Raw genomic sequence first — 55,316 nt, 5'->3', positions numbered from 1 at the left:
CACCACACCGGCCCNCACCCGATCTGACCGCACCCGATCTGACCGCACAGGGCCTGACGCCACAGGGCCTGCCCACACCGCGCCTGCCCGCGCGGAGGAGGAATTCTCCGATGCCTGACCACACGACCACAGCCGTCGACGGTCCGGGGCCGGCGCGGTCCGCCGGCGAGACGGCGGAGGAGGAACGGCTGCGGCGGTGGCGGCTGGTCCTGGGCGCCCCGGCGGCGCCCGCGTTCGACCCGGCGCGGACGCTGTCGACGCGGGACATGGACATCGACGCCGCCCTGGGCGCGCTCTACGACGCCGACGCCGACGCCGACGGCGACGGCGACGGCGGCAAGGCCGGTGGCGGTCGTGGGCGGCGGCGCTCGGCGGGGCTCGGCGGATCGGCGCCGACGGTGACCCGCTGGCTCGGCGACATCCGCGACTACTTCCCGTCGTCGGTGGTGCAGGTGCTCCAGCACGACGCCGTCCAACGGCTGGGGCTCGCTCGGCTGCTGATGGAGCCCGAGCTGCTGGCGGCGGCCGAACCGGATGTGCACCTGGTGGGCACGCTGCTGTCGTTGCGTTCGGCGCTGCCCGAGCGCACCCGGGAGACCGCGCGGATGGTGGTGCGCACGGTCGTCGAGGACATCGAGCGGCGGTTGGCGCAGTCGCTGCGCTCGGCGGTGTCCGGCGCGCTGAACCGCGGCGAACGCGCCCGCACCCCGCGGCTGCCCGACGTCGACTGGAACCGGACGATCCTCGCCAATCTGCGCAACTACCAGCCCGAGCAGCGCACCGTCATCGTCGACCGGTTGATCGGCTACCAGCGGGCCCGGCGCGTGGCGGCGCTGCGCGACGTCATCCTGCTCATCGACCAGAGCGGGTCGATGGCCTCGTCGGTCGTCTACGCCGGGGTGCTCGGCGCGTCGTTGGCCAGTATCAGGTCCCTGCGCACCCGGCTGGTCGTCTTCGACACGTCGGTGGTGGACCTGACCGACTCCCTCGACGACCCCGTCGACGTGCTCTTCGGGGTCCAGCTCGGCGGCGGCACCGACATCGACCGCGCGGTCGGCTACGGCGCGAGTCTCGTGCGCCGGCCCACCGACACCGTCCTCATCCTGATCAGCGATCTCATCGAGGGCGGCGACCAGTCGTCGTTGATCGCCCGGCTGCGTGGGCTCGTCGATTCCGGGGTGGCCGTCATCGTGCTGCTGGCGCTGTCCGACGACGGCGCCCCCGCCTACGACCACCAACTCGCGGCAACCTGCGCGCAGCTCGGCGCGCCGGCCTTCGCCTGCACCCCGGACAGATTCCCCGAGCTGCTGGCCACGGCGCTGCGCCGGGAGGAGGTCGGCCGGTGGGCGGCGCTGCACGGCCTCGTTCCGGCCTGACGGCGAGGACGCTGAGGGACTCGCGTCGGCTGCGGGGCGACATCTGCGGCCCGGAGCACCGGCGAGCCGTTGCGTCCCGGCGGGCGGGGCCGGAGGTCAGTGCGAACGGCTGGGTTCGAGGAAGGTCTGGGTGCCAAGGACGGCGAGCATCTCCAGGCGTTCACCCGCCCCCGAGCCGGGCTGCGGGCGGAACAGGACCAGCCGCTGGCCCGACGGCGGGCTGACCACCGCGTCGCACTCCAGCTCGAGCCGGCCGACCTCGGGATGGATCAGCACCTTACGGGTGGTCCGCCGCACCGCCACCTCCTGACGGGCCCACACCTCGCGGAACTCCGCGCTGGCCGCCGAGAGCTCGGCGACGAGGGAACGGACTGCTTCGTCCTCGTGCCGCCGGCCCAGCGTCACGCGCAGGTCGGCGACGTGCTCGCGGCCGAGGGTGTCGTGCTGGTCGGCCAGGTATCGTGCGCGCAGCTCACCGTCGGTGAACCAGCGCCACAGGAAGTTGCGTCCCCGGCCCGGCGCGCGGGCGATCGGGCCGAGCAGCGCGACGTTCAGCGGGTTCTGCGCCACGACGTTGGCGAGGTCATCCGAGATGAGCGCCGGCACGGTGGGCGCGAGTGCGTCCAGCACGCACATCAGGCCGGCGTCGGCGTAGCCGAGCGAGCAGTGCCGCGGCGGGGCTTCGTGGCCGGCCAGCAGGTAGATGTGGTCGCGCTCGTCCAGCGTGAGGCGCAGCGCCCGCGCGATCGCACCGAGCATCGACGGTGACGGCCGCGGCCCGCGGCCCTGCTCGATCCGCTCGTAGTAGTCCGTCGACATGTCTGCGAGCACGGCGACCTCGTCGCGGCGAAGCCCGGGCGCCCGTCGCCGACCGCCGGCGACCAGCCCGACATCCGACGGCCGCAGCAGCTCCCGCCGGTGACGAAGGAAGACACCCAGCTCCTGGCGCTGCACGGCGATCCCTCCGCGGTTCCATTCGACCGGCTTCCACGCGGCCGTGCGCCCACGGCCCATCAGACATCTCCATCANGACCGCGGGCGGCCGGACTATCCCCGGACTCGCGATCCGGGGATGACCGAGACGCCGCTGACAGCCGGCGGAGGTGTCAGGGTGAAATGCGAGCACCACTGGCGTGTCACGGGAGGAATCATGTCCGACAACAGAATCGCTCTGATCACCGGCGCGAGCCGCGGCCTCGGGCGCAGCATGGCCACGCACCTCGCCCGCGCCGGGGTAGGCGTCATCGGCACCTACAACAGCCGCAAGGACGAGGCCGATCGGCTCGTGGCGGAGCTCGAGGAGCAGGGGGTGCCCGCGGCGGCGCTGCAGCTCGACGTGGGCGACAGCGCCGGCTTCGCCCGGTTCGCGGCCGACGTCCGCACGACGCTCGCCGGCCTCGGCGCCGAGCGCATCGACTACCTCGTCAACAACGCCGGAATCGGCCTCTACGCGCCGTTCACGGAGACGACCGAGGAGCAGTTCGACGAGTTGTTCCGGATTCACGTGAAGGCGCCGTTCTTCCTGACGCAGACGCTGCTGCCGCTGCTGGCCGACGGCGGACGCATCCTCAACGTGTCCTCCGGCCTGGCCCGCTTCACCCATCCGGGCACCTCCGCCTACGCCGCCGCGAAGGGCGCGATCGAGGTCCTGACCAGGTACCAGGCCAAGGAGCTCGGCGAGCGGGGCATCCGAGTCAACGTGCTCGTGCCCGGGGCGATCGCCACCGACTTCGGCGGCGGCCGGCTCCGGGACAACGCCCGGCTCAACGAGGCGGTCGCGAGCGCCATTCCGCTGGGCCGCGTGGGCGAGGCCGAGGACATCGGCGCGGCCGTGCCACTGATCCTCGCCGACGGCTTCGGTTGGGCCAACGGCACCCGCATCGAACTGTCCGGCGGCCAGAACCTCTAGCGCACCGCTGGCCCACTGCCGGTCCGCCGCTGGATCAGGGGGCGAGGCTGTCCAGGGCGTCGGGGGTGACCGCGCCCGTGGCGGCCGAGCCGAGCAGGTCGGCGAGCTCCCGCCGGGGGGCCGCCTGCCCGGTCGGAGCGGCGCCGCGGATCCGGTCGAGCCGGAAACCGCGGGGGGCGCGCCGCAGGCGGCACCAGGCCACCAGGTACCAGCGGCCGCCGGCGGTGAGCAGGCCGGCCGGCTCCGCCTCCCGTTCCGATGTCCGCCCGCCGGCGTCCTGGTAGCCCAGCGGCAGCACCTCCCGCCTGGTCAGGGCACGCTCCACGTGACCAGTAGGTCAGGATCGGCTGATGGGACCGCAGTATCCGCCGATCGAGCCGTACGACGCCGGGATGCTCGACGTCGGCGACGGCAACCTCGTCTACTGGGAGGTCTGCGGCAACCCGGCCGGCAGGCCGGCGCTCGTCGTCCACGGCGGNCCGGGCTCGGGCTGCTCGCCGGGGGCGCGCCGCTGGTTCGACCCGGAGCGCTACCGGGTCGTCCTGTTCGATCAGCGCGGCTGCGGTCGCAGCACCCCGCATGCCGCCGACCATGACACCGACCTGCGGCACAACACCACCCACCATCTGCTGGCCGACATGGAGCTGCTCCGCGAGCACCTCGGGATCGACCGGTGGCTGCTGTACGGCGCCTCCTGGGGTTCGACGCTCGCCCTGGCCTACGCCGAGCGCCACCCGCACCGGGTGTCGGAGATCGTCCTCGCGGCCGTGACGATGACCCGCCGCCGCGACATCGACTGGCTCTACCGAGGCGTGGCCCGGTACTTCCCCGAGGAGTGGGAACGGTTCCGAAACGGGCTGCCGCCCGCCGACGGCGACGGCGACGGCGACGGCGACGGCATCGTCGCCGGCTACGCACGTCTGCTCGCGGACCCCGACCCGGCGGTGCGTCGGCGGGCCGCCGACGAGTGGTGCGCCTGGGAGGACGCGGTCATCTCACTGGAGTCGAACGGGCAGCCGGGCGCGTACGGCGGCCGCCCGCAGCGGGCGCGGCTCGCGCTGGCGCGGATCTGCTCGCACTACTTCGCGCACGGGGCCTGGCTGGACGAAGGCGTGCTGCTCCGCGACGCCGGTCGGCTCGCCGGCATCCCGGGTGTGCTGATCCACGGCCGCCACGACCTGGGCGGCCCGTTCCTCGTCGCCTGGGAGCTGGCCCGCGCCTGGCCGGACGCCGAACTCGTCCCGATCACCGACTCCGGCCACACCGGCAGCGACGCCCTGGGCCGCCGGCTGCGCAACGCACTCGACCGGTTCGCCCGAGGTCAGGAGGACAACTCGAGCGCGCCGGTGTAGGCGCCGTCGGCGTCGAGGACGGGAACGGCGGCGTCGGCGTCGAGGTCGGCCGCGCAGGCCACGTCGTCGTCCCAGCCCAACGCGAGCAGCTCCCGGCCGGACGCCGAGCAGCGCAGCTCGCCGGCCAGATCGGCCTCGGCGGCGCGGAACGCGGCGATGGCGGCGCGCGCCTCCGGGGCGACCGCCGCACGTTCCAGGGACCCCGCCTCGAGGATCCGGGCGAGGACCGCGCCGGCGCCGAGCAGATCCTCGACCGCCGGGCGGAGGGGGCCGGCGTGCGACGCCCCGGACGGATCGGGCCAGCGCTCGCCGGCCGCGATGACGGCCACGGTCCCGCCGTCGGCCAGCCGGTCGGCCGCCAGGCGGCCGACCGCGGCCGCGTTGCGCGGGCAGCCGGCGACAGGCGTCGCGGGACCGAGCGCGGCAGCCGCGGACAGGGCCGAGCCGTTGGGGGAGGGCAGGAGCAGCCGGGTGCCGGCGGGGATAGCCGCCAGGTCCGCCGGCGACAGCGACCAGTGGGCGGCGGGATCATCGCGGCCCGGCACGGCGAGAACCGCGCCCAGCTCGGCGGCCCGCCGCGCCGCGTCCTCATCGCGCCACCGGCACGGCCAGACCCGCGCGCCCCGACCGACCGCGACCGAGACCGCCGTCGAGAACCGCAGCACATCGACGATCACGACAATGCCGCCGGGGGCGGCGAGGACGTCGAGATCCTCCCGGCCCCAGCCGAAACGGAGCCGGAAGGGGTGCTGCGCCGCCGGGTTCACGCAGCGGCGTCGGGAACGGTGATCTCCGCGCGGTCGGCGTAGAAGGCGACCCGGCCGGCGATGTCGACGACGGCCGGGTAGGGGTTCTCGTAGGTCCAGATGACATCGCCGAGCGTCGTGCCGTCCGAGGTCTCGACGCTGTAGTAGCTCGCGTCGCCCTTGTACGGGCAGTAGCTGGTGGTCTCGCTGCGGCGCAGCACGCTCTGGTCGACGTCGGCGATCGGGATGTACTGCACCGGCGGGTAGCTGGCCTCGCGCAGGGTGCGGGAGTCGTGCGAGTCCGCGACCACCCGCCCGCCGATCCGGACGACCACCCGGCCGCGGGTCGGCTCGACGGTGATCGGATGGTCTGCGTTCGGCAGCAGGACCGTTCGCGACATCAGGCTTCCTCCAGACCAGCCGGGCCCGCAGGCGGACCCGCGGATGCGGACACCCCGGCGGCAAGCAGCCGACGAGGGCGGCCCGCCCGGCAAGGGCGAAACTCGGCGCAGACAAAGGCTCCGCCGCATCGCCGAAACCGTCAACCCTGCTTCGGCACAGCCATCACGATGCACAGCCGCCACGATGCGGCAACCCGCCTGACTGCCGCTGTCATCCCTTCTCCCGCCCATTTCCCGCGTCGGAGGGCGACGCCTAGGCGACAGTTGGTTGCGAATCCCTCACTGCCGGTAGATGCTGCGGCCACATCGTCGCACCTCACATCGCGGCAGCCATCAGACCTCGGGGGAACCTTCATGCAACCGGACATCGCCGACCCCACCCAACCGGCCTTCCTCGCGACCTACCTGGCCGGACTCCCGCAACCCGATCATGATCACGCCGGTCCGGCGCGCAGCGTGCGCGAGGACGACTTCGACGGCCATCACGTCGTCATCACGACCACCTACGAGATCACCGTCGACGGGCAGCCGTTGAATGTGCACATCGGGCTGTCGAACGACGGCTCGGCGCACTGCCACGGCCTGCCCGCCTACCAGCTCCCCTCGCTGGTGGACCTGGTGCGGGTGCTCATCCGCACCTTCCCCGACGAGTTCTCCCCGCACCCGACGCCCGGAGACGGCCACGACGGCGACGGCCACGACGGCCAGCACAGCCACGATCACGGCGACGGCGACGGCCGCATCCACGGCGACGAGACCTCGGGAGGGCGGTGAGATGGCCGCGGTCCGCCGGGACATCCTCCACGACGACAAGGCGCGAGCCGACTACATCCGCGGCGTCAAGCTGCTCAAGCACGAGCCCACGACGCTGACCACGGACCGGTTCGGCATCTCCGGGCGCGCCCGCCCCGTGTACACCTACGACCTGTTCGTCATCTGGCACGTCCTCGCGATGAACACCGCGGTGCCACCGGGCGGTGACGCCNGAACCCGCAACGCCGCGCACCGCGGGCCGGTCTTCCTGCCCTGGCACCNGGTGATGCTCCGATGGCTGGAGGCACACCTGCAACGGGTTCTCGGTGACCCGGACTTCGGCCTGCCCTACTGGGACTGGGCGCTCGACGGCACCCCGCCCGCGCCGGACGGGGTGGCGAACCCGGCCGCCTCGGCGCTGTGGCGGGACACCCCGGACGGGTTCGGCGGCCAGGGCAGCCCCGTGCGCGGCGGCGCGTTCGCCTTCGACCGTGNCGACCCGACGAGTTTCCGGGTGCGGATCGCGACCAACTCCAGCGGCGCGCTGCGCCAGGTCACCGAGCGCGGCCTCGCCCGCAGGTTCGGCCAGAACGCGCCGTTCGGCTCGCCGCGGCTGCCTCGCACCAGCGACGTCCGCGCGGCCTACAACACGCGTGCCGACCCGAGCCTCGCCGACTACGACCGGCCGCCCTTCGACGTCTCGTCTCGCGGCTTCCGTAACCGGCTGGAGGGCTTCACCGGCCCCGGCCTGCACAACCAGGTCCACCTGTGGGTCGGCGGGGACATGGCCCCGGCATCGTCCCCGAACGACCCGGTGTTCTTCGTCCACCACTGCAACGTCGACCGGCTCTGGGAGGGCTGGATGAGCCGCAACGGCCGCCAGTACCAGCCGGACATGACGGCCCCGCCGACCCTGCTCGGCCACCGGATCGACGACCCGCTCGTCTCCCCGTTCGCCCCGGCCAGCAAGCCGGACACCCCGGGCGGCGTCCTCGACATCTCGGCCTTCTACAGCTACGACACCCTGCCCTGACCTTCCTTTCCCCGCCGGACGTCCGGCGGGGAAAGGGGACGCCCGGCTTGGACGGTCAGGACGCGGCGGGGGCGCCGAGCTCGGCGCGGTCGACGAGGTCGACGAGGTCGGCGAACCCGCGGCGGTCGACGAGGTCGGTGAACAGGTCCACGACGTCGGCGGCGAGCGAACGCAGTTCGTCGGCCGTGACCGGGCGGCTGTTCTCGAACGCGAGCTCGACGGTCCGGGCGAGCAGGTCCGCCCGCCGTTCGAGGGTGGCGACCGCGGGCTGGGCGGCGGCCCGCGGCGACGCGCTCTCGCCACCGACCAGCTCGCCCTCGGCCCGCACGAAACCCTCGAACGTCGCCTGGAACGCATAGGCGACCTCGTCGGCCCCGAGTTCGGCACGGAGCACGCCGTACTCGGCGAGCAGCCGGAAGTACCGTTCGGACACCAGGTGGTGGCGTTCGTCCCAGGCGGGGTCGTGCTGGCGGGCCAGCCGGCCGAGCAGCTCCGGGTCGGCCAGCAGCAGCCCGCGCAGCAGCGGACGGTGCATGACGGCGAGGAAGTAGTCGTGGGCGAACTGGTGCGGCAGGCAGGTACTCGGCCGGGTGCGCATCGCGACGAGCAGCTCGGACATCGCTCGGGCCACCGCCCGGTCGAAGACGGCGGCGAACAGCTTCTCCCGCGTCTCCCAGTGCAGGTAGACCGTGCCCTTGCCGATGTTGGCGCCGACCGCGACGTCCTCGACGGTCACCCGCCGCGCTCCGTGACGCAGCAGCAGATCCTCGGCGGCGTCGAGGATGCGCGTGGCGCGCTCCCGCCCGCGCGACGGGTCCCGGGACCGGCCGGCTGTCGGGCTCACGCGACGACCGTATGACCGCTTTCGAGAGCTGGTCAACGTTCATCACACCGCGCATTCAACTTTTGACCAGATTTGAAATCTGGTCATACGCTGACGGTTCGATCGGCCTCGACCCCACCCGCGGAGGACGTATGGGCAACCGGANGGTGCTCGTCTCCGGCGCCGGCATCGCCGGTACGACGCTCGCGTACTGGCTGTCATGGCACGGCTTCCGGCCGACGGTAGTCGAGCGCGGGCTGTGGCAGCGGACCAGCGGCAGCCCGGTGGACGTGCGCGGCCCGGCCCTCCGGGTGGCAGAGCGGATGGGGGTGCTCGCCCGGCTGCGGGCCGCCGCCACCAACGTGACGGGGATGCGGTTCGTGGACGCGGCCGGCCGCAGCGTCGGCCGTGTCAACCTGCGCGCGCTCGCGCGCGCGACCGGCGGCGGCGACGTCGAGCTTCCTCGCGGCGCGCTCGCAACGATCCTGCAGGCGGCGAGTGCGGAGCACGCGGAGTTCGTGTTCGGCGACTCGATCGCCGGTCTGGCGCAGGACGAACACGGCGTCGACGTGACCTTCGACCACGGTCGCTCCCGCCGATTCGACCTGGTCATCGGCGCCGACGGCCTCCATTCGGCAGTGCGCCGGCTCGCCTTCGGGCCAGACGCGAACTTCGTCCGTCATTTGGGCCTCTACATCGCCACGGTGCCGTTCAACGGGCCGATCGAGCACCGGCGTGAGGTGGTCATGCACAACACCCCGGGCCGGGCCGTCGCCCTACACCCCTCGGCCTCCGGGCCGATCGCGTTTTTCGCCTTCCGCCGCCCGGATCTGGCGGACTTCAACCATCGTGACATCGACCAGCACCGCACCCTGCTTGCCGGCGCCTACGCAGCCGGATCATGGCGGACGGCGGAGTTGCTGGCGCGGGCGCAGGCCAGCGAGGACCTCTACTTCGACGCGGTGAGCCGGGTGGACGTACCCGCCTGGTCGACGGGTCGGATCACGCTCGTCGGCGACGCGGCCTCCTGCGTGTCTCTGTTCGGCGACGGCTCCTCCCTGGCGATGGCCGGGGCATTCGCACTCGCCGAGGAACTGGCCGCAACCCCCGACGATCACCGCTCGGCCCTGCGCCGCTACGAGGCACGCCACCGCCGTCTCGTCGAGCCACGCCAGCGCGGCGTCGATCAGGCGGCTCACCTGCTCATCCCCACCACCTGGACCGGCATCCGCGCCCGCAACGCAGCCACTCGTCTGTGGCCGGCCGCCGCCGCTGCCGGTTGGCTCGGCAGCCGCCTGACCACCGCCGGTCGCGGCCCCCGCCCGCCCCACCACGCCCCCGCCCGCCCCGCCGGCGCCACCTCACCGGGCTGACCACTCCCGACCCCGCGCCACGATCACAGCGCTTGGTACAAGCGGGGAAAGCCCGCCCGAACGTGCGTCGGAGGACGACTACCGCCGGTCTCTCCACCAGGGGCGCTTCATCCTCGGGGGTGAACAGCCTCACCCACGGTCCGACGTCGCCGCGTCTCCGGCCAGAGAGACAGCGATGATCACGGTGGCTACCAACTCGTCGGATATGGCGATCCGGCCGATCAGCCCGGCGCGGGCGACCGCGTCGACGAGCGACGGCGCCTGCTGTGCGCTGGTCTCGAGCAACAAGCTGCCGCCTGGGGCGAGCCAGGACGGCGCGACGGCGACAACCCGACGCAGCACGTCGAGACCGTCCTTTCCACCGTCGAGAGACAGCCGGGGCTCGTGCTCCCGCGCCTCGGGCGGCATCAGGCCGATCGCGTCGGTCGGGACATACGGCGCGTTGACCACCAGGAGGTCCACGCGTCCCCGCAATGACCTGGGGAGCGCGGCGAACAGGTCACCCTCGTGCACCANACCTCCGCCGGCGACGACGTTGCGCCGAGCGCAGCGCACTGCGGCGGGCTCGATGTCGGCGGCGTGCACCTCAGCGTCAGGTAGAGCTGCGAGCAACGCTGCCGCCACTGCACCGGATCCACAGCACAGGTCGACCACGACCTCGCCGGGCCGGCCACCGGCCTGGTCGAGGGCCTGCCGGACGAGGAACTCGGTGCGGCGCCGGGGCACGAACACGCCGGCCTCGACCGCGATCTTCAGTCCGCAGAACTGCACCCAGCCGAGGATGTGTTCCAAGGGCTTGCCGGCGACCCGGCAGTCGACCATCGCGGCGAGCTCAGCGGCAGTCCGGGCGGCGCCCACAAGCAGTCGGGCTTCGTCCTCGGCGAAGACGCAACCTGCGGCACGCAGCCGACGAACGACATGGGGCAACGATGGAGACGGCGGAAGGGGCAAGGGAATTGACGACACGGGAAGCCTTTCGGGACACCAAAGGGCGCCCTCCCGATCACCAGGCCCGGTCGAACCACATGTGATCGCGGGAGGAGTACGCCCACCCTGATACCGCGGACATGGGTCCCACCTCCTCAAAAAGATCATCTATGACTGCGCCCACAGTACCAGAACCAGTCCGCCCTACCAGGGGCTACGCGCGGCCTCCTGGAACCGGCAGCAGGGCTCGATCGAGCAGCCCCGCGACGACCGCACCGATGACGGCGAGATCGAGGTAGTGGCAGGCCATCGCCCCCGCGTAGCTGGGGCCGCCCCACGCATTCACCGTGAAGTTCGGGTCCAGTCCGGCCAGCACCTGCACCCCAGCCCGCCAACACAGGTAGAGCAGCGNCACGGCCAAGGCGGCGAGAACAGCAAGCCGCCAGAGCGCCGCCGGGTGGCGGCGGACGGCCGGCCGAAATGCNGGCCCAGGCGCCGTCGACGTCGCGGTTGTCCTCGCTTCCTTCGCCCTGTTCAGTGTGCCGGCCGCATTGACTCCGACGGTCGCGCCTGGGGCTGACGCCTACGGCTCAACCGCGCACATCCTTCTGTTCGGAGCACTCGCCGCCGCGCCGCTGATCGCGGCCCGACGCTGGCCGCTTCCGGTGCTCGCCGGCGTCACCGCGGTTCTCTGCACGGCCGCGTTCGCAGGGGTCCGCTTCACGCCGTTGGTCAGCAACGCCGGGCCAGCGCTCGGCGTTGCCGTCCTCACCGTCGCCGATCACCACCCCAGACGGATGTCACTGGCCGCGACCACCGCGGCGGTCGCAGCGATTGCGGTCTCCGCCGCCGTCGCCATGCGGCTGTACCCCGATCAGGAACAGGATCTGGTCCAGGCACTCATCGCCGCAGCGGCCTGGCTGGTCGGCGATGCCTTCCGCACCCGCCGCCGCTACCGGTCCCGGCTGGCGCTGGAGGCACGCCGAGAGGCCACGGAGCGGGAGCGCCGGATCCGCGCCGAAGAGCGGCTTCGCGTCGCTCGAGACGTCCACGATGTCGTGTCGCACACTCTGAGCCTGATCGCGGTCCGCTCCGGAGTCGCCCGGCTGCTCGAGGACCCACGCGAGGCGCGCGAGGCACTGAGCGTGATCGAGACGACGAGCCGCTCGGCTCTCGACGAGGTGCGCCGCGTCCTACGCAGTACCCGCCAGGAGATCCGGGAGCCATCGGTTCGATCGGACGCGACGCTGACAACGCGACCGCAGGCGGAGCCTGCCGGGGTCTCGGGCCGGGCGCATGAGGCGGTCCCGTCGGGCGGGCGCCCCGAGCGCACCGAGTCAGCGCGAGCTGGCGAACAGGCCAGCGCTGACGAGCCAGCCAGGGTCACCGAACCGAAGCTCGCAGACCTGGGCCATCTGGTCGCCGGGCTGCAGCGACCTGGGTTCCGCACGTCATACCGGCGCACAGGCACCGAGCGCTGCTATCTACCGGTCCTGGAGACCTCGGTGTACCGCATCGTCCAAGAAGCACTGACGAACGTGGTCCGGCATGCCAACGCCGCCGAGGCCCAGGTCAGTGTGCACGACGGGCCGCGGGAACTGGTCGTGAGCATCGTTGATGACGGCCATCCCCCACCGGGCGGCCCAGAGCATCATCACAGCGACGAGACGCCGGCAGATCGCCGGAGCGATCAGGCGCGCCACGACCCGGCTGATGAGCCGCCTGGCCCAACCTCGCGGCGACCCGAGCCGGGCAGAGGATCAGGACCCGGGCTGGGCCTGGTCGGGATGTACGAGCGAGCGGAACTCTTCGCCGGCACGCTCAGTGCGGGCCCCCAGGAACGAGGGGGATTCGCGGTCGTGGCCCGGTTTCCCGTCTCACCCGCCACCATGATCGCGGATCGGTCTTGTGAGCTCCCGCCAGTGCCTGTCCGGCCACGCCCCGTCGGGCAGGACACAGGCTGATGATGGTGACAGCCGATGGCTCCACACCGGCGGAGAGCCATGATGGGCTCCGTAACCGCGCTGATTCCGACTATGGATCCCGCCCGTTGTCGGCGGGCGACGGTCGCGTCCGGGTCCTCATCGCCGACGACGAGGCTCTGGTGCGCGCCGGTTTCCGGGCGCTGGTCGAGTCCGCTCCCGATCTCACGGTGATCGCGGAGGCCGGGACCGGCGCCCAGGCGGTGCGGTTGGCCAGGCACCTGCGCCCGGACGTCGTTCTCATGGACATCCGTATGCCGATTATGGATGGCCTGGAGGCGATGCGGATCATTGCTGCGGACCCTGGCACTGCCGCGACACGCGTCCTCGTGGTGACGACCTTCGATCAGGATGAACATGTCTTCGCGGCCCTGCGTGGCGGCGCCAGCGGATTCGTCCTCAAGGACACGCGCCCGGAGGACCTCCTGGCCGCGATCAGGATCGTGGCCGCCGGCGACGCGCTGCTGACCCCGAGCGTCACCCGGCGGCTCATCGTCGAGTTCGCCCAGCGGCCGCAGCGGCCCGCAGCCCGGGGCGAAGAGCTGACCCGGCTGACGGAGCGGGAGCGCGAGGTGCTCATCCAGGTTGCAGCGGGACTGTCGAACTCCGAGATCGCCAGGCGGCTGTTCGTCGGCGTCACAACCGTCAAGACGCATGTCAGCCGCTTACTGACCAAGCTTGGGGCGCGCGATCGGGCGCAGCTCGTCGTCGCCGCGTACGAGTCCGGCGTGGTATTCCCCGGCGCCGGTCCGCTCGCGCCGGGATCGGACCGCTCGTGAGAACGATTCAGGCGAGGGCATGCCCCGTAGTCGCCTCGACGTGGTCGGGCAACAGGTCATGGCGGTCCCCCACGGACAGGGTGCCTCTCGGTTCGACCAGGAGAATCGACGCGCCGGCCGGAGATGCGGGACGGTGCTCCACACCGCGCGGGACGACGAAGATCTCCCCCCGGTTCAGGATGATGACTCGCTCCCCTTTACCAGGCTCGTCGCGCACGGCGACGTGCAGAGTGCCCGCGAGCACGAGGAAAAGCTCGTCAGTATCGGAGTGCGTGTGCCAGACATGCTCGCCGGCGACCTTGGCGATGCGGATGTCGTAATCGTTCACCCGGGCGACGATGNGGGGACTCCACAGCGCCTCGAAGCTGTCGAAAGCGGCCTTGAGATCAACCGGATTCGCCCAGGCACCTCGCGGAGGCTCGGCAGCCGCTGCTTCAGGGACAGCGTGCGCGGAGCCGGCGGACGCGGGGGTGGCGGCGGGTGCGGAGGTGGCGGCGGGTGCGGAGCGGCGGTCGGGCCCGGAGACTGGCTCGGCGGTCATGCGTGAATGCTCCCGCCCGACAAAGAGATAGACGAGCGCTAGGAATCGCACATGTCGCATGGATCCTCGCAACCGGATCGCGCGCCAACGCATCGGATCGCGGTGATCGTGGATGACGGGTCGAATCCCTTCGAGCTCGGTGTCGCCACCGAGTTGTTCGGGCTGCGCCGCCCCGAGCTCGACCGGCCCTGGTACGACTGCACGCTCTGCGCGCCTACCCCGCAGATCCGCATGCATGGCGGACTGTTCACCCTGTCCGGCGTCGCCGGGCTCGACGCGGTGTCCGCAGCCGACACGGTCATCGTGCCGAACCGCCCGGATCCGCTCGTCGCCCCGCCACCGTCGGTGCTGGCCGCGATCCGGGCGGCCGGCGACCGCGGGGCCCGCCTGGTCAGCTTCTGCACGGGGACGTTCACCCTCGCCGCCGCAGGGGTGCTCGATGATCGCCGGGCCACGACCCACTGGCGGTGGGCCGACCTGTTCACCCGCCGTTACCCCGAGGTACGGCTCGAACCTGATGTGCTGTTCGTCGACGACGGCGACGTGTGCACGGCCGCGGGCAGCGCCGCCGCCCTCGACCTCGGGCTGCACCTCATCCGCCGTGATCATGGAGCCGAGGTTGCGAATATGGTCAGCCGACGGCTGGTCTACGCAGCGCACCGCGACGGCGGGCAGCGGCAGTTCATCGAACGGCCCGTACCGATCGTGCCCGACACCTCCCTCGCGCCGCTGCTGGACTGGGCCCGCCAGCGGCTCGACCGACCTGTGGCGATCGCCGACCTGGCCAGCCAGGCCGCGGTCAGCCCGGCCACGCTGCACCGTCGGTTCCGCGCCGAGCTCGGCGTCACTCCACTGGCGTGGCTGACCGCCGAACGGGTCGCCTTGGCCTGCCGGCTGCTCGAACGCGGAGAACATCGCCTCGATCTCGTGGCCCGGGCCAGTGGCCTCGGGACCGCCACGAGTCTGCGGGTAGCGCTGCGCCGACGCACGGGCCTCACGCCGACCGCCTACCTGCGTCGGTTCGGGCCGGCCCGGCCGGCGCCAGGACTGGCCAATCCGGCGAACAGCGGCTGAGCGGAGGGAGCGGACAGGAAGGGGCCGAGCAGGTCAGGAAGCCGGCTCGGGAACGGTCGTGTGACGAGGAGGGGACGGTCCGCGAGGCGGCGCGGGGACGGTCCGCGAGGCGGCGCGGGGACGGTCCGCGGGGCGGGCGAATATGCGGCCAGCGCCGATCGGGCTGCTCCAGACGATCAGCGTTTGGTCAATACAGAAGTCGACAGCGACAAGCCCCTGATCCCAAGGATGGCGACTTGTAGTCTCTTCTCGCCTGCAACGACCGTTCAGCCATGGCCTTCCGCGCCCGCCGCGTGCGAGGAGGAGGTTCGAGGATGGTGGGCGATCCGTCCGTCATCGGCCGCGTCGGCGCGCTCATCGTGGGCACCCGGGGTGACGCCGGGCCGGGCGAGGTGGTGGTGCGGGTCCGCGGCGGAATCGAAACTTTCCTCGCGCTGTCCGACACTCCGCTACCCAAGGGCGCATCCGTGCTGGTCATCGGGACGCGCGGGCCTCGGACCGTCGAGGTGGTGCCGTGGCTGGATCCCGCCGCCGTCTTCGGCGGNGATCTCTGACGAAAGGTTCGCGGCGTGTTTGGTTACCGAGTCCCCGCACCCGACCAGGCGATGCTGATCTCGGGTGGGAAGAACCGCGGTGGGATGCCTTTCAAGGTGGTCACCGGTCACGGCGGATTTATTCTGCCGTTCTTCCGCAAGGTGCGCTTCCTGACCCTGGCGATGTGCGAGGCCGAGGTCACGGAGACGTGCGTCACCTACCAGGGCATCTCCCTGAACGTCCGCGCCGTGATCGCCTTCAAGGTGGGCAACGACAGCGAGAGCATCGTCAACGCCGGCCAGCGCTTCCTGTCCGACCAGGGCCAGATGGCCGTGCTGACCGGGCGGATCTTCTCCGGCCACCTGCGTTCGATCATCGGCTCGATGACGGTCGAGGAGATCATCCGCGACCGNCAGAAGCTCGCCACCGAGGTACTCGACGGGTCCAAGGCGGAGATGNCCCGGATCGGGCTGACCGTCGACGCGTTGCAGATCCAGTCCATCGACGACGGCAGACTCGNCTACATCGCGGCGATCGCGGCGCCGCACAACGCCGCCATCCAGCGCCAGGCGCAGATCGCCCAGGCCGAGGCCAACCAGGCCGCCGCCGAGGCCGAGCAGCNCTCGCAGCGGGCGCAGGCGGAGTACGCCCGGCAGACCTCCATCGTCCAGGCCCAGTACCGAGCGGAGATCGACCGAGCCCAGGCCGAGGCCGCACAGGCCGGGCCGCTTGCGCAGGCCCAGGCGGAGGTGGCGGTGACCGCGGCGCGGACCGAGCTGGCCGAACGCGAGGCTCAGTTGCGCCAGCAGCAGCTCGTCACCGAGGTCGTCAAGCCCGCGGAGGCGGAGGCCGAGCGGGTCCGCGTCCTCGCCCTCGCCGAGGCCGAGAAGATGAGGATCCAGGCGGAGGCCGCCGCGTCGCACAACCGGGTTGCACTCGACCGGATGCTCATCGACCAGCTTCCGGAGATCGTCCGGCAGGCAGCCTCGGGGCTGGCGGGCGCGAACGTCACGGTGCTCAACGGCGCCGAGGGCATCGGTGAGATCGCCAGCGGACTCGTCGGGCAGGGCGTGGCCATCTTCGAGGCCCTGCGCGCGGGCGTCCGGCAGCCGGCCTACGCCGCCGACGGCCAGGAGACCGCCGCCAGCGCCGAACACCCCGGCATCGCGACCGCCAGGCCCGTTCAGGAGACGTAGACGTGCTTACGGCCGGCAGCGACGGGACGCGCCTCCGGCCGGCCGCAGTATCCGTACTCCACGCGGCGCCGCCACACCGTGAGCCGGCATTGATCGGCCTCGATCGTCCAGGTCCGCCGCTCAACCCGATCCTCGACCTGAACAGGATTTCGGGTCCCTGCTTCGCCGGCGCGACGGTGCGCCCAGGAGTGCGCCGCCTCCCACTCCAGGAAGGTGGCCACCAGTTCGCCATCGCCGTCGTAGACCTGGAATCGGCGAGTCGCCATTGTCACGCCTTTCAGCCAATTACCGAATAATGAGAACCGTGGAGCTGTCCACGGTGCGCGGTCACGCCCGGGGAGGCGTCGATCCGACCCGCGATGGTGGGCTGGCCGGCTCCGGGCGGGGCTCGACGCCCACCCGCCCGGAGCCGGCGGTCGACGTCCGCCCTCACCGCCGCCGGCCAGCGCGCCGACATCCCACGTGGTCGTCGACCGTCTGGTCGCCGCCGACCGCGTGGCGGTGGACCGCCTGATCGCCGGCCGCGAAGCCACAGCCCTCGCGATGGCGGGCCACGCCATGGGCGTGGCCGCCCGAAAGTCCCGAACGGACGGGGTGGCGGGGATGGACGGGGTGGCAGGGGTGGACGCAGGGGTGGGGGCGTGCAGCAGGACCGACGCCGCCCGGCCGGTCGTCCAGGCATGGTCGCCGGATCGACGCCTCGGACCCCGCGCGATCGCCATCGACTACTCCCCGTGATTCCTCACCGTACCAAGTTCTCACCCAGCGGGTTGTGCTCGCCACTCAAAGTAAACCAAGACTCGCGGCATGGCTCCTGCCTCGACCGTCTGCATGAGCTTCTGTAAGAGTTCCGCTACCCATAGCAGTGCACTGTGTATGAGGAGTGGCGATCCAGTGGCAGGATGCACCCATCACTCCGAGCAGACCGAAGGACTAGCGATGGCCACAAGCGGCGGTCCGACTGTGCGGCGTCGGCGGCTGGGCGCCGAGTTACGGCGTCTGAGAGAGGCGGCGGACGTCTCGGTCGACGAGGTGTGCCAACTGCTGCGCTGCTCGGTCTCGAAGGTCAGCCGGATGGAGAACGGGCGGGTGCCGGTACGCACCCGCGACGTGTCGGACCTGCTCAACCTGTACGGTGTTACGGAGGGTGAGCAGCGCNACGCCCTGATGGCGTTGGCCCGGGAGTCCCGCCGGCACGGCTGGTGGCACTCCTACCACGATGTCGTCCCGGCCTGGTTCGAGATCTACATCGGCCTGGAGGGTGACGCGGCGTCGATCCAGGTGTACGAGTCCCAGCTCGTCCATGGGCTGCTCCAGACCGGAGACTACGCCCGGCAGGTCATCCGGGCCGATGACCCGGAGGCCGACGAGGAGGAGGTCGAGCGCAAGATTGCCTTGCGGATGGACCGGCAGCGTCGGCTCACCGCCCCCGACCATCCCCGGCTCTGGGTGATTCTGGACGAGGCGGTGCTTCGCCGGGAGATCGGCGGTCGGGCGGTCATGCGCGATCAGCTCGATTTCCTCGCCAAACGGTCCGAACTCCCGAATGTGACAATCCAGGTCCTGCCGTTCGCGGTCGGCGCACACGCCGGCCTGGGCAGCGCGTTTTCCATACTCGGATTCCCCGATTCGGAAGACCACGAAGTGGTCTATATAGAAGAGGCGGCCGGCAGCCTTTACATCGAGCGTGCCGCCGAAGTCCGGCGCTATAAGTTGAAGATGAATCACCTTCTGGCCGCCGCCCTGCGGCCAGAAGAATCCAGACAGATGATAATTTCCGTCGCAAAGGAACTCAAATGACCAGATTTGCGAAGCCCGATCTGGGCGGTCCCGCCGAGCTGGCCTGGCGCAAGAGCAGCTACAGCAACGGAGCGGGGGGCATGTGCGTGGAGGTCGCTCCCCTGGGCGAGGGCATCGTGGTGCGTGACTCGAAGAACCCCAGCGGTCCCGTGCTCGCCTTCTCCGCGGCCGAGTGGGACGCCTTCCTGGCCGGCGCGCGGGACGGCGAGTTCGACCGAACCCGGGTCCGCCAGGCCTGACCCGCCCTGGTCCGAGCCTGCGCTCCCCCCGCGNCCGACAGCGCCAGGTCCGGCCCGGACGCCTCCACCGGATGCGCCCGGGCCGGTGGGGGATCGCTGGGCCGGGAACGGCCGCCGATGGAGGGGGCGGAACGATCCGATCAACGTCGACGTTCCCACCCCGACCGGGTCGAGGTTCCTGTCATGACGGCGCGGTGGCGGCCGCTCGACATGCCGGTTGGCTCTTGCGCAACGCCCCCCGGTCGCGCACTCTTGTAGATGTTCAGTCGGTCCTCGTTGTTCAAGTGTTCGTCCCGTTGTGGTCGTGGCATTTCCGGGGCACGACGTCCGCGGCGTCCATCGCGCAGGGTGGGCAGGCGGACCGGACGCTCCCGGCGCCGTGGCGGCATGGGACGACGCTCGGCCACCTTCGCCCACTGGACGGGCCACGCGGGCTGCGAATGCCCGCCCAACGCGGAGGAGGGCAGTCGTTGTGATCATATTTGACGGTACGGCTACCCGCGTACAGCACCGCGACGCCACGGTCCGGGTGGCCGCGTCGCTGGCGGCGCTCGACCCCGGCGGCCACCAGGCCGCGCGTACGGCCTCAGTCCTCACTGCCGCGTGTTGTCGCCCGCCGGCGGGGGGGCCTCGGGCAGGCTCGGTGGCCGGCGGAGCCGCCATCCCGTCGCCGTCCTAGCTGAGGACGGCGCATCCCGCCCGCACCCCGGGCACTCCCTCACGCCTGATCACGGTCGGTCCACCTCAGGATCCGCCGGGCATTCGGCTTCCCCGACGGATCCCTGGTTGCGGGCATGGCTTCCGAGATCCATACGCGTAGCACCATCCTGTTCCCCTGCCACTGGGAGGTGATTGCCGTGGCCACCGCCACGACCAACCTGCTCAACACCCCGATGAAAGATCAGCGCGTCGAACGTGTTCGGCGCGCGGCACTGTCGGCGTACGTGGACGGGAAGATCACCTTTGCGCAGGCGAACCTCCGGGTACGCAAGGCTCTCGAACGCTTCGGCGTGTGATGGGCCGGCCCAGGCCCGGCGGGCGGCGTCGTCCGCCGGCCGGCCCGTCCGCGACCGGCGCAGTCCGCCGGCCTGGCCGCCCCTGGACCTCCCGGCCAGGCCGCCGGGCTCGCCGCCGCGGCTGACAGTCGGGGCGCACCGTCGTCGAGGTGCACCGTCGTCGAGGTGCACCGTCGTCGAGGTGCACCGTCGTCGAGGTGCGTGCTAGGCGAGGCGTAGGCGACGATCGGCCACGCCGACGGTGAGCTGCTGCCCCCAGGACAGCTCGATCGTGTCCGTCTCGATGCCGTCGCCGAACACGACCATCCGATCGGCCTCCACCAGGATCTCCAGCCGCGCCGGCCCGGCGAGGCGGCCCTCGGTGCAGGTGGTGCCCGTGGCCGGTGACGGCCATGCCTCGCGGACGAACCAGACCAGCGCGCCGGCGGTCGGCGCCGGGAGCGAAAGCTCGCTGCGCCGCTGCGCCCACACCGAGCGGCACCAGCCCGTCGCACCGGTGCCGGTGCCGACGAGCAGCCCGGATGACGCCTGCCGCTCGGTCACCGGGGCGCCCCCGCCGGGAACCCGCAACCGGTACCGGGCGGTCTGGTGGCCGGGGTGGCCGGCGTAGACCTCGTTGAGCGCGACGAGGCGCTGGCCGTCGTCGGAGCGGGCCTCGACCATGGTCAGTTCGCGCAGCAGGCGACCAAGCCCCCGGGCGGGGTCCGCAGGCGATCCCTCGACGGCGCGCAGCAGGGCGGCGGCCTCTCCCGGGGCGTGCCGGACCAGGACACCCGGCGTGCGGGTCGGTTCGACGTTGATCCCCAGGACGAGCTGGCCGTCGAGGTACTTCGCGACGTTCGCGACGAGCCCGTCCTGTCCGACGCAGACGACCACGTCATCCGGAGCGAACAGGAACCGGTCGAGGTCGGACCGCTCCACCTCGCCGCGACGCCAGTGCGGCGGGATCGCCGCGGCGACCGACCGACGGGCCGCCTCGGCGGCATCGTGGGCGGCCTGCACCTCGGCCAGCTCCCGCCCGCGGGTGGCCAGGAAGAACGCGGCCTGGCCGCGGGTGCCGTGCCGGTCCAGCAATTCGGCGTACTCGGTGCGTCGGTGCACGAGCACCGCGCGCGGGGCGAGGCTCACCGAGGGGTGCCGGCGCGGGCGAACCGGGCGACCGCCTCGGTGACCACGTCGGGGGTGATGGTGAGCGCCCCGATCGCGGGCAGATGGTCAGCCAGGTCCCGCACCGCCAACGCGACCACCGCCGAGGTGTCCAGACCGGTGACCGCGGCGACCCGGGCCGCCTCGGCGTCGGCCTCAGCCTGCCCGACCAGACGCACGGCCTCGGCCCGCGCCGCCGCCTCCACCCGAACCCGCTCGGCCTGCGAGCGGGCGGCCGTCTCGGCCCGCTCCGCCTCCGCTGCGGCGGCGATGCGCGCCGCCGCCGCCTGCTCGGTCATCCGGCGCTGCTCGTTGGCGCCCTCCTGGGTCACGAGCCGCTCCTCTCGCACGGCCAGCTCGATCTTGCTCTGCAGCTCGTTCTCGGCGATGCGCCGCTCCTGCTCGACTGCGAGCGCGCGGCGGCCGTAGGTGGCCCGGTCGGCCTCGGTCTGGATCTGTTCGCGGGTGGGCGTGCGCAGCGCCTTCTCCACGTCCGGCGACGGGCGGACGGCGACCACCCGCACCCCGACCACACTCACCCCCGTCTGGACCAGGCGGGCATCTGCGCGCAGGCCGTCGGTCACCCGCGCCCGGATGACCGGCACCCCCTCGGCGAGGGCGGTGGTGAGCGACGTGCGCGCGAGCAGGTCCGAGGCGTACTGCTGGGCAGACTCATTGATCATCCCGGCGAGCTGGTCGAGGGGCTTCTCCCGCCAGGTGCCGAGCTCGGGGTCGATACCGAAGTCGAGGCGGGTGGCGGCCAGCACCGGGTCGGCGATCCGGTAGGTGACGGTGGCCTGCACCGCGACGTCCTGGAAGTCGGCGGTCCGCGCGTGGAAGAGCACCGCGAGCTCCCGGTCGTCGACCGGCACCTCACTGATCACCGCAGTGCGCGGCCGATACCAGAAGACCAGGCCGACACCCTCGTGGGCGACGGCCGTGCCGCGCTGGTGGCGGATGTACGCGGTGGGGGTGCCCCGCAGGTGGCACAGGAACGGCGCCCGGCTGANGTCCGCCATGAGAAGGTCCTCTCTTTATCGTCGACATGACGATAAACCGGGATCGCAGTTCTCGTCAACCTGACGAGTATGGTTCCCCGCATGCCGTCCCCACTGGAGTCATCCGCCGCCACGACCGCCCACGCCAACGGCGGCGGCGCAGCGGGCAGGCTGCCGCCGGACGTCGTGNCGGTCGCGCTCAGCGTCGATCTGGTCCTGCTGACAGTCCGCGAGGAGCAGCTCCAGGTGCTGCTGGTGCGCCGCGGGATCGAGCCCTACCGGGACCGCTGGGCCCTGCCGGGCGGCTTCGTCCGGCCGGGGGAGGATCTGGCCGAGGCGGCCGTGCGGGAGCTCGCCGAGGAGACCGGGCTACGCCACCCGCCGGCGCATCTCGAACAGCTCGCGACCTACGGCGCGCCGGATCGCGATCCCCGCGGGCGGGTCGTCACGGTGGCGTTCCTGGCGCTCGCGCCACAGTCGCGCACGCCGATCGCCGGCACGGACGCCGCCGCGAGCCGATGGGAGCCGGTCTCGACCGCTGGCGGCGGGTCCGGGCTGGCCTTCGACCATGNGGCGATCCTCGCGGACGGGCTGGAACGCGCCCGAGCGAAGATCGAGTACAGCGCGGTGGCGACGGCCTTCTGCGAAGGCGAGTTCACGGTGGCGGAGCTGCGCCGGATCTACNAGCTGGTCTGGAGCTCGCGGCTGGACCCCCGCAACTTCCACCGCAAGGTGACCGGGACCGCGGACTTCCTCGTCCCGACCGGGCGCTTCACGACCCGGGACGGCGGCCGGCCCGCGGAGCTGTACCGCCGGGGCGACGCCACGGTGCTGCATCCCGCGATGCTCCGGCCCGTCCCGCGGCTACCCTGAGCGGGCATAGGTTGCCGCGGGCGGGAGACGGCCGGGCGCCCGGGCGATCGGGGGGTGAACCCGGGCGGCCGGCCACCTCGACTATCTCACCGAAAGCACATGCGGCGTCACTATAAGTTTAGGCTCATGCCATCAGCGTTAACGACCGTGCCGGTCCGCGCCGTTGGTGACAGTTCGTCGCCCCGGCCAGGCGCCCCTGCGGGTCAGCCGAGTTCCCGCAGNGCGGCGCCAGGCCCGCCGTCTCCCCGGCCCGGTGGCTTCCACGGGTCGTCGCCGTGGCGAGAACGCCGCCCGAGGTCGGAGTCCACCCGCTCGGAGCGCCTCGGATCGACCCGTTCCAGGTCCACGCGTTCCAGGTCCACGCGTTCCAGGTCCACCCGCTCCGGGTCCAGCCGCTCCGGGTCCAGCCGGTCGGAATCAGCCCGCTTCGAATCCGGCCGGGCCCGATCCGGGCGGCCTGGATCCGGCCCGTCGGGGCGCGCCGCGGCGCCCTCCAGCTCGTCCACGGAACGGTTGGCCGCCATCCGGTCGCGCCCGAGGGCGGCGATGCCGGCGGCCACCATCACCATCGCGACGATGAACGCCACCCGATGGGCGCCGTCCGGGGCCGGCTCGCCGAACAGCGTCAGCCCCAGGGTGACCGGCAGGAAGGCGGACACCCCGCTGGTCACGGGGAAGGCGATCACCGCCGCCCGGCCCTGNAGCCCGCGCTGCTGCAGACCGAGCGCCAGCACGGAGAACAGCACGAGGACGTACGGCGTCGGGGTGGTGAGCAGGTCGGCCAGCGCGGACTGGCCCTCGCGGCGATCGTTGACCGCCAGGCCGATCTGACGGGTCGCGAGGGTGGCGATCGCATAGCAGACGCCGGCGNCCGCGCCGAATCCGAACGCCGCGCCGGCGATCATGTTCCGGGCGGCGGCGACGTTCGCAAGGAACGCGCACACCAGCGCGAAGATCAGGCCGAGGACGAGGAAGGCCAGCAGGACGTCCGTNCTGGCCGCGCTGCCGACCTCGGCACGGCGCGCGAAGGCGTAGGCGAGCAGGCCGACCCCGGCGACCATCGAGCCGACGCCCAGCCAGCCCGTCAGGCTGATCCGTTCACCGAGCACCCGCTGGGCCAGTAACGTGAAGATGATCATATCGAGGGCCATCACCGGGGCGACCATCGCCACCGGCGCGACCGAGAGGGCGTAGACCTCCAGCAGGAACGAGGCCGCCTCGACGGCGAGCCCGAGCAGCCACAACGGGCGCAGCACCAGCCGGGCCAGCAGTCCCAGCCCCAGGCCGGAACTCTCCTCCTCGCGCCGGGCGGCCCGCGCCTGCACCAGCGGCGCGACCCCGTACAGCGCGGCCGACACCATCGCGGTGGGCAGGCCGAGCGCCAACGCCTTGCTCATACGCGCGCCATCCTGGTCACGGGCGTGCCGTCGTTCGCGTCCGGATCCCGCCGTTCATGCCGGGATCCCCCTGACCCTGCCCCTGCCCATGCGCTGGCCGCCTCACTCGTCCCCCGCCACTCCGGGCCCACACCCGAGATGACAACCTCTGACCGAGTCAACACCGGGGGCCGCGTGGAACGTCCCGGGCCGGACGCGCGCCCGCCCGACGCCGCTGCGTCCCACCGCCGACGCGTCTCACCAGTGGGCACCGAATCACCAGTGGGCACCGAAGCCGATCTGCGCCAGCGCCGAGCCGAACGCCTGCTCCCACGCCTGCGGCCCGATCGCCACCCGGTCCGAGGGGGGCTTGACCCGGTCGAGGCAGGCGAGCGCGGAGCGGGTCAGCGACACCGGGTCGGTGTTGGTGACCTCGGCATGCCCGCGTTCAAGCTCCTTCTGCAGGTTGTCCCGGCCGTGCCCCGGCACGACGTCGATGAGCAGCAGGTCCCGGCCGATCACCCGCGCCTCGCTGCAGGTGTCCCCGGAGGAGGTGACGACCAGGTCGCTGGCGGCCATCAGCGCCGGGATGCGGTCGGTGAAGCCGAACGGGATGACCTTGTGCTGCCGCTCGGCCAGGGCGGTCAGCCGCGCCGCCAGCGGCTTGTTCCGCCCGGCCACCGCGAGCACGTAGATCCCCGCCGCGGCCATCGCCGCGGCACCCTCGACCAGCGGCCCGAGCCCCCAGGAGCCGGACATCAGCAGCACACACGGGGCGTCGGCCGGGATGCCGAGCGCCGCGCGCGCCTCCTCCTGGGTGGGCGGGTCGTAGAACGGCTCGCGCACGGGGGTGGGCACGACCGAGACGAGCGCACCCGGCGCGAACCGCCGCACGTAGCGAGCGGCAGTCTGCGAGGTGACCAGGTACAGGTCGGTGTTGTCGTGCACCCACAGCCGGTGCACGCAACAGTCGGTGGAGAACACCGCGGTGACCAGGCCGGGGAACTCCGGCTTGACCCGGCTGGTCGCCGCGGCGCCGGTGGCGAAGATGGAGATGACGAGATCGGTCGGCTGCTCGGTGAGCTCCTGGCGCAGCGCCGGGACGACGTAGCGGCTCGACGCCCGCTCGATCGCCAGGGCCAACCGGCCGCCGGTGCGCATCTGGGAGAAGTGCACGGCGTCGTAGAGGCCCGGCACGGCGATCATCCCGCGGAAGACCTTCTCCCCACGGGAGCCGTTGCGCCCGCCGAGCATGCGCAGGCTGTCGGCGGTCCGGGCGGTGAACCCGCGCCGCGCCAGCGACGCCCCGCACGCCTCGGCCATGACGTCGTGCCCCATGCCCAGCGAGCCGGACAGCAGCAGCGCCGATCCGCGACGAGTCGCCGGCTGTCGTGCCCCAGCCCCGGCGAGCAGGGCCGCGGCCGCGGCCTCCTCCACCGCGAGGCCGTTGATCACCGGTCCGCCGCGGTCGGGCGCCTTGTCGTCGCCGGGACGCCCGACCGCCGAGGCCACCCCCGCCGGCCGACCCTCCGTGGAGGGTCGGGTCGGGGGGGCGACGGTCGCCGCCGGATCGCCGTTGTCGGATGGTCCGCTCACCGTGATACCGCCGATCTGCGCCATGGTTACTCCGAGGACGCCGCGGAGACGTCTAGGTCGTCGACGGGCTGGACGGCCTGCGCCGGGGGCCGTCGGTTTGCCAGGTACCACTCGATGTACTGCCGTACCCCGTCCGTGAACNGGGTGGTCGGTCGCCAGCCCAGCAGCTCCAGCGCCCGCTGCGCCGACACCTCCCGGCCCCGGAAGTCGCCCGGCCGGGCCGGCACGTGCTCGATCNCCGTGCCGGGGAAGTGGCGGCACACCGCCTGCGCCATCTCCAGCACACTGACCGCCTCGGCGCCCTCCAGGGCGATGGTGGCGTTCTCCGCCTCGGGCCGCAGCGCCAGCACGTGGGCATCGGCGAGGTCGCGGACGAACACGTAGTTGCGGAACTGCTGCCCGTCGCCGGCGACGGTGAGCGACTCGCCGTCGAGCGCCTTGCGGACGAACCGGGCCAGCACCAGCTCGTCGCGCATGCCGGGGCCGTAGGGGATGCCGTAGCGCAGGATCGTGAAGGGCAGCCCGTAGGTCTGCTGGTAGCTGTGCAGCAGCAGCTCGGCGGCGAGCTTCGTCGAGGTGTAGACGTGGCCGGCGCGCCCGAGGGTGATCTCGGCGTCCTCGGTGAGCGGCGCCGGATCCGCCCGTTCCCCGACCGCGCCGTAGACCCACACGGTGCTGGCGAACAGCACCCGCCCGACGCCGGCCTGCCGGGCCGCCTCGCAGACGTTGCCGGTGCCCTCGACGTTGAGACGCACCGTGCGCGCCGGGTCGGCGTAGGCGAAGTCCACATTGGACATCCCGGCGACGTGGAACACCGCCTCGACCCCGGCCAGCGCCGCGGTCAGCCCCGGCAGATCGAGCACGTCGACCTGCCGGCTGGTCGCCCGCGGGTCGCTCGGGCGAGAGTCGACGTCGAGGGAGAGGACGTCGTGGCCGGCGTCGAGGAGCCGGTCCACGACGTGGCTGCCGATGAACCCCGAGCCTCCGGTAACGGCAATCTTCATGCTCACGCTCACCCGTCCAGGTCCAGGCTCGCCAGCGCGGCGGCGAAGGAGGTGACCACGTGGTCAGCCTCCGCGTCGGTCATGTCGGAATGGATCGGCAGGCACACGTGCCGGGCGCACAGGTCCTCCGCGACCGGCAGCGAGCGGCCCGCGTAGTCGCTGAACACGGGCTGCTGGTGCAGCGGCGCCTCGTAGACCTCACCGCTGAGCGAGACCCCGTAGCGCTCCTTGAGCTCCTTCTTCAGCCGCGCCCGGTCGATGCCGGGTCGGGGCAGCACGATGTACTTGTAGTAGTTGCAGACGTCGCCCGCGGGCACCCGCAGGCGGCCGGCGCCGTCGAGGGCGTCGAGGGCGGCATCGTAGCGGGCGGCCACGGCGGCACGGGTCGTCAGGAACTCGTCGAGGTGGCGCAGATGCACCTTGCCGGCGACGGCGTGCATCTCGCTGAGACGCCAGGCGTAGCCCTGCTTGATGTGGGTGTTGCCGAGGAAGCCCGCCTTGCCCTGGTCGCGGTAGATCAGCGCGGCCTCGTGGATGGCCGGGTCGGCGGTGACGATCATCCCGCCTTCGCCACTGGTGATCAGCTTGGTGGGATAGAACGAGAACGCGCCCNCCACCCCGAAGGAGCCGGCGTATCCCTCACCGTGGCGGCAGCCGTGGGCGTGCGCCGCGTCCTCGACGAGCGCGAGGCCCCGGTCGGCGCAGAACGCCGCCAGCTCGGCGACATCCGGCGCGATCAGTCCGCCGATGTGCACCAGCACCACGGCCCGGGTGTTGGGAGTCACGACCGCCTCGACGTCACGGACGGTCAACGCGAAGGTGTCCGGACTCACATCCGCGAAGACCGGGGTGGCCCCGGCCCGGAGTACCGCGAAGGCCGTCGCGGCGAATGTGTTGGTGGGAACGACGACGTCCGCGCCCTGAACGTCCAGACTTCGGAGAATGATCTCTAGTGCGGCTGTGCCGCTGCTCACGGCCACCGCGAACGGGGCCCGGTGAGCGGCGGCGAATGCCGCCTCGAATTCGTCGGTATGAGCACCCAAGGTCATCGCGCCGGTGGAAAGGATCTCGATCGTGGCCGACGCGATCTCCGCGCGATCCTCCGGTGAGAAGACGATGCGCGCCGCGGGGACATGCACCTGTACACCCCTGCCTTCCGAGTTATCCGTGTGAGCGGGCACTGCTCCGGATGCCCCGTATCGCGGTGACACGCCGATGCGCGGACCCCGGTCGCCCGGCACCGCGGCCCAGCCGCAATGTCGGGTCCGCGGGCATCCGCGAGACGGCATCGCCGTGATGCGGAACTCCCCTGGCGGCCGCGACCCTCGCGACCCCACGGCCCCGGATTACGCCGGCCTCCCGCCGACGCGACCGCGCCCCCTCCAACTCGTCCGGATGTAACGCCCAGCTTTGTCAGTACATGCCCAAAACAGGCTATCGACCCCGGTCGACGGCGCAGCTACGGCCCACACTGGTTATCTACGAAACATCTCACATCTATCCGAACGTAGCCGAACCTGTCGGCAAAGCGACGCCGTCCGTCGGGTCGTTCATCCACATCGCCGACGACACGCACTCCAGGACGGACGGTGATCGGTCGTGGGTGCCCCCCTCCCTCCCTGCCGACGGTCCGGAACGCCGCCGGGCGCACGGGGCATCGTCGCGCCTCCGATACCCGTTGTGGCAGTCAGTCACCCTCTCGCCACCGGTCGCGAGCGGGGCGGGCCTGACTCACCGGGGGCCCCTGGCCAGACCGGCGCGGTGACGTGTCACTCCGCGAGACGGGGATCGCCCGATCGGGGACATCCGCCGGGAGAGGCTGATCGGCGGGGCGGGCAGCGCGCCAGCCGACCACCGGGAGATCGCGCCGACGGTGGTCGCCGGACGTGGACGGGGGCGTCGGCGCGTGGACCTGGGGGCCAGGATTCACCCCGCGGGGGTGGGCGGCGACACGGCGCCATCCCGCGACCGCCGACAGAGGCGAACGCTCCGGCCTGGGAACGCTCCGAGTTGGGAACGCTCCGCACACACTCGCACGCAAGAAGTCCCGGTGAAGCCACCTCACCTGGCGTACGGGGGGAACGCAGGTGCAGAACTTCACCGGGACTAAGGGAAAGTGTACGACCCCCATCTGTCGGACGCGACAGGACCAAAGTCTCTAACATCCGACTCTTGCCCTCCGACGCCCCAACGTGCTTGACAATGGACGATTAGCTATCAAACCGCCCGCTGGAAGCTGATCTCGCCACGGTCCGTGTCGNACAACATCCAGTGAGACGGCTTGCCCCGGGCGGGCCCGACGTTGACCACCAGCGTGGCAGCGCCGGCCGGACCCACACCGGCGGAATCCGTGCCGGCCGGACCCGCGCCGCCCGGACCGGGGACGGGTGATGGTCCGCTTGCCGGGCCGACGACCGCGAGGCCGCCCCCGCGGTCCGGCCGGAACACCGGGACCAGTTGAGGCACCGGGACCAGTTGAGGCACCGGGACCGGTTGAGGCACCGAGACCGGCCGACCGGGCTCGATGGGAGGCAGCGCCCGCACGACTGCCGCCAGCCCCACCAGCCCCGCCTCCGGGCCATCCGCCGCATCGCCGTCGGGGGCGGTGTCCGACCAGACGATTTCGAACATGGCCTCCTGGTGGGTGTGCCCCACCACCACGACCGGCACCCGGGGGACGTCGGCGGCGACCGGCACGAGCAGGTCCCGTCCGTCCATGACGCCGTGGGCTGCCGTCCCGACCGGCTCGCCCGGGCCGTCGGCGGGCTGGGCGCGGCCGGTCGACCAACGGATCTGATGGCCGTGCAGACCCACGAGGCCGTGCAGACGATCCCGCTCGGGCGCGTCGAGCAGCGCGGCGAGGTCGGCGGGTACCTGCTCGGGCCGCAGCAGCTCGTGGATGCGCAGCTCCTGGTTGCCCAGCACCCGGCGGATGCCGGCGAGGCGCGCCCACAGCGCCGGATCGGGGTCGACGACCCGCTCCAGCGGCCAGAACCGCGAGGGATCGTGCAAGCGGCGCGGGACCTTCGCCTCCAGGTAGTCACCGAGGCAGACGATCTCGTCGGCGCCCGCCGCCGCGGCAGCGGCGAGAATCCGCCGCAGCGCCCCCGGCCGGCCATGGAGGTCGGCAAGCACGGCATATCGCATCCCACCAGCATCCCCGGTCCGCTGTTGCGCTGCTGGGCGATCCGCGGTCCGCGGTCCGCGGCGCAACGGCGCCGGCTGGCGGGCCTCGACCGCCACAAAGGCACGAATCGCCCGAAAATCGGCGAACCATCGCCGGTTCGGCCTGGTGCCGACAGGTGGTGCGCAAAACACCCCAGTCCGGTCAATCGTCGCAAAGAAAGAGTCAATCAGGGCGACGGGCAATGCCGCCTGGTCCGCCGCGGCCAGACCGGGACCAGAAAGCGCGGGCTNCGTCGCGGATCGTCGTGTTCGTCGCACACGGGAATCGGCGAGGTGCTTGACTGCAACCCGTGCATCGAGGGGATCTCCGCGGAACGTGCCGACCGCCGGTACCGTCCCGCGTTTTGTCGTCGACGACGACCGGCGGCGCTCCGGCTAGACCGACGACAGGCGATCCGCGTGGTCACGTCCCGGTCCCGATCGAGGAGCGTTCATGGAGCTGACGGAGAACGATCGGCAGAGCCTCAACGAGGTTCCCCATCCGGCGCTTCCACCGGGTAGCAACCTGTATGGATCAACCAAGATCTTCCCAGACTACCAGGCCCGCGACGGCGAGTGCTACCTCACCCTCATCCACGGGATCGCGCACGAGTCGTCGGTCAGCTTCGTCGCGATACTGCAGGCCACCCGCGCCCTGCGTAAAGGATTCGAGTCCGTGCTCTATTTCTACGGGCCCGGCGCGATGAACACGATGGCGACCCGGGGGTTTCCGCACACCGGCGATTCCGCGTTTCCGGGTGAGCACAACATCAATCACCAGATCGAGACGTTCATCAAAGAGGGCGGAAAGGTCTACGTCTGCCGGTTCGGACTGTCGCTGCACGGCCTGCGCGAGGAGGACGTCATCGACGGGGTGATACCCGCGCATCCGCTGGACATCCAGGACTGCGTCATCGAGTACACACGGCGTGGCGCGATCATCAACTCCACCTTCATGTTCTGACCGATATGTGCCGACCGACCGGATGCNCCCGATGCCGGCGAACGCCAGCATCCGACCGGNCCCGCGACCTCGGCCAGACGCGGCCTCCTGCTACCCGGAACGGGCGTGACGCTGCGCTGGCCCGACGGTGTGCGCACCCTCGTGCTGGCCGGGCACATCACCGGCCTTGGCCACGCCTGACCGGCCGTCGACCGATCACTGCCGGTCCACGCCGCTCCCCGGGAGGTCACGTGCGCGTCACAACTCCGTCGCAGCGTGCCAGGTGACACATCGTCAATCCGACAACCTGCCCCGGAAGGGCCGGAACTCCGGGCAAGCGGTGTTGTATCAGGGTGGGACACGTCGCAGGCCGCCCGGCCGGCGACCGGAGCCACCCGCCCCACGACCCGAACGGCAGAGACCTGGGATGGAAGACGAAGCACCGGCCTGGTTCGAGGCCGCCCTTGACAGCCGACCGCAGCGGCACGAGACCAAGGTCGCCGGCGCCACCATCAGCTACCGCTGCTGGGGTGCGGCCGGGCGGCCGGCGATCGTCCTGGTTCACGGCGGCGCCGCCCACGCGGGGTGGTGGGACCACATCGCCCCCCTGATCCCCAGCGAGTACCGGGTCGTCGCCCTGGACCTGTCCGGCCACGGCGACAGCGACCGGCGCGAGGACTACACGCTGAACACGTGGGCGGCGGAGGTCATCGGCGTCATCGACCACGCCGGAATCACCTCGCCGCCGATCATCATCGGCCACAGCATGGGCGGCTGGGTCACGATCATGACCGCCGCCGAGTACCCGGACCGGGTCGCCGGCATCGTCGTCGTCGACTCCCCCGTCCAGGAGTTCACTCCGGAGGAGCGGGCCGCCCGCGACCGGACCGCCTTCGGGCCACTGCGGGTCTACCCCACCGCGACCGACGCCCTCGCCCGGTTCCGCACGGTTCCGNACCAGCCGAGCTCGCTGCCGTTCATCATCGACCACATCGCCCGTGGGTCGATCGGCTCGGTGCAGGGCGGCTGGACATGGAAGTTCGACCCGAAGGTGTTCGGCAACCGCACGCCCTCCCCGGAGGTGCTGCGCAAGGTGCACTGCCGGGTCGCACTGTTCCGGGCCGAGTACGGCCTGCTGACGCCGGACATCGGGGTGCAGATGTACAACCTGCTCGGCCGGGTGGCGCCGGTGATCGAGATCCCGCTCGCCGGTCACCACGTGATGCTCGACCGGCCGCTGTTGCTGGTCACGGGCATCCGCACCATCCTGGCCGACTGGGAGCACTCCTCCCCCCAGGAACGCACCGACTGAACCCCGGGAGCGCACCGACCGAGGACCCCGCCGGGGCGGGCGCCCGGGGGCCGGCCCGCAAGGTGGGTTGACCAGGGTCGGACGGGTACATCTGCCGTCATGTCACGACGGCAGTGGAGATCGTCATGAATCCGTCCGCCCTCCTCGGGCACCGCCACGACGACCGCGGGCGCCGGACCAGTCGGCCGGTGCGGGAGGTCGATCCGCCCGAGCACGGCCCGACGTCCGTTCCGGCGCGAGGCTGGCTCTCCGTCGCGAAAAGGGTGAAGTCACAGCTCGGCATCCTGTCGATCCCGCTGATCGCCAGCGGCGTGGCGTTCTGGGCGATCCTGTCGATCTTTCCGGCCGCCATCGCGGTGCTCACCGTCTACGGCCTGGTCGCCAGCCCCCAGACGGTGAGCGACCAGATCGCCCACCTGTCCGACTCGCTGTCGCCGTCGACGAGCACGGTGCTGCGGGACTGGCTGAACGGCATCGTCTCGACGAACCACTCCGGGCTCGGTCTGGGCCTGCTACTGAGCCTCGCGGGGGTGCTCTGGGCGGTCTCCTCCGGCACGCAGAACCTGATCAAGGCCGTGACCGTGGCCTTCGAACAGGAGGAGACGCGGGGGCCGGTCCGGCTGCGGGCGCTCGCGGTCGCGATGAGCCTCGGCGGGGTGGTCGTCGCGGTGCTGGTCGTCGGCGGCATCACCGCCGGCGGCTCCCTGCTGTCCCACCATGTGGCGGACGGGACGGTCCGGGTGGTGCTCACGGTGGTGCAGTGGCTCGTGCTGGCGCTGATCGTGATGGCCGCGGTCGCCACGCTCTACCGCTTCGGGCCGGCCCACACCCCGGCGAACTGGCGGTGGGCGTCGATCGGGGCCGTGGTCGCGACCGTGGCGCTGATCGTCGCCTCGGTGGCGTTCTCGTTCTACGTGCGCGCCTTCGGCCACTACAACAAGACCTACGGCGCGCTCGGCGGCGTGGTCATCCTCATGCTGTGGCTGTACTACGCCGTCACGGTCGTGCTCATCGGCGCGCTGCTCAACGCCGAGGCGGCCCGCGAGGCGACCGGCGCCACCGCGCCCGAGACCTATCCGGAGGCCTCCCCCGTCGGCGTGCGCCGCCCCTGGGACCGACCGGAATCCGATGATGAGGCCGATCGGGATGGGGAGACCGCCGACGACCGCCCTGCGGGCGCGGCCGAACGGATCAGGACGGGTATTCGTTTCAGGCCTCACGAGAGGCGCGGTTAAGCGGCCCAAGGTGGGGAATTCCGCAGACCACACGATGTTCCACGGGTGCCGCCACGCGGACGCCCCACCAGGAGAACCCGCGAGGAGAACCCATGACGAGCACATACCGTCAACAGCCGGACGTCACTGCCGATCCGTACCCGAATGATATTACCGCGTACCGGGGCGGTGTCGACATGGCCGCGCCGGACGAGTCGACCCAGGTGCTGCGCNCCCCGGCCGCCCCGCCCACGACCGCCCCGCCCACGACCAGCAGCCNCGCCGGACAGCCGACCGCGCGCCAGGACGGGGAGGGACACTCCGGGGGCCGCGGTTCGACCGGGCAGCTCGTCTCCGAGGTCGTCACGGACATCTCCACCCTGTTCCGACAGGAAGTCGCCCTCGCGAAGGCGGAGGTCCGCGAGGAGGCGAAGAAGGCCGGCAAGGGGGCCGGCATGTTCGCCGGCGCCGGCGGCGCCGGGTACTTCGCGCTGCTGTTCGCCCTGCTTGCCGTCATGTTCGGGCTCGGGGAGGTGATGGCGCTGGGCTGGGCGGCTCTCATCGTCACCGTCGTGCTNGGCGCCGTCGCCGCGGTGCTGGCGCTGAAGGGTCGCTCCACCGTTCGCAGGGTCCACCCGGCCCCGACGCAGACCGTGGAGACGCTGCGCGAGGACGTCCAGTGGGCGCAGAGCCGACGCAGGTAAGCCCCTCCTTCTCCCCGTGCACGGCTCGGACTTCACCAGCGCAGATACCGACTGAAAGGCCAGGTGGGCAGTGACCAGCACGAGTCCGGATGAGATCCGGTCCGACATCGAGGCGACCCGGGCCCGGCTCGGCGACGATCTCGACGAGCTTTCCGACCGCGTCAGCCCNCAGAAGGTGGCCGGGCGCACGGCGCAGGACCTCCGGCGCCGAGTGAGCTCGGCGACCGAGTCGGTGCGGCCGAAGGTGGCCGCGACGACGGGTACCGCCACCGAAAAGGCCCGCCAGACCGCGGACCAGGCCAAGGCCACGGTGCGCCGCCAGCTCGACGCGCACCCGCAGGTCGCGGCGACCGCACAGCGGGCCAGAGACACCGCCGGCTCCGCCAGTCAGACGGTCCACCGCCAGCTCGACTCCCACCCGCAGGTCGCGGCGAAGGTGAGCCAGGTGCGCGACACCGCGGGCGGGGCGGTCAACGCCGGCCGGCAGAAGGCCGCCGCGAACCCCAGAGCCACCGGCTCCACCGCCGCGGCTACGGCTGCGCTGCTCGCGTTGCTGCTGATCGTGCTGCGCCACCGGCGCCAGGGCACGGAGACGCTCGACTGACGACCCTCGCCGGGAGATCCGGCCACCGGACGCCCGGGCACGTGCGGGACTGACCCCACGTGCCCGGGCGTTGCCATGCCCCGGGCGGTCAGGACGGCTGGGTCCTGCCCAGGACGGCGCGGCGGTTCAGGACGGCGCGGCGGTTCAGGACGGCGCGGCGGTTCAGGACGGCGCGGAGCGGTCGGCGGGGTCCGGCGCCGGCGCCGGGTCCGGCACGCGGTACCGCACGCGCAGGTCGCGGATCCGGCTGTCCCGGTCGATGCGGATCTGCTCGCGGCCGACGTCCGCGTCGGCGAGATCGGCGGCGACCCGCAGCGAGGTGCCGATCTCGTCCCGGCGCCGCACGTACTGGCCGTAACGATCGGCGGCGCCCTCGGCGAGGGCCTGGGCGAGCTCTCCGCGGCGACGCGCGGTCTGGCCGATCTGCAGGGCGTCGACCTCGTCGGTGGTCTCCCCCTGCCACTGGACGAGCCGCTCCCGGCGCCGCAGCTCCGTCTGCTCCAGCGTCCGCTTGAACATCAGCGGACCGAGGTCGATGCCGAGCAGCAACAGGGTCAGCACCGTCCGNCAGAGCAGCACGGAGCGGTCGGCGGCCGTCAGCCGCCAGAACGCCTTCTCCCGGATCAGCAGGTCGTCGGCGGCGTCGACGGTGGCGGTCTGCTGGTCACGGAAGTGCGCGCGACGGGTGTCGCGGGACTGGTCGAAGGCATCCAGGCGGGCCTGGGCGGCATCGCGCTGGCCGGTCGCGGTGGTCACCGCCGTGGTCGCGGCGCCGAGCTCGCCGAGCTTGATCCGGTACACCGGCCCCTCGCCGCTCAGACAGCCGTCGCCCCCGGTGAGCTGGCAGTTCACCTCGGCGGTCTTGCCGGTGACGAGGGCGTGGGCGCCGTCCAACGCATGCTGGCGGGCGGCGAGGTCGTCGCGCAGGACCCGCTGCTNGCCGAGCTGGTTGGCATCCCAGCCGCGCAGCACCCGGCCGAGATCCTCCTGCCGGATCTGGGTGACCCGCGGCGCGATCGACGGCGCGAAGATCCTCAGTAGCAGCGTCTCCCCGACGAGCACCGCGGCGCAGACGGCGATGAAGATCCGCATGACGGTGGCCGGCCCGGCCCGGCCCACCCGGACGGACCCGTCCGGACCGTAGCGGTACGGGCGGGCGGACAGCAGCACCGATCGGTCGAGGAAAAAGATCACCGTTGCGTAGAACAGGCCGAACGGGAGCGCGCCGAGGGCCGAGCGGTGCAGGCCCATCCCGGCGACGGTGGCCCCTGCGTAGGTGGCGAGCCCAGCGGTCAGCAGCATGAGTGCACCGGCGGTGACGAAACGGTGCCGGTCCTGCGGACCTACCGCGCGGCTGTCCGCGCCCGTGCAGAAGACGAGGAGATCTCCGAAGGCACGCGGACAACCTGGCCATACGCGAGAAATCGGCCTACCCCCTCATCGGCGCCCCCGTGGCCGCGGCCAGTCTCGGGGCCGCCGCCAGCGTCTCTCGCAATGTAACTCTGGGTAATCGATCCGGCCATCCCGGATCGGTGCTTGGGCGGCCCTGCTGCGGCGTCCGCGGCCGGCGTGCGAATCTGACCGGTGCGGATGCCCGGCAGCGAGGGAGGAACAGCGGTGGGACAGANCAAGGTCGTGGTCCAGCGGGCCGTGCCCGGCACGCCCGAGCAGGTCGTCGCGAAGCTCGCCGACTACCAGGGCACCCGCGCCCGGTCCTGGCCGGAGAACGTCTCGGAGTACCGGGTGCTGGCGGGTGGCATCGGCGCGGGCAGCCGGATCGCCTACCGGCTGCAGGCCACCCGCAAGCGGGTCCGCCAGGTCGACGCGACGGTGTCCGCGCCGGATCCGACCACCCTCGTCGAGGCGGACCAGAACTCCTCGCTGCAGACCCAGTGGCAGGTGACGCCCGGCGCCGGCGAGCGGCAGAGCACGGTCACGGCGACCACCACGTGGGACGGCGCCGGCGGGGTCGGCGGCTTCTTCGAACGCACCTTCGCCCCGATCGGCATCCGCCGGCTGAACACCGCGGTCCTGGACAAGGTCACGGCCCTTCCGGACTGACCCCCGCCGCGTCCCCTCGGCACCGGGCCGGCCACCGCCGTCACCAGACGCGGGCGAGGACGTTGCTGACGTAGCCGTTCATCCGGTCGAGTTTTGGTTTGTCGGCCGGATCGGTGGCGGATAGTTCGCCCTGGGCCCACTGCGCGGCCCAGGTCGGGACATTGTGCGCGGCAATGACGTACAGCCAGTTATGGCCCCAGCGGTCGGAATCAAAGCGTTCTCGCATCGCCCGGGCGGTGGAGTCGAGCGCCCAGAAGGGATCAAGCGCCCGGGCGGTGGTGATCTCCGGAAGCGTGGTGTTCCACTGGCAGAGCCCGAAATCCGAGTTGGTCCAGTAGCCGACCGCGCCGGGATCCCAGTTGCTCTCGATGGTGGTGATACCGCGCAGGAGTCCGCGGGGGACCGTGTACTTCAACGCGTAACGGTCCGCGATCGGCATGAACAACGCGTAGGACGTCTCCTTGTTGACGAATCCCGCCAGGCTGTGCTCGACCGCCGGCAGGTACATGTCACGGTTGATCACGGGCTGCAGCTTTTCCTGGAAGGCGATGACGGCCGCCCTGGTGGCGGCGGTGAAGCGGCCGTCGGTCGGCACCGGGGTGCCCGGCCCGCCGTGCCAGTTCAGCGCCCGGCTGAGCGCGGTGACCCCGGCGCGAACGGCGAGGATGTCCGCGTCGGTGCTGCCGGCGGGTGGGGCCTCGCCCGCGCCGACGCCGTAGCACCGGCCCGGCCCGGCGGCGGATCCGCCCTCCGCCGGGGCGATGGTCCCGCCCCGGCCGTCCGTGGGCCAGGCTCCGCGCCCGACCCGGGTCCGCTCCGCTGACGTCACCGCAGTCTCCTCCCCCACCGGGCGTGCGCGCCAGCGCCGCGACCGGTCAGACGTACATGAACATCCGCACGGTCGTGCCGGCGCTCCCCGAACGGAGCTGCACGAGATCGCAGAGCTGGTTGACAAGCCAGAGCCCGCGCCCGCCACTGAGGTCGAGGTCCGGACGCCGTCGCCCGGCGAGCCGGTCGGCGAGCTGACCGGAGTCGGTGACCTCGCAGATCAGGCAGCCGGCGAAAATCCAGAAACGCGCGGCTCCTCGCCCGCCGCCGTGGCGGATGCTGTTCGTCGCGACCTCGTGCACGGCGAGTTCGAGATCGCCGGCTCGGTCCTCCCCCAGCCCGTCCGCGAGGGCCGCGCGGGTGGCCGCCGCGCGGACCAGACCGAGGTCAGCCGGGCCGAACGCAACCTCGGCCCGCGGCGGACCGAGGTCCGGTAGCGGCTCGGCAAGCAGATCCCATCGGGTAGCCGTGCCTGGCCGGGCCGGCAGATCGGCCCCCTCGCCTGGGCCGGAGGCAACGCCCGTCGCAACGGCCACGGTAGCGTCGGCCACCGCCGCGGCGGCGACAGCAGCGGCGGCGGCGACAGAGGTGGCGCTGGCAGACGTGACACCGGCCTCGGCCACCACGGCGGCGGCCGTGGCCGAAGCGGCTCCGGCCTCGGCCACCGCGACGGCGACGGCGGCAGCCGCGGCCGTCACCGACGCGGCCGGTCCGGCCGGCGGCCGGTAGCGCGCGCTGATGCGGCCGAGCCCGCCGTCCACCACCACCGGATGGGTCTGCCACACCTCGTCGACGGTCACCGAATCGAGCGCGGTCACCTCGTAGGGGCAGCGCAGCCGCCAGGCCGGCGGGGCGGCGAAGGCCTCGTTGAGCAGGGCCTCGTGGAGCATGCATTCCCGTTGCTCGGGAACGGGGCGCCCGGACCACAGCGGCTCGCCGATCCCGCGGACCGTCCGGCCCCGTTCGATCCCGAGGTCGAGGAATTCCTGCCAGGCGGGGATGATGCGCGCCGGATTCCGGCCGACCTCCGTCAGGTCAAGAAATGTGACTCGCCTCGCGGCCCGGCCGAGCACGGCCCGAAGAAGCGCCATCCGCGAGGGCGTCACCGCGACGAGAACGTCCTCGTCCGCCGCGAGGCCGGCGAGGATGAAATCCCTGGTCGCACTGAGGAAACCGACGTCACCCCGGTACAGGAAAGCCTCGTGGCGAATGCCGCCGACGCCGGTCGGGCTCAGGGCCGGGCCGCGAACGGGGCCCGGAGTACTCTCCCGAGTCACTCCGCCGCCCTGCGTCNCAATCCGGCGGCGGACGGCCCCGGCATGGACGTGCCGTATCCAGCCGGACCACGTCCGGAATGCGGAGAATAACAGTCTCCCGCACCCGCGGCCCCACCCCCTGTGCGCACGCGCACATCATAGGTCATGTCGCACCAATGGGATATGCCCAGCAACGGAATCGAACGGGACGGATCACACCGGATCACACCGGACCAGCCACGACCACGGAGGATGCCCTCGGCGGACGGCGGCCCGGGCCGATCGCCGCACCGCGGCCCACGGGCGGCGGCCGGCGCATCAGCCCGGATGGCCGCCCGGGCGGAAAGCGGCGGGTGATCGCCCGTAGTCTCGCAGTCAGCGCGGATCGGCCGGACGGCCCGGCACCGCGCTGACGCGCACAGCAGCGACGAGGACGAGAAGGCGGATCAGGCATTGTGACGACGACATCTGTCCCACAGCGGTCCATCCATCAGCGGATCGCCGACGAGCTCGGCGTGCGCCAGGGGCAGGTGACGGCGGCGGTCGACCTGCTCGACGGGGGCGCCACCGTGCCCTTCATCGCCCGCTACCGCAAGGAGGCGACGGGCACCCTCGACGACACCCAGCTACGCACCCTGGAGGAGCGGCTGCGCTACCTGCGGGAGCTGGAGGAGCGGCGCACGGCGGTGCTGGAGTCCATCCGCGCCCAGGGCAAGCTCGACGAGGCCCTTGAGGCGCAGATCCTGGCGGCGGACTCCAAGGCCCGGCTGGAGGACATCTACCTGCCGTACAAGCCCAAGCGGCGGACGAAGGCGCAGATCGCCCGGGAGGCCGGCCTGGAGCCACTGGCCCTGGCCCTGCTGGGCGACCCTGCCCTCGACCCGCACGGCACGGCGAGTGGCTACGTCGACCCGGAGAAGGGGGTGGCGGACGCCGGGGCCGCGCTGGAGGGCGCGCGGGCGATCCTCGTCGAGCGGTTCGCCGAGGACGCCGATCTCATCGGCGCGCTGCGGGAGCAGATGTGGTCCCGTGGCGTGCTCGTCTCCCGGGTACGGGAGGGCAAACAGGAGGCCGGCGCGAAGTTCGCCGACTACTTCGACTTCTCCGAGCCGTTCACCTCGCTGCCCTCGCACCGCATCCTGGCCGCGTTCCGGGGCGAGAAGGAGGAGATCCTCGACCTCACCCTGGAGCCCGACACCCCGGCCGAGCCGGGCGCCCTGCCCGCACCCGGGCCGACGAGCTACGAGCTGCGGATCNCCGAGACCTTCGGGATCTCCGACGCGGGCCGGCCGGCGGACCGCTGGCTCGTCGACACCGTCCGCTGGGCCTGGCGCACCCGCATCATCGTGCACCTCGGCGTGGACCTGCGGATGCGGCTGTGGACGGCGGCGGAGGACACCGCCGTGCGCGTGTTCGCGGCCAACCTGCGCGACCTGCTGCTCGCGGCGCCGGCCGGCAGCCGGGCGACGATGGGCCTGGACCCGGGNTACCGCACGGGCGTGAAGGTCGCCGTGGTCGACGCGACCGGCAAGGTGGTCGCCACCGACACCATCCATCCGCACGTCCCGGCCCGGCGCTGGGACGAGNCGATCGCCACCCTGGCCCGCCTGGCCGCCGAGCACCGCGTCGACCTGATCTCGATCGGGAACGGGACGGCCTCTCGGGAGACCGACAAGCTGGCCGACGACCTCATCCGCCGGCATCCGGAGCTGTCCCTGACGAAGGTGACCGTCTCCGAGGCGGGGGCGTCGGTGTACTCGGCGTCCGCCTATGCAGCGGCCGAGCTGCCCGGGATGGACGTCTCGCTGCGGGGCGCGGTCTCGATAGCCCGCCGCCTGCAGGACCCGCTCGCCGAGCTCGTCNAGATCGATCCGAAGTCGATCGGGGTGGGCCAGTACCAGCACGACCTGTCCGAGACGCGGTTGTCGTCGTCCCTCGACGCCGTGGTGGAGGACTGCGTGAACGCCGTGGGGGTGGACGTCAACACCGCGTCGGCGCCGCTACTGACCCGGGTGTCGGGAATCGGCGCGGGCCTCGCCGAGAACCTGGTCCGCCACCGCGACGCCAACGGCCCGTTCCGCACCCGCGAGGCGCTGCGGGAGGTGCCCCGGCTCGGCCNGAAGGCGTTCGAGCAGTGCGCCGGCTTCCTGCGCATCCGCGGCGGGGACGACCCGTTGGACGGCTCCAGCGTGCACCCCGAGTCCTACCCGGTGGTCCGGCGGATCCTCGCGGCCACCGGCAGCGAGCTGAGCACGCTCATCGGCAACGGTGCCGTGCTGCGGTCACTGAAGCCGACCGAGTTCGTCGACGACGCCGTCGGGCTGCCGACGGTGACCGACATCCTCGCCGAGCTGGAGAAGCCGGGACGCGACCCGCGGCCGGCGTTCCGCACGGCGGCGTTCACGGAGGGGATCGAGACCCTCGCGGACCTGGTGCCCGGGATGACGCTGGAGGGCACCGTCACCAACGTGGCCGCCTTCGGCGCCTTCGTCGACATCGGGGTGCACCAGGACGGCCTGGTGCATGTCTCGGCGATGTCGAAGAACTTCGTCAGCGACCCGCGGGAGGTCGCCAAGCCCGGCGACATCGTCACGGTGAAGGTTCTCGACGTCGACATCCCGCGTAAGCGGATCTCGCTGACGCTGCGCCTGGACGACGAGGTCGGGGCGCCGGCGGGCGGCGGCGGGCGCGGTTCGGGGCGCCGCGGCGGCGACGGTAGCGGCGGTAGCGGCGGTAGCGGCGGTAGCGGCGGTAGCGAGCGGCGGGCTCCCGGCGGCGGCGGCACGGGTCGGGAGGGCGCGCGGCGCGGCGAGGCCGGCGGTGAGCGCCGCGACGGCGTCGGTGGCCGTGGCCGGGGCGGCGGCCGCGACGGATCGGCCGGTCGGGGTCCCGGCACGCGCGGCGGTGGCCGCGGCGGGACGGGGGGCTCCGGCGGCGTGGGTTCCGGCGGCGGCGCGGGCGGTGGCCGGGGCGGCGGCGGTGCGGGCGGTGGCCGGGGCGGGCGCGGCGGTGCGCCGGACGGGGCCATCGCCGACGCGCTGCGGCGGGCCGGGATCGTCACCGGCGACCGGATCACCCTCGACGGCTCCGACCGCAAGCGGAGCTGACCCGGCCTGGGGCGCGCCCGCGGGCGCGGGCGCGGCGGTCGGCAGGACCCCGCGGGCGGGTCGGGACGGTGTGGGCACCATCCCGACCCGCCGCGAGTCTGGCGGCAGTTCCGGCTGGCTCGGCCCTCTACTGGTTCGGCGGGATCGCGATGTCGGCGACCTGGGCGTTGCTCGGGAACGAGCCGTGGNCGCGGATCCGCCCGGTCAGCGGATCGATCTCGGCCAGCCGGTAGGTGGTCCCGACCAGCAGGGTCGCGAAGGCCCGGTTGCTGACTGCCCGGCCGTTCGACCGTCGGGTGTAGATGTCGAAGCCGGCGTTGCCGCCGACGGGCACGCCGAACCGCCCCGTCGGGACGAGCTGGCCGGAGTTGGCCGGCGAGTCGACATCCACCTGCCCGAGGGTGGTGTTGATGGTGAACAGGGTGGTCGACGTCGCGGGGTCCAGGTCGTTGTTGGTGTAGGCGGCGCCGGTCAGACCGTTCGCCGCGATGACCGCCGGCGGGTACTTCAGCGGCGTGTCGACGACCGTGGTGCCGATCGGCGGGGTACCGATCGAGTCGTCGAGGTTGTGCCGCAGGTTCTGGCCGGTGTTGCTGATGATGTGCAGTCGGTTGGCCGCCGGGTCGAAGTCGACATCGAAGGCGGTGCCGCTGAGCGCCACCGTCAGGTGCGACACGCGGATCGCGACCGCGTTGGACGTGTTGATCACATAGATGCCGCCGAGGTTGCCGACACCGTAGAGCCGGCTGTTCTGCACCCGGTAGTCGATCCCGATGAGGCTCGTGTCGCCGCCGACGAGGCCGGTGACCCGACCGATCCGCACCAGCCGGGAGGGCGCGTTGACGTCGAAGCGGACCAGGTAACCCGTTGTGGTCAGCCCGACCGCCCGCAGGCCGCCGAACAGTGCCGGGCGCTGTGAAACGGCCGCGGCACCCGCAGCACCCGGGGCTGCGGGAGCGGCGCTCGCCACCCCGGCCAGGCCCGGGATGGCGGCGACGATTCCGGCGGCCAGCGCGGCGGTGAGTGCCGCCGCGCGTGCCGAAGAATGGCTTCTACTCACGAGAGTCTCCTTCCGAACGGTTGATGTGAGGCGGAAGGCCGCGATCCCCGTCACCCCACGTGACCACCACCCGGCCGAAGTAGATGCTTAGAGTTACCTGAAATCAACGATGTGCAGGATCGGCGGTTTGCCGCCAAACCGGGGTGGGTGGCGCCGCCATGGCGACCGAGCGCGGATCGTCGTCGCCCGACCATCACGGCGCGCTCCGTGAGATAACCGAGATGACGCCGATGGTCGACAGGAGGTCATCCCATGCCCACGCGTCGCGCCCCGCAGCCGGGACAGCGTAAGAAGCCGAACATTCTCCGCGAACGCGGGATCACCTACGTCGATTACAAGGACATCGCCCTGCTGCGCCAGTTCATCTCGGACCGGGGCAAGATCCGGGCGCGGCGGATCACCGGGCTGNCCCCCCGCCAGCATCGGGAGGTGACCCGGGCGATCAAGAACGCCCGGGAGATGGCGCTGTTGCCCTACCCTGGCCCCGCCGCGGCCCGGGGCCGCTGAGCACGCCGCACCGCGCCGGGCTGCACTACGCCAGGCCGGAGCTGCACCGCGCCAGGCCGGGCTGCGCTGGACCAGGCCGCGCCCGTCGCCGACAGCGAGCCTTCCAGGTTCTCCCGATGGCCCGAAAGTGCCAACAGTCCGTCCCTGGCTCGGTCCACGCCGGCAGCCGCACCATCACGTCACCGCTAGGCGGGGAATCCGCGAGACGGTGCCGCGGCGCCCCCATATCGACCAGATGCCATCAAATCATCACCAATGAGCCGGGCAAACGGGGCATTCCGGCAAGGCGGCCGGGAATCTAGGCCATTCGCGCATAGGCAGGACCGCCGCCTCTAGCGGAACCGATCCCTTGTCCCCGGATGGTTCCGCGCAGCTCCGGGGACCATTCGGGGACAACAGTGCCCCATCCCTGCCACTAGGGGTCGATCGTCCCGCTCAATGCTGGTTGCTGACCGTCGGCGAGCCGTGAATGCGTGCCTAGGCTGTCCGACATCGCCACCGACCCGGGCCGGCCGCCGCCGGCGGCGGCCTGGGCGCCTCGTCCACAGGCCGGATCGGCGAGGTCCACAGGCGGGACCGGCGAGATCCACAGGCGGGACCGGCGACAAGGCGAGACCGGGGGGTCGAAACCGTGGCAGTCACATACCTGGGTCGACGCACGTCCCACCCCGAACGCACCCACGGCCCACGGCGCGCCCTCGGCGGCCGCCCGGACCGTCCCCGCGTGCTAGCCACCAGCCGCTGACGAGGACCGCCTCATGCCGACACATGCCTTGCCCACCCGCCGTGGTCCCCGCGCCCTGACCGATCAGACGCCTGTCGTCCTGCTGATCGCCGTCCTGGCCGTCGTCGGCGCGGGCGTGTGGGCGAACGTCGCGACCGCCGGCCCGGACCGGCCGCCGGTGATCGTGTCCGCGGTGGTGGCCACCGCCGTCGTGCTGCTCACCGTCGCGCTCGCGCTCGGCCGAGGTCGGGCCGTCCGCCGGTTACGCAGCCAGGTCACCGACCTGGAGAACCGGCTCGCCGGCGCGCAGCTGCAGGTCCAGACGCAGAACACCCGCGCCGCCCAGCTCGCCGACCAGGTCCTGCCCGCGGTGGTGAAGCGGCTGCGTGATGGCGCCTCGCCCGAGGCCGCGCTCGCCGAGATCGCCGAGATCGGTGAGATCGGCGCCGCGGACCCGGAGATTGGCGACGGAAACCGCGAGGCGCGCGAGACACATCGGCGCATCCTGCGAGCGCTGGCGACGGAGATCGGCCGCGGCGAGCGGATGCGCGCCGCCGCGATGTCCGCCTGCGCCAACGCGGCCGGCCGGGTGCAGGCCCTGGCGACGAGCATGCTCGCGGACCTGCGCGAGATGGAGGAGCGCCACGACGAGGAGGTCTTCGGCGACCTGCTCCGTCTGGACCACGCGACCGCGCAGGCGGGCCGACTGGCGGACAGCATCGCGGTGCTGACCGGTGCCCGCACCGGGCGGCGATGGACCAAGCCGATCGTGATGGAGAGCATCCTGCGCGGCGCGGTCGGCCGGATCAGCGCCTACCAGCGGGTCCGCCTNCACTCGACGAGCACGGTCGCGGTCGCCGGCTACGCCGCGGAGGGCGTCATGCACGCCCTCGCCGAGCTGATGGACAACGCGACCAGCTTCTCGCCTCCGTCCGAGGAGGTGCATGTCTACGTGGAGGAGGTCCAGGCCGGCATCGTCGTGACGATCGAGGACGGCGGCCTGGTCATGGGACCCGCCGCGCTGCGCCGCGCCGAGGCCGCGGTCTCGGCGGAGCCGCTGGATCTGACCACGCTGTCCGGCACCCGCCTGGGCCTGGCCGTCGTCGGCGTGCTTGCCCGCAAGCACGGTCTGACGGTGTCGTTCCGGCCGTCCTCGCGCGGCGGCACCGGCGTCGTGGTGATGATCCCCCGCCGGCTCGTCACCCAGCCACGGCCGAACCCCGCCGCAACCGGGCTGCCGGTGGGCGGGATCGTCGAGGCGACCGCGGGCGCCCCGGGCACGGCGAGGCGCGCAGACGCCGGGGCGGCGTCTCGGGGCGCGATCGGCATGCTCGAGCGCCCCGTCTCGGCCGAGCCCGGCTTCGACGGCACCGGCTTCGACGGCACCGGCTTCGACGGCACCGGCTTCAACGGCACCGGCTTCAACGGCACAGAGTTGGCGGGCACAGAGTTGGCGGGCACCGAGTTGGCAGGCACCGACTTCGCGGGCGGTGCCGCGGCGGGGCGACCCGCCGCGCCCGGCACCCCCATCCTGGACAGCCCGACGGGGCCGGTTGCGCGCGCCGATGTTCCCGGCGAGCCGGCCGCGCCGCCGGCGCCCCGCGAGGCGCTGCCGAAACGGCGTCGCGGGGAGACCATGGCGAACGCGGTGGGCCGGCTGCCGGTCCCGCCCGCGCCGGCGCGCACCTCCCCGCCCGCCGACGCCGGTGCCCGCTTCGGCGCCTTCCGCCGCGCGACCCGCGGCGGGCGGACCGACGCGGACGCCTCGAGCACCTCCGACGTGACCGACCGGCCCGACGCGGGTCGCCCGCCGTTGCCACCGCTGCCACCGCTGTCACCGTCACGCACGGAACCGGCGGCGCCACCCCCGCCGCCGTCACCAGCCGAACCGCCCGCGCTGCCCCTGCTGCCGCCATCACTGACCGGACCGACCGCGCTGACCGGACCGACCGCGCTGACCGGACCGACCATGCTGACCGGACCGACCATGCTGCCGGAACCGCCGGAACCGCACCCCGATGCCGGGGGCACCGCCAGCAGTCCGGACACGGGCACGTGGTTCCAGACGCGGGGCGGGACCGACGCCGACGGGTCCATCCCCAGCGGCCACCCCACCAGGCGGAACGGCAACTCCTGATCGCTCCTACGCACGGCCGGAGACAAGCATGAACACGAGAACCCGTGACCTCGACTGGCTGCTGGAGAACCTGTTGGAGCGGACTCCGGGAACCCGACACGCCCTGGTGCTCTCCAAGGACGGGCTCAAGCTCTGCCGCAGTTCCGGGCTCAGCGTGGATCAGGCGGACCAGCTCGCCGCCATCGCCTCCGGTATCCAGAGCCTCTCGCACGGTGCGTCGGTGGAGTTCGGGGATGGCAGCGGAGGCGTGCGGCAGTCCATGACCGAGTTCCACGGCGGGCTGCTGTTCATCATCGAGGCCGGCCAGGGCGCTCACCTCGCCGTCGTGGCGACCGACGATGCCGACGCCGGCGTGATCGGGCACAACATGAACGAGCTGGTCGAGCAGATCGGCGACTACCTCAGCGCCCCGCCGCGCGAGGCCGCCCCCGGGTTCGCGGCCTCGTGATCCGCGAGGCCATCGACGGGGAGAACCCCGACCGGCTCTACACCGTCACCGGCGGGCGCAGCCGCGCCGACGAGAACGCCTTCGACCTCGTCACGCTGATCGTCAGCGAAAGCGACCCGGCGCCAGGCATGCAGTCCGAGCACGCCGCGATCCTGCGGATGTGCCGGACACCGGTCGCCGTCGTGGAGCTCGCCGCCGAGCTGAAGCTGCCGGTGAGCGTGGTGAAGATCCTGCTCTGCGACCTGCTGGATACCGGCCGGATCGCGGCGCGCCATCCCTCGGCCTCCGTCGTCAGGACGCCGTTGCCCCATCCCGAGATCCTGAAGCAGGTGCTCGTTGGACTCAAGAAGCTCTGAGGTCGCCGTCCAGGCCCCACCGCGCTCCCGCGCCCCGCTGGCGAGCACGGTCAACGACGCCCTGAAGATCGTGATCGTCGGGGGGTTCGGCGTCGGCAAGACCACGATGGTCCGCGCGGTCAGCGAGATCCGCCCGCTGAGCACCGAGGAGACGATGACGGGCGCCGGCATCGGCATCGATGACACGGGCGGCGTGCNGGAGAAGACCACGACCACCGTGGCCTTCGACTTCGGCCGGATCAGCCTCAACGAGCGGATGGTGCTCTACCTGTTCGGCGCCCCCGGGCAGGAGCGGTTCTGGTTCCTGTGGGACCGGCTGTTCGCGGGGACGCTCGGCGCGGTCGTCCTGGTCGACACCCGCCGGGTGGCGGACTCCTGGTACGCGATCGACCGGCTGGAACACCACGGGATGCCGTTCATCGTCGCGCGGAACAACTTCGGCGAGCCGGAGCACACGCTGCCGCAGTTGCGCGAGGCGTTGTCTCTGTCCGACGACGTCCCGCTCATCGACTGCGATGCCCGGCACCGCGCGTCGAGCAAGTCGGTGCTGATCGCACTGGTCAACCACCTGTACGCACTGTCCACCGCCCGGGAGACCTCGCCGTGACACCTCCGTCCCACGACCGCGTCGACAACTGGGCTGCGGCGCCGGCCGCCACCGAGCTCGCGGTGCCGGCCCCGGACTTCCCGGACCACCCCGGGGCGGTCCGGTTGTANGGCCCGCGATTCCAGCACAATCCGGCGCAGATGTACCGGGAGATGCGGCGCGTCCACGGCCCCGTCGCGCCGATCCTGCTCGACGGCGACATCCCCGCCTGGCTGGTCCTCGGCTACCGGGAATTGCACTACGTGACGACCAACCCGGAGCTGTACGGTCGCGACCCGCGCCGCTGGAACGCCTGGGACCGCGTCCCGCCGGACTGGCCGCTGCTCCCCGTCGTCGGCTACCAGCCGTACACGATGCACCTGGAGGGCGCCGAGTTCGAGCGCCGCTCCGCGATCATGAACGACGTGCTCGGCGACGTGGACCTGTTCGAGCTGCGGGCGCTGTGCGAACGGACCTGCGACGAGCTGATCGACGGTTTCGCCGGGCGCGGCGAGGCGGACCTCATCGCCGAGTACGCCCAGTCGATGCCGATGCTGCTGATCGGCCGCATGATCGGCATCCCCGAGACCGGCCTGCCCGAGCTGCTCGCGGCGATGAACGCGGCCACGGACGGCTCCGGGCCGGAGGCGGTCGCCGGCCACTCCCGGTTCGTCGCCATCATCAACGCGCTGCTGGCCGACCGACGGGCACGCCCCCGGCCGGACCTCCCGTCCGCGATGCTCGGCCATCCCGGGAAGCTGACCGACGAGGAGGCGTCGTGGGACCTGTTGCTGATCGTCGGAATCGGCCAGCAGCCGATCACCGACTGGATCGGCAACACGCTGCGGCTGATGCTCACCGACAGCCGCTTCGCCGTCACCCTTTCCGGGGGCCGGCGCAGCGTCGGGCAGGCACTCAACGAGGTGCTGTGGGAGGACACGCCGCTGCAGAACATGTCCGGCCGCTGGGCGGTCCGCAGCACCCAGCTCGCCGGCCAGCACATCCAGGCCGGTGACATGCTCGTGCTGAGCTGCGCGGCGGCGAACGGCGACCCGCAGGTGCGGCCGGACTCCTTCGAGGGACCCGGCGGCAACCACGCCCACATGTCCTTCGGCCACGGTGAGCACCGCTGCCCGTATCCCGCGCAGGAGATCGCCGAGACGATCGTGCGGGGCGCCGTCGAGGTGCTGCTCGACCGGCTGCCCGACGCCGTCCTCGCCGTCTCTCCCGACGCGCTGGTCTGGCGTCCGTCACCGTGGATGCGCGGCCTGTCCGCCCTTCCGGTGCACTTCTCGCCGTCCTGACCCGCCGAGCCGAGCTCAGACCTCGCCGGAGCGGGGGGTCAGCGCCCAGGCGAGGGCGAGGTCGGCGACCTCCTCCCAGCCGGCCACGCTGGCCGTCAGATGCGGGCGGCCCGGGAACTCGTGGTACGCCGTGATCGCCCCCGACTTGCGCTGGCGGGTGTACGCCTCCCGGCTCACCNACGCCGGGACGGTGTGGTCGGCGCCGTTGCCGAGGACCAGCAGCGGCGCCCGGTCGGCCTTGGTGAAGTCGACCTTGCTCGGCGCCTTCGGGTTGACGTTCGCGAACGCGGCCTGCCACAGCGGCCGGCCCGGGGTGGGCGCCTGCAGCCGCGCGTACAGCTCGTCCGACTCGGCCCGGCTGACCGTGTTCGCGAACGCGTAGAACCACTGGTCCGCGGTCAGCCCGACCACCCGGCCGCGGGTCGCCGGCTTCGTCAGCACCGGAGCCGACGAGCGCAGCGTGGCCAGCGGCAGCCGCAGCACGCCCTTCACCGGCGCCGGCGAGATCGCCACCCCGGCCGCCCCGAGGCCACGGTCGAGNAGGAGCTGGACGATCAGGCCGCCGAACGAGTGCCCGACGAGGATCGGCGCCTCCGGCAGGGCCTCGACGGCCTTCGCGTAGCTGTTCGTCACCTCGACCAGGCCGACGTGGTTGTCGGCGGTCGGCTCGTTCCGCAACGCCTCGAGGTCTCGATCCATCCCCGGCCATTCCGGGGCGAGACCGGTGTGCCCGCGGGCGGCGAACCGGTCGATCCACGGCTGCCAGCTCGCCGACGTCAGCCACAGCCCGTGGATGAAGACGATCGTGCGCCCCGCACTCGCGGCGTTCGGTTCGGACTGGGCGGCCGGGCTGATGTCGCTCACGTGGGCTCCTCGACGCTCGCGGATGCTCGTCCCCCGACTCGTCCCGGGTGGCGTGTCGCGTCCGGAAAGCAGGAGGTGAGGTCGTAGATCGCCATCATCGACGGAAGCGACGGTCCGGCGCACTGTGACCCGCGTCGCACCAGGATGGCGCCTCGGCCCGGCTCCCCCATGGCCGGCGGCTTCGAGGACCACACCCCACCCGGGTAGGATCGCCCCGCGGGGCCGTTAGCTCAATTGGCAGAGCAGCCGGCTTTTAACCGGCGAGTTCAGGGTTCGAGTCCCTGACGGCCCACCCCGTGACAGGCGTGTTAGCTGCATGGTTAGTAGGTCCCACACACGCGGATCATGACTATTGATCGTTGTGGGCGTCGTGTGGGCGCGCCGCCCGCACTGCACGACGCGGGATGGCGCTCGCCGTGGTTTGAGCAACCTCTCTTCCGGCCGAGCGCAGCAGGTGCGCGTACAGGCGGCCGGTGATCGCAGGGGAGGCATGGCCGAGCCGCTTGGACACGAGGGTGATGTCCACGCCCTCGGCGATCTGGATGCTCGCGCTCCCGTGCCGAAGATCATGAAGACGTTTGCGGGACAGCAGCTTCTCGCCGAGCTCCGTGCCGGTCTCCAGGTCGATCGGCAGCGCCTCTGCGAGGTGTAGCACCGCGCCGGAGCCGCGACGTCGGGTGCAGCCGATCACCGTCACCTGCCCGCACGGCTCCCGATCCCGGTAAACCGTCCATACACCTTCTGGCGCCCGGTACCGCTTGCCGACCGTCAGCGTCTTTGCGCCCCGTTTGGCCGGGCGCACGAGTTGGCAGCACAGCCCCACCCGACGGGCAATCACCTGCATATGGCTCGTGACGTACGCCGGCGAGAGGTGCCTCCCGTCGAGGCGGGTGAAGATCAGTCCGACGAGCTGTACCAATTCCCCGCGCTGGTTAGGCAGGATGCCGTTGTTCCATGCCGGTCCGACCGCGTCGCGCTCGGCATCGCGCTCGAGCTGGCGTGCCGTGATTGATTCGAGCATCATCGGATCGATATCGAGTGGCCGCTTTCCCGACTTCGTCTTGGGTGGCCACACGCCTAGGCGGCCCTGCGACTCGACGATCTGCCGGCAGATCGTCAGCCTCGACGCCTCCGCGTCAACGTCCGTGTCGACCAGCCCACAGGCTTCCCCTCGACGTACCCCGTGAATGGCGATCAGCTCGTACAGGGCGGCCAGGCGGTCGTCAGCGGCCTCGTCCAGGAATCGGCCGACCTCCTCGGGTTCCCACGGTTCAACCTCCTCCTCATCTTGTTCCGGNATCTCCACACCCAAAGCAGGATTCCAGTCAATCAACCGTTCGACCACTGCATCATTGAGCGCGGCTCGCAGCGTCGCGAAGATCTCGAGGATCGTTTTCGGAGCGAGTGGTCGAGACTTTCTCATCGCACCGTTGCCCCCTTCCACGGGAGCGGATCCCTCGACCTCAAGCCGTGCGATCATCTGATCTATGTGGCTCTTCCGGAGACCCTTGAGGGGCAGTTCCCCGAGCAGGGGGCGCAGATAGAGGCGGATGTTACTCTCATAGCCCCCGCGGCTTGTGGGGCGAAGTCGCCGCTTTCCCGCGAGCCAGGCGTCCAGGTACTGACCGACAGTCAACTGGCCGATATGCTGCCGGCCTGCACGGATCTTGACGACTTCCTTCTCGGCGTCCGTCCGTGCGTCTTCTTCGGTGGCGTATCCAGAGCCCCGAATCTGCCCTCGGCCTACCAGCGGCCGCAGATCATCGGGGACTTGGATCCGATACGACCACCTTCCGTGATCTTTCTTCTTGAGCTTGGGGCNGCGTTTTCCGAGCTGACGGCCGTCCGTACCACGGCAGCCACACCTTTTCTCAGTACCAATTTCCACCCTGCAGAGAATCCTTTCAATCCCAGATTGGGGAGCCGACGATCCACCTCACCCTTACAGGTATGGACGCGAATCTTCTGACGCCACACCTAGCACTCCTTCACATGCTCGAAAGGACCGCGGAGTCGTTTGACAGAGAGAACAGCATGAGACGAGGCAGAGAACATAATTCATGGCCGATACGAACTGGAAACCATGACACATCGTCGGCATGGTCGATGGCGACGACCATCAATACAATTGATGCTCTATCGAAATCCCGCGTCAAGCGTCTTCGATGGAGGTCTCGTCGACGGACAGGTGCCGACGAATGAGGGACGTTGGCACCTTGTATCGGCTACCAATCCGGAGAATCTTCACGGGAAACTTCCCGGCTTTAGCGAGCCGGTAGCTTTGNGTGCGACCGATCCCGAGGATTTCGCCGGCGGTGACGAGATCAACGACGGCGGGGAGACGGCGGATGTCCGCGTCGGTCCATTCCTTCAACAGGACCTCCAAAAGGTCCTCGCAGGGCGGGGGTATGGGCGGAGGGAGATGGCGCGGAGTACGCGGCCTGGAGGGCTCAGCCGGGGGACGGTCACGGTCCCTCACGCGGCCGGCGGGCGGCGGGCGCCGAGTAGGGGCTGTGCCGAGGCGGTCCCTGCCGCCGGGTCGTGCGGCGTGCCCGGCGGCAGGGGTGTCAGGGGCTTCGCCAACGAACTGTCAGGGCTTTCGCCAACGAACTGTCAGCCCGGCGCCGGACATCGTCCCCGCGGCGGCGCTGCCTGTTCGCGCAGGTCGCGGCCGCTGTCAGCCGGGTCTGGTAGGGGTGCGCAGCAGGAGGATGTCCTCGTGGGCGATCAGATGGAGGGGGTGGCCGGCGGCGCGGGCGACGCGGATGTTGTGCCGGGCAAAGAACGTCGCGCGGGGGACGAGGGTGCCGTCGGGGCGGACGGCGGCGAGCAGGGCCGCGGCGCGGGCGTGCAGGTGCAGGCCGGTCTCGTCGGCNAGGTCGACCAGGGCGCCGGGGAGGTCGACCAGCGCGCCGGCGTGGCGGAAAGGACGGACCGCGAGCGCGACGATGCCCCCGGGGGAAAGGAGCCGGTGGGCGCTGCGGAGAACGGCGGCGATGCCGTCGAGGAGACCGTCGAGGTCGGTGTTCGCCAGGTTGGCGGGGCTGTCGGAATAGCGGTAGTCGGTTTTGTGGACGCCNTGGCCGGGGGCGAGGGCGATGGTGCCGTGGGTGGCCTGCCCGTAGGGCGGTGAGGTGAGCAGCAGGCTGATCCTGCCGTGATAGTCGGCGGGAATGACCTGCTCGAGGTGGCGGGCGTCGCCGCGGAAAAGCCGGCCGGTTCCGTGGGCGCCTTGCTGGCGGGCGAGGCGCAGGTTGGCGCGGGCGAGGGAGATCCAGCGGGATTCCAGGTCGACCCCGAGGCTGTGCCGGCCGAGGTGCGCGGCTTCGACCAGTGTGGTGCCGATACCGCACATCGGGTCAAGAATGGTGTCGCCGGGCTGGCTGTAGGTGGCGATGAGGTGGCGGGCGAGCGCGGGCAGCATGCGCGCGGGGTGCTGGGTGGAGGTGGGGGTGTAACGGCCGGTGCGCTGGGTGCGGGGGTGTTGCTGGCCGGCGGGAATGAGGCTGTAGGCCCGCCGCGGAGTCGGGTTGGTCGCGGTCAACGGCTGCTCCGAACCGTGGGGCGGGTGAACACGGCGATGTCGGCATGCACGCGCAGCGGTGGCAGCGGCGTGGGCAGGGTCGGGTCGCCGGCTGGATCCCAGTCCGCGGGCGGGGTGAGAAAGCCTGCGGGCAGGGGAATGCGGATGGTGAGGAGATGCTGGGTGTAGGTCAGGCCGGCGCTGCGGGCGGCGGCGACGGTGTCGGTGAGAGGGTCACCGTCGGGAATGGAGGGCGGTAGCCCGATCAGAAGAATGCCGGCCGGTCGTAGCAAGAAGGCCATCTTCTCGTACAGAGCGGCGCGGACGGTGCGGCTGGCGGTGCTCGTGTGCAGGTCGACGATGAGCGCGGCGGCGTCCAGGCGGTGGCCGGTGAGGATGTCCACCTCGGTGGTGGTGTTCACGGTGCGGTGACGTCGGCCGGCGGTAATGCACCGGTCGCCGACCGCGGGCGGGACGCTGGTGGTGGACAGGACCAGGTCACCGCGACGGCTGTAGGCGTCAAGAACACGACCGAGAACATCCTCGGAGNAGGGTTCGTCGTCCTGGGTGCGGGTGGTCCATACGGTGAGAGGGACCGGTTCGCGGCCGGGATCGGTGGTGCCCGATGTGAACGGCACAGCCATGTCTCCTTCGGGGAAAGCAGCGGAGGTTGTCTCGGACCGGCGGCGGGCCGGTGAGAGGCAGTTCCGAGGAAACCCCGAACGTCTGGCTTTTTCCCTGACAGTCCTGACGGAGCCGCTGACACCCCGATTCCGTCACAACCGACGGGGTGACCACAGCGCCTGACAGGTCGCTGGCGGACCGGCTGACATTCCTACGGTGCCAGCGAAGAAAAAAACCGCCCCTCCATACCTCCGTCCCGGGCAGTCCGGCGGGATAACCGCTGGCACGGGCGCCTTTCTGACAGGTCCGGCCGGCCCCCGTCCTGCGTATGACGGAGGCCGCTGTCAGGGATTTCGACAACGGTGTCAGCGGTTTCGCCAGGTGCTTTTGATGTTCTGGTCTCGCACGTTTTCTGACGAACAGCGAGGGAGACCAGTGAACGGATATCCGGCACGCGGAGAATCGACGGCGTTGGATCTCGCCGGCGTCGCTTTCGCGGAGGTAGCCGAACGCGGCCTGTGCGTTCTCGAGGGNCGTGACGTCCACGAGGAGCTGCCGCAGCGTCCGGTGGGAATCGTCGAACTGCAGACGCTTCTCGGTGACACCGCGTTCTCGGCGCGGGCGCGGGCGGCGGTATGGCGGGACATCGCAGAGCGCCAGGACGAGGAAGGCTGGCTGGTCGCGGCGGTGGGGGTCGCGCTACCGATGCTGCGGCACCTCTCCGCCGCGTTGGCCGAAGGCCGCCCCGGTCTGCGGGCGGATCTCGACGGTGAGGTGCTCACCGGTTTCCTGGAGGCGCTGCGGGCCAGCGAGTCGGGCCTCGGGGTGGAACACCGGCTGGTGTGGGGCGGCTACCGCGCCGGGCTGGCCTTCGCGTGCGCGCAGTTCCCCCGGCTGCCGGTGGGGACGTGCGTGCCGGTGGCGGCGGCCTGGCCGCCGCGGCCGTGGGGTGCGGGGCTGCGCTGGCTGCTCGCCCAGTCGGTCCGCGTCGGGGTGCTCAGCGGCGCGGAGGCGAAGCTGGTTCTCTCCGCCCGCCAGGGCGCGACTCCGGCGGTGCTGTCCGCGGCGACGGTGACGCCGGGTGAGGAGTGGGCGCTGCGGCTGTCGGTCGCCCACGAACGGCTGCTGCACGCGGTCCTCGC

General features: G+C 71.8%; 47 protein-coding genes, 1 tRNA gene and 42 pseudogenes (1 of these 90 only partly in view). 54 read left to right on the top strand and 36 right to left on the bottom strand.

Annotation, left to right across the window (positions count from 1 at the left end; translation table 11 throughout):
- Nucleotides 1-14, top strand: a pseudogene (locus tag FF86_RS48680) (DUF5682 family protein); its annotated part reaches 685 nt to the left of the window's first position; the annotation flags it as partial.
- Between the two features lie 96 nt (nucleotides 15-110).
- On the top strand, nucleotides 111-1,376 hold the full coding sequence (locus FF86_RS14550) for a VWA domain-containing protein (RefSeq protein ID WP_044885980.1): 1,266 nt from the start codon (nucleotides 111-113) through the stop codon (nucleotides 1,374-1,376).
- Between the two features lie 96 nt (nucleotides 1,377-1,472).
- Here FF86_RS14550 and FF86_RS14545 read toward each other — a convergent pair whose 3' ends face one another.
- Complete coding sequence (locus tag FF86_RS14545) at nucleotides 1,473-2,330, bottom strand: helix-turn-helix transcriptional regulator (protein ID WP_044886028.1); 858 nt, start codon at nucleotides 2,328-2,330, stop codon at nucleotides 1,473-1,475.
- Nucleotides 2,331-2,526: 196 nt separating this feature from the next.
- On the opposite strand from FF86_RS14545, the gene FF86_RS14540 reads away from it, so the two are divergent.
- Nucleotides 2,527-3,285 (top strand): SDR family NAD(P)-dependent oxidoreductase, encoded by a 759-nt coding sequence (locus FF86_RS14540; RefSeq protein WP_044885979.1) that lies wholly within the window; start codon nucleotides 2,527-2,529, stop codon nucleotides 3,283-3,285.
- A gap of 34 nt (nucleotides 3,286-3,319) precedes the next feature.
- Here FF86_RS14540 and FF86_RS14535 read toward each other — a convergent pair whose 3' ends face one another.
- Complete coding sequence (locus FF86_RS14535; RefSeq protein ID WP_236705879.1) at nucleotides 3,320-3,610, bottom strand: YafY family protein; 291 nt, start codon at nucleotides 3,608-3,610, stop codon at nucleotides 3,320-3,322.
- A 25-nt stretch (nucleotides 3,611-3,635) separates the two neighbouring features.
- Between FF86_RS14535 and FF86_RS48675 the strand changes: the two are divergent.
- Together FF86_RS48675 and pip are read left to right on the top strand one after the other, a co-directional pair.
- Nucleotides 3,636-3,763 (top strand): annotated as a pseudogene (locus FF86_RS48675) (prolyl aminopeptidase); the annotation flags it as partial.
- Between the two features lies 1 nt (nucleotide 3,764).
- Nucleotides 3,765-4,637 (top strand): prolyl aminopeptidase (pip, locus tag FF86_RS14530; RefSeq protein ID WP_242418770.1); only part of this gene is annotated, 873 nt, incomplete at its 5' end.
- Here the strand turns inward: pip and FF86_RS14525 are convergent.
- Nucleotides 4,607-5,404, bottom strand: a complete 798-nt coding sequence (locus FF86_RS14525; RefSeq protein ID WP_044885976.1) for a 2-phosphosulfolactate phosphatase — start codon at nucleotides 5,402-5,404, stop codon at nucleotides 4,607-4,609. The genes pip and FF86_RS14525 overlap by 31 nt on opposite strands.
- Nucleotides 5,401-5,784, bottom strand: coding sequence for a DUF427 domain-containing protein (locus FF86_RS14520; RefSeq protein ID WP_044885975.1), 384 nt, complete (start codon nucleotides 5,782-5,784; stop codon nucleotides 5,401-5,403). The genes FF86_RS14525 and FF86_RS14520 overlap by 4 nt, the downstream gene beginning before the upstream one ends.
- Before the next feature lie 354 nt (nucleotides 5,785-6,138).
- Here FF86_RS14520 and FF86_RS14515 point away from each other — a divergent pair, with 354 nt between their 5' ends.
- The 5 genes and pseudogenes from FF86_RS14515 (at nucleotide 6,139) to FF86_RS48660 (ending at nucleotide 7,570) form a co-directional block, all read left to right on the top strand.
- Nucleotides 6,139-6,558 (top strand): hypothetical protein, encoded by a 420-nt coding sequence (locus FF86_RS14515; RefSeq protein WP_044885974.1) that lies wholly within the window; start codon nucleotides 6,139-6,141, stop codon nucleotides 6,556-6,558.
- A gap of 1 nt (nucleotide 6,559) precedes the next feature.
- A pseudogene (locus FF86_RS62415) lies at nucleotides 6,560-6,769 on the top strand (tyrosinase family protein); the annotation flags it as partial.
- Between the two features lies 1 nt (nucleotide 6,770).
- Nucleotides 6,771-6,818 (top strand): annotated as a pseudogene (locus FF86_RS48670) (hypothetical protein); the annotation flags it as partial.
- Between the two features lies 1 nt (nucleotide 6,819).
- Nucleotides 6,820-7,031, top strand: a pseudogene (locus tag FF86_RS48665) (tyrosinase family protein); the annotation flags it as partial.
- A gap of 20 nt (nucleotides 7,032-7,051) precedes the next feature.
- On the top strand, nucleotides 7,052-7,570 hold the full coding sequence (locus FF86_RS48660) for a tyrosinase family protein (protein WP_242418786.1): 519 nt from the start codon (nucleotides 7,052-7,054) through the stop codon (nucleotides 7,568-7,570).
- Nucleotides 7,571-7,625: 55 nt separating this feature from the next.
- Here FF86_RS48660 and FF86_RS14505 read toward each other — a convergent pair whose 3' ends face one another.
- On the bottom strand, nucleotides 7,626-8,414 hold the full coding sequence (locus tag FF86_RS14505) for a TetR/AcrR family transcriptional regulator (protein ID WP_044885972.1): 789 nt from the start codon (nucleotides 8,412-8,414) through the stop codon (nucleotides 7,626-7,628).
- Nucleotides 8,415-8,560: 146 nt separating this feature from the next.
- Between FF86_RS14505 and FF86_RS14500 the strand changes: the two genes are divergently transcribed.
- A complete protein-coding gene (locus FF86_RS14500; protein WP_242418769.1) occupies nucleotides 8,561-9,766 on the top strand; it encodes an FAD-dependent monooxygenase in 1,206 nt (401 codons plus the stop codon).
- A gap of 129 nt (nucleotides 9,767-9,895) precedes the next feature.
- Here FF86_RS14500 and FF86_RS48655 read toward each other — a convergent pair.
- Together FF86_RS48655 and FF86_RS48650 are read right to left on the bottom strand one after the other, a co-directional pair.
- Nucleotides 9,896-10,281, bottom strand: a pseudogene (locus FF86_RS48655) (putative protein N(5)-glutamine methyltransferase); the annotation flags it as partial.
- A gap of 1 nt (nucleotide 10,282) precedes the next feature.
- The coding region (locus tag FF86_RS48650; protein WP_396229888.1) for a methyltransferase at nucleotides 10,283-10,732 on the bottom strand (450 nt) is incomplete at its 3' end.
- 446 nt (nucleotides 10,733-11,178) lie between these two features.
- Between FF86_RS48650 and FF86_RS14485 the strand changes: the two genes are divergently transcribed.
- Together FF86_RS14485 and FF86_RS14480 are read left to right on the top strand one after the other, a co-directional pair.
- Nucleotides 11,179-12,657, top strand: a 1,479-nt coding sequence (locus FF86_RS14485; protein WP_242418767.1) for a sensor histidine kinase, incomplete at its 5' end; no start/stop codon positions are given.
- A complete protein-coding gene (locus tag FF86_RS14480; RefSeq protein ID WP_236705876.1) occupies nucleotides 12,657-13,454 on the top strand; it encodes a response regulator transcription factor in 798 nt (265 codons plus the stop codon). The genes FF86_RS14485 and FF86_RS14480, both read left to right, overlap by 1 nt.
- Before the next feature lie 7 nt (nucleotides 13,455-13,461).
- Here FF86_RS14480 and FF86_RS48645 read toward each other — a convergent pair.
- A pseudogene (locus tag FF86_RS48645) lies at nucleotides 13,462-13,795 on the bottom strand (cupin domain-containing protein); the annotation flags it as partial.
- A gap of 1 nt (nucleotide 13,796) precedes the next feature.
- A pseudogene (locus FF86_RS66465) lies at nucleotides 13,797-13,995 on the bottom strand (cupin); the annotation flags it as partial.
- A gap of 51 nt (nucleotides 13,996-14,046) precedes the next feature.
- Between FF86_RS66465 and FF86_RS14470 the strand changes: the two are divergent.
- From FF86_RS14470 to FF86_RS66455, 7 genes and pseudogenes are all read left to right on the top strand, one after another.
- Entirely contained in the window at nucleotides 14,047-15,069 is a 1,023-nt protein-coding gene (locus tag FF86_RS14470; protein WP_173667274.1) for a helix-turn-helix domain-containing protein, read from the top strand.
- Between the two features lie 314 nt (nucleotides 15,070-15,383).
- Nucleotides 15,384-15,613: pseudogene (locus FF86_RS66460) on the top strand (hypothetical protein); the annotation flags it as partial.
- Between the two features lie 25 nt (nucleotides 15,614-15,638).
- Nucleotides 15,639-16,015, top strand: a pseudogene (locus FF86_RS48640) (flotillin family protein); the annotation flags it as partial.
- A 1-nt stretch (nucleotide 16,016) separates the two neighbouring features.
- Nucleotides 16,017-16,061, top strand: a pseudogene (locus tag FF86_RS48635) (hypothetical protein); the annotation flags it as partial.
- A 1-nt stretch (nucleotide 16,062) separates the two neighbouring features.
- Nucleotides 16,063-16,122: pseudogene (locus FF86_RS48630) on the top strand (hypothetical protein); the annotation flags it as partial.
- Between the two features lies 1 nt (nucleotide 16,123).
- Nucleotides 16,124-16,224: pseudogene (locus tag FF86_RS48625) on the top strand (hypothetical protein); the annotation flags it as partial.
- Between the two features lies 1 nt (nucleotide 16,225).
- Nucleotides 16,226-16,799 (top strand): annotated as a pseudogene (locus FF86_RS66455) (flotillin); the annotation flags it as partial.
- Here the strand turns inward: FF86_RS66455 and FF86_RS14455 are convergent.
- On the bottom strand, nucleotides 16,787-17,065 hold the full coding sequence (locus FF86_RS14455; protein ID WP_044885966.1) for a hypothetical protein: 279 nt from the start codon (nucleotides 17,063-17,065) through the stop codon (nucleotides 16,787-16,789). The pseudogene FF86_RS66455 and the gene FF86_RS14455 sit on opposite strands and share 13 nt — an antisense overlap.
- A gap of 196 nt (nucleotides 17,066-17,261) precedes the next feature.
- Here FF86_RS14455 and FF86_RS14450 point away from each other — a divergent pair, with 196 nt between their 5' ends.
- The 5 genes and pseudogenes from FF86_RS14450 to FF86_RS14435 all read left to right on the top strand — a co-directional run bounded on the left by FF86_RS14450 (nucleotide 17,262) and on the right by FF86_RS14435 (nucleotide 19,854).
- Nucleotides 17,262-17,537 (top strand): hypothetical protein, encoded by a 276-nt coding sequence (locus FF86_RS14450; protein ID WP_044885965.1) that lies wholly within the window; start codon nucleotides 17,262-17,264, stop codon nucleotides 17,535-17,537.
- 69 nt (nucleotides 17,538-17,606) lie between these two features.
- Nucleotides 17,607-17,957: pseudogene (locus tag FF86_RS48620) on the top strand (helix-turn-helix domain-containing protein); the annotation flags it as partial.
- Nucleotide 17,958: 1 nt separating this feature from the next.
- Nucleotides 17,959-18,599 (top strand): DUF5753 domain-containing protein (locus tag FF86_RS14445; RefSeq protein WP_242418766.1); only part of this gene is annotated, 641 nt, incomplete at its 5' end.
- Nucleotides 18,596-18,838: a DUF397 domain-containing protein gene (locus tag FF86_RS14440; protein ID WP_055866801.1), complete on the top strand. Its 243-nt coding sequence runs from the start codon at nucleotides 18,596-18,598 to the stop codon at nucleotides 18,836-18,838. The genes FF86_RS14445 and FF86_RS14440, both read left to right, overlap by 4 nt.
- Before the next feature lie 794 nt (nucleotides 18,839-19,632).
- Complete coding sequence (locus FF86_RS14435; RefSeq protein ID WP_044885962.1) at nucleotides 19,633-19,854, top strand: hypothetical protein; 222 nt, start codon at nucleotides 19,633-19,635, stop codon at nucleotides 19,852-19,854.
- Between the two features lie 204 nt (nucleotides 19,855-20,058).
- On the opposite strand, the gene FF86_RS14430 is transcribed toward FF86_RS14435, so the two are convergent.
- Together FF86_RS14430 and FF86_RS14425 are read right to left on the bottom strand one after the other, a co-directional pair.
- Entirely contained in the window at nucleotides 20,059-20,982 is a 924-nt protein-coding gene (locus tag FF86_RS14430) for an inorganic polyphosphate kinase (RefSeq protein ID WP_044885961.1), read from the bottom strand.
- A pseudogene (locus FF86_RS14425) lies at nucleotides 20,979-22,009 on the bottom strand (SPFH domain-containing protein); the annotation flags it as partial. The pseudogene FF86_RS14425 and the gene FF86_RS14430, both read right to left, overlap by 4 nt.
- 179 nt (nucleotides 22,010-22,188) lie before the next feature.
- On the opposite strand from FF86_RS14425, the pseudogene FF86_RS48615 reads away from it, so the two are divergent.
- From FF86_RS48615 to FF86_RS48605, 3 genes and pseudogenes are all read left to right on the top strand, one after another.
- Nucleotides 22,189-22,569: pseudogene (locus tag FF86_RS48615) on the top strand (NUDIX domain-containing protein); the annotation flags it as partial.
- Nucleotide 22,570: 1 nt separating this feature from the next.
- Nucleotides 22,571-22,682, top strand: a pseudogene (locus FF86_RS48610) (DNA hydrolase); the annotation flags it as partial.
- 1 nt (nucleotide 22,683) lies between these two features.
- A partial coding sequence (locus FF86_RS48605) for an NrtR DNA-binding winged helix domain-containing protein (protein WP_396229886.1) occupies nucleotides 22,684-22,871 on the top strand: 188 nt, incomplete at its 5' end.
- A 222-nt stretch (nucleotides 22,872-23,093) separates the two neighbouring features.
- Here FF86_RS48605 and FF86_RS48600 read toward each other — a convergent pair.
- The 11 genes and pseudogenes from FF86_RS48600 to FF86_RS63685 all read right to left on the bottom strand — a co-directional run.
- Nucleotides 23,094-23,572: pseudogene (locus tag FF86_RS48600) on the bottom strand (EamA/RhaT family transporter); the annotation flags it as partial.
- 1 nt (nucleotide 23,573) lies between these two features.
- A pseudogene (locus FF86_RS48595) lies at nucleotides 23,574-23,741 on the bottom strand (EamA/RhaT family transporter); the annotation flags it as partial.
- 1 nt (nucleotide 23,742) lies between these two features.
- Nucleotides 23,743-23,863, bottom strand: a pseudogene (locus tag FF86_RS48590) (EamA/RhaT family transporter); the annotation flags it as partial.
- A 1-nt stretch (nucleotide 23,864) separates the two neighbouring features.
- A partial coding sequence (locus FF86_RS48585) for a DMT family transporter (RefSeq protein WP_304438144.1) occupies nucleotides 23,865-24,268 on the bottom strand: 404 nt, incomplete at its 3' end.
- 255 nt (nucleotides 24,269-24,523) lie between these two features.
- A complete protein-coding gene (locus FF86_RS14410; RefSeq protein WP_082121968.1) occupies nucleotides 24,524-25,867 on the bottom strand; it encodes an MGDG synthase family glycosyltransferase in 1,344 nt (447 codons plus the stop codon).
- A 2-nt stretch (nucleotides 25,868-25,869) separates the two neighbouring features.
- A pseudogene (locus FF86_RS48580) lies at nucleotides 25,870-25,984 on the bottom strand (epimerase); the annotation flags it as partial.
- A 1-nt stretch (nucleotide 25,985) separates the two neighbouring features.
- Nucleotides 25,986-26,080, bottom strand: a pseudogene (locus FF86_RS48575) (epimerase); the annotation flags it as partial.
- 1 nt (nucleotide 26,081) lies between these two features.
- On the bottom strand, nucleotides 26,082-26,847 hold a 766-nt coding region (locus FF86_RS14405; RefSeq protein ID WP_242418765.1), incomplete at its 3' end, for an NAD(P)-dependent oxidoreductase.
- An 8-nt stretch (nucleotides 26,848-26,855) separates the two neighbouring features.
- Nucleotides 26,856-27,459 (bottom strand): annotated as a pseudogene (locus FF86_RS48570) (DegT/DnrJ/EryC1/StrS family aminotransferase); the annotation flags it as partial.
- 1 nt (nucleotide 27,460) lies between these two features.
- The coding region (locus FF86_RS48565; RefSeq protein ID WP_242418784.1) for an aminotransferase class I/II-fold pyridoxal phosphate-dependent enzyme at nucleotides 27,461-27,986 on the bottom strand (526 nt) is incomplete at its 3' end.
- 1,122 nt (nucleotides 27,987-29,108) lie between these two features.
- On the bottom strand, nucleotides 29,109-29,994 hold an 886-nt coding region (locus FF86_RS63685), incomplete at its 3' end, for a metallophosphoesterase (RefSeq protein ID WP_304438143.1).
- A 472-nt stretch (nucleotides 29,995-30,466) separates the two neighbouring features.
- On the opposite strand from FF86_RS63685, the gene FF86_RS14390 reads away from it, so the two are divergent.
- The 8 genes and pseudogenes from FF86_RS14390 to FF86_RS14370 all read left to right on the top strand — a co-directional run.
- Entirely contained in the window at nucleotides 30,467-30,976 is a 510-nt protein-coding gene (locus tag FF86_RS14390; RefSeq protein WP_009741028.1) for an MSMEG_0572/Sll0783 family nitrogen starvation response protein, read from the top strand.
- A 406-nt stretch (nucleotides 30,977-31,382) separates the two neighbouring features.
- Nucleotides 31,383-31,910: pseudogene (locus FF86_RS48555) on the top strand (alpha/beta fold hydrolase); the annotation flags it as partial.
- A 1-nt stretch (nucleotide 31,911) separates the two neighbouring features.
- On the top strand, nucleotides 31,912-32,267 hold a 356-nt coding region (locus FF86_RS48550; protein ID WP_396229885.1), incomplete at its 5' end, for an alpha/beta fold hydrolase.
- A 125-nt stretch (nucleotides 32,268-32,392) separates the two neighbouring features.
- A complete protein-coding gene (locus FF86_RS14380) occupies nucleotides 32,393-33,502 on the top strand; it encodes a YihY/virulence factor BrkB family protein (protein ID WP_044886021.1) in 1,110 nt (369 codons plus the stop codon).
- 259 nt (nucleotides 33,503-33,761) lie between these two features.
- A pseudogene (locus FF86_RS48545) lies at nucleotides 33,762-34,058 on the top strand (phage holin family protein); the annotation flags it as partial.
- Between the two features lies 1 nt (nucleotide 34,059).
- A partial coding sequence (locus FF86_RS48540; protein ID WP_242418783.1) for a phage holin family protein occupies nucleotides 34,060-34,185 on the top strand: 126 nt, incomplete at its 5' end.
- Between the two features lie 70 nt (nucleotides 34,186-34,255).
- A pseudogene (locus FF86_RS48535) lies at nucleotides 34,256-34,353 on the top strand (DUF3618 domain-containing protein); the annotation flags it as partial.
- Nucleotide 34,354: 1 nt separating this feature from the next.
- Nucleotides 34,355-34,789: hypothetical protein (locus FF86_RS14370; RefSeq protein WP_242418764.1), on the top strand; the 435-nt coding region annotated here is incomplete at its 5' end.
- 162 nt (nucleotides 34,790-34,951) lie between these two features.
- Here FF86_RS14370 and FF86_RS48530 read toward each other — a convergent pair.
- The 3 genes and pseudogenes from FF86_RS48530 to FF86_RS48520 form a co-directional block, all read right to left on the bottom strand.
- Nucleotides 34,952-35,356: pseudogene (locus tag FF86_RS48530) on the bottom strand (DUF4407 domain-containing protein); the annotation flags it as partial.
- A gap of 1 nt (nucleotide 35,357) precedes the next feature.
- Nucleotides 35,358-35,727 (bottom strand): annotated as a pseudogene (locus FF86_RS48525) (DUF4407 domain-containing protein); the annotation flags it as partial.
- 1 nt (nucleotide 35,728) lies between these two features.
- On the bottom strand, nucleotides 35,729-36,091 hold a 363-nt coding region (locus FF86_RS48520; protein ID WP_242418763.1), incomplete at its 3' end, for a DUF4407 domain-containing protein.
- Nucleotides 36,092-36,417: 326 nt separating this feature from the next.
- Here FF86_RS48520 and FF86_RS14360 point away from each other — a divergent pair.
- Nucleotides 36,418-36,850, top strand: a 433-nt coding sequence (locus tag FF86_RS14360; RefSeq protein WP_242418762.1) for an SRPBCC family protein, incomplete at its 5' end; no start/stop codon positions are given.
- 40 nt (nucleotides 36,851-36,890) lie between these two features.
- Here FF86_RS14360 and FF86_RS14355 read toward each other — a convergent pair.
- Nucleotides 36,891-37,679, bottom strand: coding sequence for a peptidoglycan-binding protein (locus FF86_RS14355; RefSeq protein WP_044885951.1), 789 nt, complete (start codon nucleotides 37,677-37,679; stop codon nucleotides 36,891-36,893).
- Between the two features lie 46 nt (nucleotides 37,680-37,725).
- Nucleotides 37,726-38,955: an MEDS domain-containing protein gene (locus tag FF86_RS14350; protein ID WP_044885950.1), complete on the bottom strand. Its 1,230-nt coding sequence runs from the start codon at nucleotides 38,953-38,955 to the stop codon at nucleotides 37,726-37,728.
- Nucleotides 38,956-39,389: 434 nt separating this feature from the next.
- Between FF86_RS14350 and FF86_RS48515 the strand changes: the two are divergent.
- The 6 genes and pseudogenes from FF86_RS48515 to FF86_RS48490 all read left to right on the top strand — a co-directional run.
- Nucleotides 39,390-40,190, top strand: a pseudogene (locus FF86_RS48515) (Tex-like N-terminal domain-containing protein); the annotation flags it as partial.
- A 1-nt stretch (nucleotide 40,191) separates the two neighbouring features.
- A pseudogene (locus FF86_RS48510) lies at nucleotides 40,192-40,420 on the top strand (hypothetical protein); the annotation flags it as partial.
- Nucleotide 40,421: 1 nt separating this feature from the next.
- Nucleotides 40,422-40,520, top strand: a pseudogene (locus tag FF86_RS48505) (hypothetical protein); the annotation flags it as partial.
- 1 nt (nucleotide 40,521) lies between these two features.
- Nucleotides 40,522-40,796, top strand: a pseudogene (locus FF86_RS48500) (RNA-binding transcriptional accessory protein); the annotation flags it as partial.
- Between the two features lies 1 nt (nucleotide 40,797).
- Nucleotides 40,798-41,052, top strand: a pseudogene (locus FF86_RS48495) (helix-hairpin-helix domain-containing protein); the annotation flags it as partial.
- Between the two features lies 1 nt (nucleotide 41,053).
- The coding region (locus FF86_RS48490) for a S1 RNA-binding domain-containing protein (RefSeq protein ID WP_242418761.1) at nucleotides 41,054-42,041 on the top strand (988 nt) is incomplete at its 5' end.
- Between the two features lie 127 nt (nucleotides 42,042-42,168).
- Here the strand turns inward: FF86_RS48490 and FF86_RS62410 are convergent.
- Both FF86_RS62410 and FF86_RS14340 read right to left on the bottom strand, forming a co-directional pair.
- Nucleotides 42,169-42,229, bottom strand: a pseudogene (locus FF86_RS62410) (hypothetical protein); the annotation flags it as partial.
- 1 nt (nucleotide 42,230) lies between these two features.
- On the bottom strand, nucleotides 42,231-43,011 hold a 781-nt coding region (locus FF86_RS14340; RefSeq protein ID WP_255355797.1), incomplete at its 3' end, for a DUF4394 domain-containing protein.
- Between the two features lie 342 nt (nucleotides 43,012-43,353).
- Between FF86_RS14340 and rpsR the strand changes: the two are divergent.
- The 9 genes and pseudogenes from rpsR to FF86_RS14310 form a co-directional block, all read left to right on the top strand.
- Nucleotides 43,354-43,509, top strand: a pseudogene (rpsR, locus tag FF86_RS48485) (30S ribosomal protein S18); the annotation flags it as partial.
- A gap of 1 nt (nucleotide 43,510) precedes the next feature.
- Nucleotides 43,511-43,608 (top strand): annotated as a pseudogene (locus tag FF86_RS48480) (30S ribosomal protein S18); the annotation flags it as partial.
- Between the two features lie 758 nt (nucleotides 43,609-44,366).
- Nucleotides 44,367-45,163: pseudogene (locus FF86_RS66450) on the top strand (ATP-binding protein); the annotation flags it as partial.
- A gap of 1 nt (nucleotide 45,164) precedes the next feature.
- Nucleotides 45,165-46,469 (top strand): ATP-binding protein (locus FF86_RS48475; protein ID WP_242418760.1); only part of this gene is annotated, 1,305 nt, incomplete at its 5' end.
- Nucleotides 46,470-46,497: 28 nt separating this feature from the next.
- Nucleotides 46,498-46,917, top strand: a complete 420-nt coding sequence (locus FF86_RS14325; RefSeq protein WP_044885945.1) for a roadblock/LC7 domain-containing protein — start codon at nucleotides 46,498-46,500, stop codon at nucleotides 46,915-46,917.
- Nucleotides 46,914-47,273, top strand: coding sequence for a DUF742 domain-containing protein (locus FF86_RS14320; RefSeq protein ID WP_044885944.1), 360 nt, complete (start codon nucleotides 46,914-46,916; stop codon nucleotides 47,271-47,273). The genes FF86_RS14325 and FF86_RS14320 overlap by 4 nt, the downstream gene beginning before the upstream one ends.
- Nucleotides 47,254-47,470: pseudogene (locus FF86_RS48470) on the top strand (ATP/GTP-binding protein); the annotation flags it as partial. The gene FF86_RS14320 and the pseudogene FF86_RS48470, both read left to right, overlap by 20 nt.
- A 1-nt stretch (nucleotide 47,471) precedes the next feature.
- On the top strand, nucleotides 47,472-47,880 hold a 409-nt coding region (locus FF86_RS14315; RefSeq protein WP_242418759.1), incomplete at its 5' end, for an ATP/GTP-binding protein.
- Between the two features lie 110 nt (nucleotides 47,881-47,990).
- A partial coding sequence (locus tag FF86_RS14310) for a cytochrome P450 (RefSeq protein ID WP_242418758.1) occupies nucleotides 47,991-49,163 on the top strand: 1,173 nt, incomplete at its 5' end.
- A 15-nt stretch (nucleotides 49,164-49,178) separates the two neighbouring features.
- On the opposite strand, the pseudogene FF86_RS48465 reads toward FF86_RS14310, so the two are convergent.
- From FF86_RS48465 to FF86_RS48455, 3 genes and pseudogenes are all read right to left on the bottom strand, one after another.
- Nucleotides 49,179-49,341: pseudogene (locus tag FF86_RS48465) on the bottom strand (alpha/beta hydrolase); the annotation flags it as partial.
- A gap of 1 nt (nucleotide 49,342) precedes the next feature.
- Nucleotides 49,343-49,703, bottom strand: a pseudogene (locus tag FF86_RS48460) (alpha/beta hydrolase); the annotation flags it as partial.
- Between the two features lies 1 nt (nucleotide 49,704).
- Nucleotides 49,705-50,027 (bottom strand): alpha/beta hydrolase (locus tag FF86_RS48455; RefSeq protein WP_242418757.1); only part of this gene is annotated, 323 nt, incomplete at its 3' end.
- 219 nt (nucleotides 50,028-50,246) lie between these two features.
- Here FF86_RS48455 and FF86_RS14300 point away from each other — a divergent pair.
- Nucleotides 50,247-50,319, top strand: a tRNA-Lys gene (locus FF86_RS14300).
- Nucleotides 50,320-50,376: 57 nt separating this feature from the next.
- Here the strand turns inward: FF86_RS14300 and FF86_RS48450 are convergent.
- The 3 genes and pseudogenes from FF86_RS48450 to FF86_RS48440 form a co-directional block, all read right to left on the bottom strand.
- Nucleotides 50,377-50,871 carry a tyrosine-type recombinase/integrase gene (locus FF86_RS48450; RefSeq protein ID WP_242418781.1) on the bottom strand — a complete coding sequence of 165 codons (495 nt, stop codon included), beginning with the start codon at nucleotides 50,869-50,871 and terminating at the stop codon, nucleotides 50,377-50,379.
- A gap of 454 nt (nucleotides 50,872-51,325) precedes the next feature.
- Nucleotides 51,326-51,663: pseudogene (locus FF86_RS48445) on the bottom strand (site-specific integrase); the annotation flags it as partial.
- 1,444 nt (nucleotides 51,664-53,107) lie between these two features.
- Nucleotides 53,108-53,571, bottom strand: a 464-nt coding sequence (locus FF86_RS48440) for a TRM11 family methyltransferase (protein WP_255355794.1), incomplete at its 3' end; no start/stop codon positions are given.
- Nucleotides 53,572-54,708: 1,137 nt separating this feature from the next.
- Here FF86_RS48440 and FF86_RS34760 point away from each other — a divergent pair.
- The coding region (locus tag FF86_RS34760) for a hypothetical protein (RefSeq protein WP_206778950.1) at nucleotides 54,709-55,316 on the top strand (608 nt) is incomplete at both ends.

The sequence above is a fragment of the Frankia sp. CpI1-P genome (genome assembly GCF_001421075.1).
Classification (GTDB): domain Bacteria; phylum Actinomycetota; class Actinomycetes; order Frankiales; family Frankiaceae; genus Frankia; species Frankia torreyi.
This window is presented reverse-complemented; position numbering and strand designations above follow the sequence as displayed.

Bases quoted from the DNA above. Each gene is read 5' to 3' on its own strand.
- FF86_RS14550 (WP_044885980.1), top strand. From the start codon at position 111: ATGCCTGACCACACGACCACAGCCGTCGACGGTCCGGGGCCGGCGCGG.
- FF86_RS14540 (WP_044885979.1), top strand. From the start codon at position 2,527: ATGTCCGACAACAGAATCGCTCTGATCACCGGCGCGAGCCGCGGCCTC.
- FF86_RS14520 (WP_044885975.1), bottom strand. From the start codon at position 5,784: ATGTCGCGAACGGTCCTGCTGCCGAACGCAGACCATCCGATCACCGTC.
- FF86_RS14515 (WP_044885974.1), top strand. From the start codon at position 6,139: ATGCAACCGGACATCGCCGACCCCACCCAACCGGCCTTCCTCGCGACC.
- FF86_RS14480 (WP_236705876.1), top strand. From the start codon at position 12,657: ATGATGGTGACAGCCGATGGCTCCACACCGGCGGAGAGCCATGATGGG.
- FF86_RS14470 (WP_173667274.1), top strand. From the start codon at position 14,047: ATGTCGCATGGATCCTCGCAACCGGATCGCGCGCCAACGCATCGGATC.
- FF86_RS14455 (WP_044885966.1), bottom strand. From the start codon at position 17,065: ATGGCGACTCGCCGATTCCAGGTCTACGACGGCGATGGCGAACTGGTG.
- FF86_RS14440 (WP_055866801.1), top strand. From the start codon at position 18,596: ATGACCAGATTTGCGAAGCCCGATCTGGGCGGTCCCGCCGAGCTGGCC.
- FF86_RS14435 (WP_044885962.1), top strand. From the start codon at position 19,633: ATGGCTTCCGAGATCCATACGCGTAGCACCATCCTGTTCCCCTGCCAC.
- FF86_RS14410 (WP_082121968.1), bottom strand. From the start codon at position 25,867: ATGGCGCAGATCGGCGGTATCACGGTGAGCGGACCATCCGACAACGGC.
- FF86_RS14390 (WP_009741028.1), top strand. From the start codon at position 30,467: ATGGAGCTGACGGAGAACGATCGGCAGAGCCTCAACGAGGTTCCCCAT.
- FF86_RS14380 (WP_044886021.1), top strand. From the start codon at position 32,393: ATGAATCCGTCCGCCCTCCTCGGGCACCGCCACGACGACCGCGGGCGC.
- FF86_RS14325 (WP_044885945.1), top strand. From the start codon at position 46,498: ATGAACACGAGAACCCGTGACCTCGACTGGCTGCTGGAGAACCTGTTG.
- FF86_RS48450 (WP_242418781.1), bottom strand. From the start codon at position 50,871: ATGCAGGTGATTGCCCGTCGGGTGGGGCTGTGCTGCCAACTCGTGCGC.